The 56,547-nt window shown below is 43.3% G+C and carries 60 protein-coding genes (2 of these 60 only partly in view); 38 read left to right on the plus strand and 22 right to left on the minus strand.

Features of this window, described 5'->3' with window-relative positions; all coding sequences use genetic code 11:
• The 3 genes from NST40_RS12910 to NST40_RS12920 form a co-directional block, all read left to right on the plus strand.
• Nucleotides 1-770 carry the 3' portion of an ROK family protein gene (locus NST40_RS12910; protein ID WP_342410748.1) on the plus strand. 214 nt of this gene lie to the left of the window's left edge, so 770 of the gene's 984 nt are visible here — the last part of the coding sequence; its start codon lies off the left edge, out of view; it ends in the stop codon at nt 768-770.
• A 698-nt stretch (nt 771-1,468) separates the two neighbouring features.
• A complete protein-coding gene (locus NST40_RS12915; protein ID WP_342410749.1) occupies nt 1,469-2,818 on the plus strand; it encodes a PQQ-binding-like beta-propeller repeat protein in 1,350 nt (449 codons plus the stop codon).
• Nucleotides 2,819-3,116: 298 nt separating this feature from the next.
• Entirely contained in the window at nt 3,117-4,523 is a 1,407-nt protein-coding gene (locus NST40_RS12920) for a GNAT family N-acetyltransferase (RefSeq protein ID WP_342410750.1), read from the plus strand.
• A 51-nt stretch (nt 4,524-4,574) separates the two neighbouring features.
• Here the strand turns inward: NST40_RS12920 and thyX are convergent, their stop codons facing one another.
• Together thyX and NST40_RS12930 are read right to left on the minus strand one after the other, a co-directional pair.
• A complete protein-coding gene (gene thyX / locus NST40_RS12925) occupies nt 4,575-5,291 on the minus strand; it encodes an FAD-dependent thymidylate synthase (RefSeq protein ID WP_342410751.1) in 717 nt (238 codons plus the stop codon).
• Nucleotides 5,288-5,824 carry a GNAT family protein gene (locus tag NST40_RS12930; protein WP_076217798.1) on the minus strand — a complete coding sequence of 179 codons (537 nt, stop codon included), beginning with the start codon at nt 5,822-5,824 and terminating at the stop codon, nt 5,288-5,290. Before NST40_RS12930 ends, thyX begins: the two co-directional genes overlap by 4 nt.
• Nucleotides 5,825-5,991: 167 nt before the next feature.
• Here NST40_RS12930 and NST40_RS12935 point away from each other — a divergent pair, with 167 nt between their 5' ends.
• Both NST40_RS12935 and NST40_RS12940 read left to right on the plus strand, forming a co-directional pair.
• The gene (locus NST40_RS12935; protein WP_076217797.1) at nt 5,992-7,233 is read left to right on the plus strand and encodes a stalk domain-containing protein; all 1,242 of its coding nucleotides are present in this window, start codon (nt 5,992-5,994) and stop codon (nt 7,231-7,233) included.
• Nucleotides 7,234-7,352: 119 nt separating this feature from the next.
• The gene (locus NST40_RS12940) at nt 7,353-7,541 is read left to right on the plus strand and encodes a hypothetical protein (RefSeq protein WP_036686376.1); all 189 of its coding nucleotides are present in this window, start codon (nt 7,353-7,355) and stop codon (nt 7,539-7,541) included.
• Between the two features lie 142 nt (nt 7,542-7,683).
• Here the strand turns inward: NST40_RS12940 and NST40_RS12945 are convergent, their stop codons facing one another.
• Entirely contained in the window at nt 7,684-8,973 is a 1,290-nt protein-coding gene (locus NST40_RS12945; protein WP_076275816.1) for an adenylosuccinate synthase, read from the minus strand.
• 115 nt (nt 8,974-9,088) lie between these two features.
• Between NST40_RS12945 and NST40_RS12950 the strand changes: the two genes are divergently transcribed.
• The 7 genes from NST40_RS12950 (at nt 9,089) to NST40_RS12980 (ending at nt 17,804) form a co-directional block, all read left to right on the plus strand.
• Entirely contained in the window at nt 9,089-9,967 is an 879-nt protein-coding gene (locus tag NST40_RS12950; RefSeq protein WP_036686616.1) for a LysR family transcriptional regulator, read from the plus strand.
• 49 nt (nt 9,968-10,016) lie between these two features.
• The gene (locus NST40_RS12955; protein WP_076217795.1) at nt 10,017-11,258 is read left to right on the plus strand and encodes a molybdopterin-dependent oxidoreductase; all 1,242 of its coding nucleotides are present in this window, start codon (nt 10,017-10,019) and stop codon (nt 11,256-11,258) included.
• Between the two features lie 151 nt (nt 11,259-11,409).
• Nucleotides 11,410-12,153: a hypothetical protein gene (locus NST40_RS12960; protein WP_076217794.1), complete on the plus strand. Its 744-nt coding sequence runs from the start codon at nt 11,410-11,412 to the stop codon at nt 12,151-12,153.
• 13 nt (nt 12,154-12,166) lie between these two features.
• A complete protein-coding gene (locus NST40_RS12965) occupies nt 12,167-13,855 on the plus strand; it encodes a VWA domain-containing protein (protein ID WP_076275815.1) in 1,689 nt (562 codons plus the stop codon).
• A 24-nt stretch (nt 13,856-13,879) separates the two neighbouring features.
• A complete protein-coding gene (locus NST40_RS12970) occupies nt 13,880-15,019 on the plus strand; it encodes a toxic anion resistance protein (RefSeq protein WP_076126025.1) in 1,140 nt (379 codons plus the stop codon).
• A gap of 155 nt (nt 15,020-15,174) precedes the next feature.
• Nucleotides 15,175-15,897 carry a sensor domain-containing protein gene (locus NST40_RS12975; RefSeq protein WP_342410755.1) on the plus strand — a complete coding sequence of 241 codons (723 nt, stop codon included), beginning with the start codon at nt 15,175-15,177 and terminating at the stop codon, nt 15,895-15,897.
• A 515-nt stretch (nt 15,898-16,412) separates the two neighbouring features.
• Nucleotides 16,413-17,804: an alpha/beta hydrolase-fold protein gene (locus NST40_RS12980; RefSeq protein WP_076275813.1), complete on the plus strand. Its 1,392-nt coding sequence runs from the start codon at nt 16,413-16,415 to the stop codon at nt 17,802-17,804.
• A 113-nt stretch (nt 17,805-17,917) separates the two neighbouring features.
• On the opposite strand, the gene NST40_RS12985 is transcribed toward NST40_RS12980, so the two are convergent.
• Nucleotides 17,918-18,646 (minus strand): SDR family oxidoreductase, encoded by a 729-nt coding sequence (locus tag NST40_RS12985; protein WP_341002276.1) that lies wholly within the window; start codon nt 18,644-18,646, stop codon nt 17,918-17,920.
• Between the two features lie 165 nt (nt 18,647-18,811).
• On the opposite strand from NST40_RS12985, the gene NST40_RS12990 reads away from it, so the two are divergent.
• The 7 genes from NST40_RS12990 (at nt 18,812) to NST40_RS13020 (ending at nt 24,511) form a co-directional block, all read left to right on the plus strand.
• The gene (locus NST40_RS12990; protein ID WP_036686390.1) at nt 18,812-19,150 is read left to right on the plus strand and encodes a winged helix-turn-helix transcriptional regulator; all 339 of its coding nucleotides are present in this window, start codon (nt 18,812-18,814) and stop codon (nt 19,148-19,150) included.
• Between the two features lie 27 nt (nt 19,151-19,177).
• Nucleotides 19,178-19,630 carry a hypothetical protein gene (locus NST40_RS12995; protein ID WP_081387360.1) on the plus strand — a complete coding sequence of 151 codons (453 nt, stop codon included), beginning with the start codon at nt 19,178-19,180 and terminating at the stop codon, nt 19,628-19,630.
• Between the two features lie 220 nt (nt 19,631-19,850).
• Nucleotides 19,851-20,867: an ABC transporter substrate-binding protein gene (locus tag NST40_RS13000; protein WP_342410756.1), complete on the plus strand. Its 1,017-nt coding sequence runs from the start codon at nt 19,851-19,853 to the stop codon at nt 20,865-20,867.
• Between the two features lie 13 nt (nt 20,868-20,880).
• Nucleotides 20,881-21,897 carry an iron ABC transporter permease gene (locus NST40_RS13005; RefSeq protein WP_076126037.1) on the plus strand — a complete coding sequence of 339 codons (1,017 nt, stop codon included), beginning with the start codon at nt 20,881-20,883 and terminating at the stop codon, nt 21,895-21,897.
• Between the two features lie 25 nt (nt 21,898-21,922).
• Entirely contained in the window at nt 21,923-22,927 is a 1,005-nt protein-coding gene (locus NST40_RS13010; protein ID WP_076126226.1) for an iron ABC transporter permease, read from the plus strand.
• A 19-nt stretch (nt 22,928-22,946) separates the two neighbouring features.
• Complete coding sequence (locus tag NST40_RS13015; RefSeq protein WP_342410757.1) at nt 22,947-23,747, plus strand: alpha/beta hydrolase-fold protein; 801 nt, start codon at nt 22,947-22,949, stop codon at nt 23,745-23,747.
• Nucleotides 23,748-23,758: 11 nt separating this feature from the next.
• On the plus strand, nt 23,759-24,511 hold the full coding sequence (locus NST40_RS13020; RefSeq protein ID WP_342410758.1) for an alpha/beta hydrolase-fold protein: 753 nt from the start codon (nt 23,759-23,761) through the stop codon (nt 24,509-24,511).
• A gap of 65 nt (nt 24,512-24,576) precedes the next feature.
• Here NST40_RS13020 and NST40_RS13025 read toward each other — a convergent pair whose 3' ends face one another.
• Complete coding sequence (locus NST40_RS13025) at nt 24,577-25,113, minus strand: SRPBCC domain-containing protein (RefSeq protein ID WP_342410759.1); 537 nt, start codon at nt 25,111-25,113, stop codon at nt 24,577-24,579.
• A gap of 51 nt (nt 25,114-25,164) precedes the next feature.
• Entirely contained in the window at nt 25,165-25,497 is a 333-nt protein-coding gene (locus tag NST40_RS13030; RefSeq protein WP_076126043.1) for a metalloregulator ArsR/SmtB family transcription factor, read from the minus strand.
• 345 nt (nt 25,498-25,842) lie between these two features.
• Between NST40_RS13030 and NST40_RS13035 the strand changes: the two genes are divergently transcribed.
• The 7 genes from NST40_RS13035 to mnhG all read left to right on the plus strand — a co-directional run bounded on the left by NST40_RS13035 (nt 25,843) and on the right by mnhG (nt 32,427).
• A complete protein-coding gene (locus NST40_RS13035) occupies nt 25,843-26,481 on the plus strand; it encodes a universal stress protein (protein WP_232061321.1) in 639 nt (212 codons plus the stop codon).
• Nucleotides 26,482-26,608: 127 nt separating this feature from the next.
• Nucleotides 26,609-29,473, plus strand: coding sequence for a Na+/H+ antiporter subunit A (locus tag NST40_RS13040; protein ID WP_076275879.1), 2,865 nt, complete (start codon nt 26,609-26,611; stop codon nt 29,471-29,473).
• Nucleotides 29,473-29,808: a Na(+)/H(+) antiporter subunit C gene (locus tag NST40_RS13045; protein ID WP_036686402.1), complete on the plus strand. Its 336-nt coding sequence runs from the start codon at nt 29,473-29,475 to the stop codon at nt 29,806-29,808. The genes NST40_RS13040 and NST40_RS13045 overlap by 1 nt, the downstream gene beginning before the upstream one ends.
• Entirely contained in the window at nt 29,805-31,283 is a 1,479-nt protein-coding gene (locus tag NST40_RS13050; protein ID WP_076275809.1) for a Na+/H+ antiporter subunit D, read from the plus strand. The genes NST40_RS13045 and NST40_RS13050 overlap by 4 nt, the downstream gene beginning before the upstream one ends.
• Nucleotides 31,284-31,287: 4 nt before the next feature.
• The gene (locus NST40_RS13055; RefSeq protein WP_076126047.1) at nt 31,288-31,761 is read left to right on the plus strand and encodes a Na+/H+ antiporter subunit E; all 474 of its coding nucleotides are present in this window, start codon (nt 31,288-31,290) and stop codon (nt 31,759-31,761) included.
• Nucleotides 31,761-32,054 carry a Na(+)/H(+) antiporter subunit F1 gene (locus NST40_RS13060; RefSeq protein WP_036686407.1) on the plus strand — a complete coding sequence of 98 codons (294 nt, stop codon included), beginning with the start codon at nt 31,761-31,763 and terminating at the stop codon, nt 32,052-32,054. Before NST40_RS13055 ends, NST40_RS13060 begins: the two co-directional genes overlap by 1 nt.
• Nucleotides 32,029-32,427 carry a monovalent cation/H(+) antiporter subunit G gene (mnhG, locus tag NST40_RS13065; RefSeq protein WP_076275808.1) on the plus strand — a complete coding sequence of 133 codons (399 nt, stop codon included), beginning with the start codon at nt 32,029-32,031 and terminating at the stop codon, nt 32,425-32,427. Before NST40_RS13060 ends, mnhG begins: the two co-directional genes overlap by 26 nt.
• A gap of 133 nt (nt 32,428-32,560) precedes the next feature.
• Here mnhG and NST40_RS13070 read toward each other — a convergent pair whose 3' ends face one another.
• The 5 genes from NST40_RS13070 to NST40_RS13090 form a co-directional block, all read right to left on the minus strand.
• Nucleotides 32,561-32,938, minus strand: coding sequence for a PilZ domain-containing protein (locus NST40_RS13070; RefSeq protein WP_342410760.1), 378 nt, complete (start codon nt 32,936-32,938; stop codon nt 32,561-32,563).
• An 80-nt stretch (nt 32,939-33,018) separates the two neighbouring features.
• Nucleotides 33,019-33,828, minus strand: coding sequence for a hypothetical protein (locus tag NST40_RS13075; RefSeq protein ID WP_076275807.1), 810 nt, complete (start codon nt 33,826-33,828; stop codon nt 33,019-33,021).
• A 60-nt stretch (nt 33,829-33,888) separates the two neighbouring features.
• Nucleotides 33,889-35,262 (minus strand): HAMP domain-containing sensor histidine kinase, encoded by a 1,374-nt coding sequence (locus NST40_RS13080; RefSeq protein WP_076275806.1) that lies wholly within the window; start codon nt 35,260-35,262, stop codon nt 33,889-33,891.
• A 1-nt stretch (nt 35,263) separates the two neighbouring features.
• Nucleotides 35,264-35,923, minus strand: a complete 660-nt coding sequence (locus NST40_RS13085; RefSeq protein ID WP_076135640.1) for a response regulator transcription factor — start codon at nt 35,921-35,923, stop codon at nt 35,264-35,266.
• A 214-nt stretch (nt 35,924-36,137) separates the two neighbouring features.
• A complete protein-coding gene (locus NST40_RS13090) occupies nt 36,138-37,628 on the minus strand; it encodes a 4-hydroxyphenylacetate 3-hydroxylase N-terminal domain-containing protein (protein ID WP_342410761.1) in 1,491 nt (496 codons plus the stop codon).
• 200 nt (nt 37,629-37,828) lie between these two features.
• On the opposite strand from NST40_RS13090, the gene NST40_RS13095 reads away from it, so the two are divergent.
• From NST40_RS13095 to NST40_RS13105, 3 genes are read left to right on the plus strand one after another with little or no spacing between them, the layout of a single operon-like run.
• Nucleotides 37,829-38,209: a BlaI/MecI/CopY family transcriptional regulator gene (locus NST40_RS13095; RefSeq protein WP_254847611.1), complete on the plus strand. Its 381-nt coding sequence runs from the start codon at nt 37,829-37,831 to the stop codon at nt 38,207-38,209.
• On the plus strand, nt 38,193-38,393 hold the full coding sequence (locus NST40_RS13100; protein WP_256718914.1) for a hypothetical protein: 201 nt from the start codon (nt 38,193-38,195) through the stop codon (nt 38,391-38,393). Before NST40_RS13095 ends, NST40_RS13100 begins: the two co-directional genes overlap by 17 nt.
• On the plus strand, nt 38,296-40,434 hold the full coding sequence (locus NST40_RS13105; RefSeq protein ID WP_342410901.1) for a M56 family metallopeptidase: 2,139 nt from the start codon (nt 38,296-38,298) through the stop codon (nt 40,432-40,434). Before NST40_RS13100 ends, NST40_RS13105 begins: the two co-directional genes overlap by 98 nt.
• A 165-nt stretch (nt 40,435-40,599) precedes the next feature.
• Here NST40_RS13105 and NST40_RS13110 read toward each other — a convergent pair whose 3' ends face one another.
• On the minus strand, nt 40,600-42,663 hold the full coding sequence (locus tag NST40_RS13110; RefSeq protein ID WP_342410762.1) for a methyl-accepting chemotaxis protein: 2,064 nt from the start codon (nt 42,661-42,663) through the stop codon (nt 40,600-40,602).
• Nucleotides 42,664-43,036: 373 nt separating this feature from the next.
• Here NST40_RS13110 and NST40_RS13115 point away from each other — a divergent pair, with 373 nt between their 5' ends.
• From NST40_RS13115 to NST40_RS13125, 3 genes are all read left to right on the plus strand, one after another.
• Entirely contained in the window at nt 43,037-44,992 is a 1,956-nt protein-coding gene (locus tag NST40_RS13115) for an AraC family transcriptional regulator (protein WP_342410763.1), read from the plus strand.
• A 212-nt stretch (nt 44,993-45,204) separates the two neighbouring features.
• On the plus strand, nt 45,205-45,390 hold the full coding sequence (locus NST40_RS13120; protein ID WP_076126066.1) for a hypothetical protein: 186 nt from the start codon (nt 45,205-45,207) through the stop codon (nt 45,388-45,390).
• Nucleotides 45,391-45,503: 113 nt separating this feature from the next.
• The gene (locus NST40_RS13125; protein WP_076126068.1) at nt 45,504-45,962 is read left to right on the plus strand and encodes a hypothetical protein; all 459 of its coding nucleotides are present in this window, start codon (nt 45,504-45,506) and stop codon (nt 45,960-45,962) included.
• Here NST40_RS13125 and NST40_RS13130 read toward each other — a convergent pair whose 3' ends face one another.
• Nucleotides 45,963-46,343, minus strand: coding sequence for a hypothetical protein (locus NST40_RS13130; protein ID WP_076126069.1), 381 nt, complete (start codon nt 46,341-46,343; stop codon nt 45,963-45,965).
• A gap of 84 nt (nt 46,344-46,427) precedes the next feature.
• On the opposite strand from NST40_RS13130, the gene NST40_RS13135 reads away from it, so the two are divergent.
• Nucleotides 46,428-46,895, plus strand: a complete 468-nt coding sequence (locus tag NST40_RS13135) for a hypothetical protein (RefSeq protein ID WP_076126071.1) — start codon at nt 46,428-46,430, stop codon at nt 46,893-46,895.
• Nucleotides 46,896-47,010: 115 nt separating this feature from the next.
• Here NST40_RS13135 and NST40_RS13140 read toward each other — a convergent pair whose 3' ends face one another.
• From NST40_RS13140 to NST40_RS13165, 6 genes are all read right to left on the minus strand, one after another.
• Nucleotides 47,011-47,718: an ABC transporter ATP-binding protein gene (locus NST40_RS13140; protein ID WP_076126073.1), complete on the minus strand. Its 708-nt coding sequence runs from the start codon at nt 47,716-47,718 to the stop codon at nt 47,011-47,013.
• 11 nt (nt 47,719-47,729) lie between these two features.
• Nucleotides 47,730-48,491: an ABC transporter permease subunit gene (locus NST40_RS13145; protein WP_342410764.1), complete on the minus strand. Its 762-nt coding sequence runs from the start codon at nt 48,489-48,491 to the stop codon at nt 47,730-47,732.
• Nucleotides 48,463-49,482 carry an MqnA/MqnD/SBP family protein gene (locus NST40_RS13150; RefSeq protein WP_342410765.1) on the minus strand — a complete coding sequence of 340 codons (1,020 nt, stop codon included), beginning with the start codon at nt 49,480-49,482 and terminating at the stop codon, nt 48,463-48,465. The genes NST40_RS13145 and NST40_RS13150 overlap by 29 nt, the downstream gene beginning before the upstream one ends.
• 125 nt (nt 49,483-49,607) lie before the next feature.
• Nucleotides 49,608-50,363: a class I SAM-dependent methyltransferase gene (locus tag NST40_RS13155; protein WP_342410766.1), complete on the minus strand. Its 756-nt coding sequence runs from the start codon at nt 50,361-50,363 to the stop codon at nt 49,608-49,610.
• Nucleotides 50,364-50,376: 13 nt separating this feature from the next.
• A complete protein-coding gene (locus NST40_RS13160; RefSeq protein WP_342410767.1) occupies nt 50,377-50,724 on the minus strand; it encodes a cupin domain-containing protein in 348 nt (115 codons plus the stop codon).
• A 16-nt stretch (nt 50,725-50,740) separates the two neighbouring features.
• Nucleotides 50,741-51,079 carry a cupin domain-containing protein gene (locus NST40_RS13165; RefSeq protein ID WP_076126083.1) on the minus strand — a complete coding sequence of 113 codons (339 nt, stop codon included), beginning with the start codon at nt 51,077-51,079 and terminating at the stop codon, nt 50,741-50,743.
• Nucleotides 51,080-51,250: 171 nt separating this feature from the next.
• Here NST40_RS13165 and NST40_RS13170 point away from each other — a divergent pair, with 171 nt between their 5' ends.
• Nucleotides 51,251-51,943 (plus strand): Crp/Fnr family transcriptional regulator, encoded by a 693-nt coding sequence (locus NST40_RS13170; protein WP_076126085.1) that lies wholly within the window; start codon nt 51,251-51,253, stop codon nt 51,941-51,943.
• A 209-nt stretch (nt 51,944-52,152) separates the two neighbouring features.
• Here NST40_RS13170 and NST40_RS13175 read toward each other — a convergent pair whose 3' ends face one another.
• The 3 genes from NST40_RS13175 to NST40_RS13185 form a co-directional block, all read right to left on the minus strand.
• The gene (locus NST40_RS13175; RefSeq protein ID WP_342410768.1) at nt 52,153-52,989 is read right to left on the minus strand and encodes a sulfurtransferase; all 837 of its coding nucleotides are present in this window, start codon (nt 52,987-52,989) and stop codon (nt 52,153-52,155) included.
• Between the two features lie 101 nt (nt 52,990-53,090).
• Complete coding sequence (locus tag NST40_RS13180) at nt 53,091-53,462, minus strand: hypothetical protein (RefSeq protein ID WP_076126088.1); 372 nt, start codon at nt 53,460-53,462, stop codon at nt 53,091-53,093.
• 151 nt (nt 53,463-53,613) lie between these two features.
• Nucleotides 53,614-53,985, minus strand: a complete 372-nt coding sequence (locus NST40_RS13185) for a hypothetical protein (RefSeq protein ID WP_076126089.1) — start codon at nt 53,983-53,985, stop codon at nt 53,614-53,616.
• 195 nt (nt 53,986-54,180) lie between these two features.
• On the opposite strand from NST40_RS13185, the gene NST40_RS13190 reads away from it, so the two are divergent.
• The 4 genes in view from NST40_RS13190 to NST40_RS13205 are tightly spaced (at most 13 nt apart) and all read left to right on the plus strand, a layout consistent with a single transcriptional unit that may run on beyond the window.
• The gene (locus NST40_RS13190) at nt 54,181-55,137 is read left to right on the plus strand and encodes an ABC transporter ATP-binding protein (RefSeq protein ID WP_342410769.1); all 957 of its coding nucleotides are present in this window, start codon (nt 54,181-54,183) and stop codon (nt 55,135-55,137) included.
• Nucleotides 55,130-55,876: an ABC transporter permease gene (locus NST40_RS13195; RefSeq protein ID WP_076304218.1), complete on the plus strand. Its 747-nt coding sequence runs from the start codon at nt 55,130-55,132 to the stop codon at nt 55,874-55,876. The genes NST40_RS13190 and NST40_RS13195 overlap by 8 nt, the downstream gene beginning before the upstream one ends.
• Nucleotides 55,877-55,878: 2 nt before the next feature.
• Nucleotides 55,879-56,253: a GntR family transcriptional regulator gene (locus NST40_RS13200; protein WP_076101764.1), complete on the plus strand. Its 375-nt coding sequence runs from the start codon at nt 55,879-55,881 to the stop codon at nt 56,251-56,253.
• Nucleotides 56,254-56,266: 13 nt separating this feature from the next.
• Nucleotides 56,267-56,547 carry the 5' portion of an ABC transporter ATP-binding protein gene (locus NST40_RS13205; RefSeq protein ID WP_342410770.1) on the plus strand. Its footprint extends 421 nt past the window's final position, so only the first 281 of its 702 coding nucleotides appear in the window; it begins with the start codon at nt 56,267-56,269; the stop codon falls past the right edge of the window.

The following is a 56,547-nucleotide window of genomic DNA, read 5'->3' on the forward strand; positions in this document are numbered from 1 at the left end:
AAGGAATTGGCGTAGGATCGGCAGGGCAAATGGATTGGGAGGCGGGGCGTATCCGCTCCGCTTCGGAGCTTATCCCTGGCTATGCTGGCACAGCTTTGAAGGAGTTGCTTCTGACACAATTTCAACTTCCAGTAATCGTTGATAATGACGTGAATGTATTAGCAATAACAGAGAAATATTTAGGTTCAGGCAAAGAGGTAAAAGATTTTATCTGTCTTGCCCTTGGTACGGGCGTGGGTGGAGCGATAGTCGTAGACGGCCATCTTGTCCACGGTTCTTGGGGTGGGGCTGGAGAGTTAGGCCATATGTCCGTAGATTTCAAAGGGCCTGCATGCGTTTGTGGTGGAACAGGCTGCTTGGAGCAGTATGCTTCAGGCACAAGTATCGCACGTCGCATGCGCGACAAGCTTTTATTACATAACCAGTCCCCAGAGAATGTAGACTCACGGGAAGTGATAGCGAGATGGCGGGCAGGTGACTCTCTGGCTACAGCGTTAATGGAAGACACGATTGCTGCGCTCGGATCCGCGATTGCTTCATTAATCCATATTTTTAACCCTAAAGTCATCGTCATTGGCGGTGGAGTTGCTGAAGCAGGCGAACTTTTGTTTGAAGGCATTAGAAGGGAAGTAAAGGGCAGAGTAATGCCATCGATGCTGGAAAATGTTCGTATTGAAGCAGCCTATCATGGTAATTTATGTGGAATGATCGGTGCGGGGCTGCAGATGTGGGAGTATAGTCCCGATAAAGTAAAGAGAGCAGAGCTATAAGGGGCTATTCACCATCTATCTGTATAGAAAGCCATGGAGCAATACGTAGAAGCGAGTTTAATTGTACATCGTACAACTATATTTCTCGAATCCCTCCAGCCGATGGGTATAAGTGTATTTTGTACAGCTATATTCTTGATTTACAGCCTTAGTGGTGGCTTCTCGTGTTTTTAGTTGTATAAAATGCAGCTAAAGTCAAAATGATTGCATTTGCCTACGAAATAACTGTATAGAATACATTTATTCCATTCCTCAGATTCTCCTGAGATCCGGTGTAATTGAGCTATTGAAGATTGATTAGTGTGATTTTGGGATTGATTAATTTTTAAAATAATTTAGTTAGAACCACATGTGAATAATACTCATGTGGTTTCTTTTATTAGTTATAGCCCACCCCAGTACCCAATGCCGAATAAACCCTTCGTTCAACCATCAACACATCTAACCGATGTTATGGGAAGCAGTTTTTCGCTTTTTACGTTGAATTTTTGATGATGATTCATTAATGTGAGCATATCACACGATATCGCTACGACGAATTCAATGTGTCCAAAGACTCGGGGAAATTCGACCTTAACTGGTCCGGCTCGGATAACTTGTTTGACCAAACCAGCCTAGCTAAGATTTTAATTAGGCTTAAGGGATACAAATTTTCCAGTTTGTATCCCTTAACTTATATAACAAAGGATGGGAAAAATATGGTCGATTATAAAAACAACGAAGGAATAGGCAGTTTTCAACAAGGCAGCTATCGTCCATTAGCCATTCATCCCATTGAGGCTAATTGGACCAGACAATCCCGATTCAGAGCTCCAACATCGCTTTCAGTTTTGAAGCGAGTTGTTGACTCGGGGCGGCCGGATTTTTCATATGGATTAAGCTCGTTTACAGTGGATGAACAAGGGAGAGCCATTTTAGCTGTGGGGCAGGGTGATTTCGAGCTTAATCATCAATACGGCAAACTGTTTCGGGTTTGCTTTGAATCTGACACTGTGGAGCTGCTATTGGAGACTAAGGCATCCCTTATGTCTCCCCTGCTGATCAGCCCAGCCTCCATTTTGGTTGCGACCAATAGCATTCGAGATAATCAGCTCATTTCGGTTGACGAAAACGGCCGGATAAATTGGAAGACCGCAGTGGATGGTGTGCCGTATGGCAGGCCGGTGGTAAACAGCGAAGGGCATATTTACCTGTGTACATATGAAGATGAGTCACAAATTATTGGGAGACTCTATGCTTTTGATGCGGATGGAACCATAAGATGGGTTTACAAGTGCTCGTCCATATTTTGGTGCGATCCGGTTATTTCCCGTGAAGGAATCATATATATTGGTCAAAATGTGAATTCCAAACTTTATGCTTTTAGTCCTGATGGAGAGTTGTTGTGGGAGAAACGGATGGGTCAAGGAGAAGGGCACCGTCCCCCTGTCATAGATCAGGATGGGGTTATGTATGGGTGTCTTTCTAGCCAGTTATATGCCATTGCTCCGGATGGCGAAGTGAAATGGATATACCAACCGGAGGAAAGTTACGTTGACACCAGCCCTTCCCTGGGCGCAGACGGTAATTTATACGTGAATTTGACCGGTGGGGAATTCATTTGTTTAACGCGAGACGGTGAACAGCTATGGAAAGCGGAAACTAAAGGTTTTGCAATAACTCAGCCAATTCTCGGCCGATGCGGCAACGTTATTCAAAGTCGCTTAATGGATAACTCGATTGAAAGCTACTCCGTTGTTGATATTTTTTCCCGAAAAGGAGTGCATTTAGCGGAGACCGCAATCAAAGGTTCCATTCATTCGGTGATTTTGGCAAATGATGAAGTGATTTACGTCCTGTCCTCCTATTGGACGGCTAAGATGGAGCCTAAATGGGAACTTCATTTGCAAAGCTCCATCGGGCAGTCCCAAGGTTGGACAACAGTACTGGGGGAGAAATTCAACTGGGAAACGATTGGTGAAAGCGCCAGATCTTTGTTTAACTTGAAGGAGCTGAAGCAAAGCGAAACTCAATCCGATATTATTGAGCAAAAGAAATATTCTTACTGAAAGATCAGATGAGGAATTGTTGACTTCACTTCAGCACGCAGATACTAGTGAAGTGGATATAAGGTGGTACTTGACGGAGAATACGCTGGGGATAAGTGTGCAGATTTCTCATGCTATCGGAGATCATGCTGAGTTTGAAATCAAGTATGACAAACTGAAGTTTAAGCTGAACACTTTTCTTTTTTCAGAAATAATAGAGCCTATCAAATTCCCTTGATTTAATAGAATAATTTACCGATAATGTTAATGGGGGAACCCAAAATTAAATCCGTCATGAAGCAGGAGGCACTATCGGACAATGATGACTTTAATGAACATGGTGCGGGGAACGGAGAACGATCTTCCTGCTAAAGAGATGATTAAGTATTGGAATCATGAGCCTGGAACCTTAAAGATGGTAAGGGCCAGCAGCAATTTTATTTATACCTTTCAGTGGAATGGTAAACGCTTTTATTTAAGGTTTACTCATGAAGAGGATAATTCTGCAGACAATATCCAGGCAGAGCTGGATTTTATGATGTATTTATTAGAACAAGGTTATGAGACCGTCGCTCCTGTGCGTTCTAAGTCTGGTAATTGGATTGAGACGTTGTTAACGGATCACGGGCGATATCACGGGGTAGTTTTTGAACAGGCCCAGGGTGAATATGTTTCACTTGATGAGATGAAGGAACCTCATTTTTATCAATGGGGCCAATCGCTTGCACGTCTGCATAATTTTTCGGAAACCTATGCACCGAGCACACCTTATCGCAAAAGCTGGGTCGATTCATTGAATTTTATTTATTCCGTATTGAGCAGGCATCCTGAGGAGCATAAGGCGCTTAAGGAATATGAGCGGATTGAAGCTTGGCTATCAGAGCTTCCTTTTGGAGTGGGGCATACTGGGCTCATACATTATGATTTTGAGATGGATAATATCTTTTATATGCAAGAAGAATCCCGCTACAGTGCCATCGATTTTGATGACTCTATGTATCACTGGTTTGCGATGGATATTACATCGGCGTTAAGAGACCTGACGGAATCGGATGATAATGAGAGTAGAAGAAACATTGACCATTTTATTAATGGATATAGATCGGTTAAGCAGCTAGATGATGAGTATATGAAGTTGATACCTGAATTTCAAAGATTTGCAGACTTATACAGTTTTGCTAGATTACTTCGGTGTATGGAGAATACGGATGATTCTATTTTCCCGGATTGGGCGAAACAACTTAAACTGAAATTAGAAAGAGTTTGTGACCGATTACGAACCGGCTTTCAACCACATATAGTGCTGAAGGATATTACTGAAAAAAACTGGTACGCTTGTACTCAATTAGAAGTATCGGATGAGCAAAAGTCTATTTTTCCTGTACCGGTGGTCTATTGGTTAGCAGAAGCAGCTTATTGTGGTATGACCCCGCTCGCTTTATACGCAGATGAAGAATTGGTAGGTTTCTCTGTGTATAGCGTAGATCCTGAGGATGGAAGTTATTGGATTATGGCTTTTATGATTGACCAGAAATATCAGAACAGGGGTTTAGGCAGAACGGGTATGGATACCTTAATTCGTTATATTAAAGCAGAACATCCTTGCGACAAAATCGTTATTGGCCATCGGATCGAGAACGAACGTGCTACGAATTTATATACATCACTCGGGTTCGTTGAAGTCAGTAGGGACGAGTTTGAAGTTATACGAGGGTTGGTAGTGTGAAAAGGGAAAAGCCGCCAAGGGTTTGGCGGCTCTTTTTTATAAGGAAATAAATTAATCTACAGAACCGGTAGCCAGCAGCTGATCAAAAGAGACAGGGAATAGTGGCTCAATCAGCGATAAAATTGCTTTTGCATACTCCTGAATTTCTTTCTGAGCGTCATGCTCCAGTCTTTGATTTAAAAAATGAGCTACAGATTGAACTGAAGCTGTCCAGTACCAACGAACGAATAATCCATAAGCGGGTAGAAACAGTCTTGCTTGTTCAGCACATATGCCATCTGCTAAAGCTGCTTCATACTTAGATAATCCTAACTCGGTGTATTCTTGAAGCTCACGGGTGTATTTTTCACCAAGCTCCCATGCAATGATGTCACCACTGCCTTGTTTGGAATTCTCTGGTTTGGATCTCCATTCTCCCGCAGCAGGTTGATAAAAAACGGGTTCTTCTGTTATGTATCTTCGGCTGGATTCGTTCCAGGCTTCCAAGCTATCTCCAGTACCTTCGTAATGAGCAGAACCGACTACGTATTTCCACCACTGTCTCGCAACCATTAATGGGGCATAAACCTCAAATTGAGTGATGGCATGGCGGAAAGGAGAGGTATGTCCTTCACGGGCAAGGAATTTTATTAGTTTAATATCCCGATTACTAAGCTCAAAAGATTGTTTTGCATAAGAAACACGCGCAGCGTTAGCAACCGTTAAATCTGAGCCCATATGATCTACTAATCTTACATAACCTTCATTTAAAACTTTGATTGTTGTCAATTTAATGTAGCCTCCTGTTCCAAAGCAGAGTAAATGAGTTCGTCACACCATTGTTGATTGCAAAATCTAGTCTCTCTGAGGATTCCATCCCTAATCATTCCTGCTCTAATCATAACTTTTTCAGATTGAAGATTCTCTGCATTGGCATAGGCAACGACTCTATGGGCATTAAGAGAGCTAAAGGCGTAGCCTATCAGTGTTTTGACGGCTTCTGTCGCATAGCCCATTTTCCAGTATTCCGGCAGTAGGACCCAGCCAACCTCCCACTCTCTGATCTCTTCCCAATTTAACTTTATACTTACGTTGCCTATGGGGGTTCTATTTTGCTTTGTACATACTGCTAGATCATAATGCTCACGCGGATCGCTGGTAGTCTGAGTCAGAATCGAAAGGAAGTTCTCTTTAATTTGTTTTGCATCTGGTGCGGTGTTTTCATATTTGTGAGACAAAGGATTAAGTTCCAGTTCTTCATAAAAAGAAAAATCATTGCTTGTATAATCTCTTAATATCAATCTGTCGGCTATTATTTCCATGAGTTAATACCTCCTAATCCATGATTATAATGGAAGACTCTGTAATTATCACGGAGTAAATTCACTAGAAATACAAAAAAATATTTCTGTAAATTTTTCTCTAGTAAAATTGTGGAATTGTGATACAGTAATTAAGGTTTATATATTTAGAGGGGGATGTAAGGGAAATGAAAGCTATTAAATGGAGCATCACTGCAGCGTTAGCAGTATCTATGTTGGGTCCAATACATACAGTGAAGGCGGCAGATACGCGTAACGTCGATTACGATCAAGGTAGTATTTTACGGAGTGCCAGTTCAGTTTCGTCATCATACAATGAAGGCAATCCGCAGGTTGAAGATTTGATTTTTCAGATGGATGCTACCGAAATCACTGTTGGGGACAATGTTCCGGTACAAATCTATGCTAAAGATGTCGATGGCATATCCGAACGCGTTCCATTAGCTCAAGCAAATGTCGTAATTGAAAAACCTTATTTGCTGCAAAAGCAAGCCGATGGCACAATGAAAGCCTTAGCGGTAGGAGAAACGAACGTAACGGTCATTTCAGGATCAGATACCAAAACAATAAAAGTTTCGATCAGTGCGGACCATGATATTGATCAAGGTGCATTTGTTAATGGAACAATGTATTTGCCGGTTCAATCGGTTTTTCAAACGTTGGGAGCAACAGTCCAAGTTAATACAGCAACTAAAATCTTTAGCATTCGCCTAGGAGATTTGCCAATACAGCTTCAACTCGGAAGCGATATTGCAATGGTGAATGGTGCGAAGGTCAAAATGAGTGGTAAAGTGCAAAAGATCGACGGATCTACAGTTTTTCCTGCCACGCTTTTAAAGACTGCACTGTCAGCAGAGTTAATTTGGGATGGAAATTATCAGACGATGGAGATCTACTTCGGCAAAGCAGAGTTGTTCGCCTATACGAAACAAACTGCGCAGATTTTTAAGAAAGAAGAACAAGGAAACCTCGTTAAGTTCATTGGAAAAACATATTGGCTCAATCAATTCGACTCCGATTATAAGTTCCAAAAAGTCACTATTGTAGATATTCTACCTGATTATGAAGGTGAATTCGCCATTTCATTTAAGGTTTTATCAACGGGGCAAATTCTTAACTCTTATACAATGTCGGGGGATGAGTTGATCCGTACATTAGGAAATAAAGAATATTTCTTAACAACGGATCCATTTAAGACCTATAAGTGGTCGGATGCGATTTGGAGTAAGATTAAAAAGAGCATAGTTGCTACTGGGATGACCAAGCAACAAGTGGAGTTTAGTTGGGGTAAGCCTATAAGTAAATCCACATTATCAGGTAGTGGCATTCAAGTGGAGACCTGGCAGTATGGTAATTATAACTATGTTACCTTTACGAACGGTGTTGTCTCCATGATTTATACGAATTAATTCTTCCTAACTTCTGCGTTACTTTAGTCATAGAGCCTGTCTTTGCGACATATCATTTTGGAGAAGCACTTTCAGAATTAAAGTGTTGACTATTGTTGGCCGAAATGAGGGGTTTATTCATGGCAAAGTCAAAACGTGGACATGCACTTTGGAATTTACCATCAAGGGGCAGGGGGACTTGTCCAATCTGTCAGAACACCCGTATTAAGCTGCTTTATCCCAAGAAAAAAACGGATGGAGCAGTCGTTAAGGTCTGTAAACGCTGTGACAAGGCTCCGCAGACGAAAGTGGATGCCGTGTTGATTTAAAAAGAGTACACAAAAAGAGGCTGTCTCAAAAGTGGATTTTTCTACGTATGAGGCAGCCCTTCTCATGAATAAAACAAAGAAGCACTTCTCTAATAAGAGAGGCGCTTCTTTTAAATTTTACAGAGATTTAGTACGTATATGATTATTTCGTTATCCGATTAATGACCTGTTCGCGTCTAGGACCCACGGAAATCGTAGTAATACGCGTGCCAATAGAGGTTTCAATAAAATCAATGTAAAGCTTAGCTTGTTCTGGCAGATCTTCGAAGTCGGTGATCTGAGAGATATCGCAGTTCCAGCCAGATAAATGCGTGAATATCGGTTTTGCAGAGTTCAGTTTATTCGTAGCCGGGAACTTGTCGGTGATCTCTCCATTTTCAAGCTCATAAGCCACACAAACTGGAATCTCATCCAAATAACCAAGCACGTCAAGATTAGTCAACACGACTTCAGTGGCACCCTGCATTTGGCAACCGTAACGAGTAGCTACAGCATCAAACCAGCCCATACGTCTAGGACGGCCAGTCGTAGCCCCGAATTCCCCGGCATCGCCACCTCTTGTACGAAGTTCATCCGCAACGGGCCCTTCTAATTCCGTAACAAAAGGTCCAGCGCCGACACAACTGGAATAGGCCTTGGTCACAGCGATGACATTCGTGATAGCTGCTGCAGGAAGACCGGCACCGACAGGTGCAAACCCGGCAAGTGTTGAAGAGGAGGTGGAGTAAGGATAAATACCGTGATCAGGATCACGCAGAGCCCCAAGCTGACCTTCAAGTAAGATAGTCTCCCCCTTAGCATAAGCCTCTTGCAGCAAGTCTGTTGTATTGGCTACATAAGGCGCTAGCTGTGCAGCTTCTTCTTGCAGCTGAATCATTAATTCCGAGATTTGGATCGGCGCTTTCTTATATAAATGCTCAAGTAAAATATTTTTGGAAGCGAGTAATTGTTCAAGACGTTTCTCAAGTCGGGCGGTATCAAATAAATCCGCTACCTGTATGCCTAGCTTTGCATATTTATCTGCGTAAAATGGTGCGATTCCCCGTTTTGTTGAACCGAATCCTTGAGATCCCAGACGTTCCTCTTCTAGTTCATCAAACAAACGATGGATTGGAAGCACGATTTGCGCCCGTTCGGATACGAATAATCTAGGCTTTGGCACACCTCTATCCGTTAAAGCTTTCAATTCTTTTATTAATACTTCTGTATCAAGTGCTGTTCCGGGTCCAATAATGTTTGTAACGGAAGGATAAAATACCCCAGATGGCAGCATATGCAATGAAAATTTTCCATATTGGTTTATGATGGTATGCCCAGCATTACTACCACCTTGAAAACGAACGACAAAGGAAGATTGTGCAGCTAGCACATCCGTCATTTTTCCTTTTCCTTCGTCGCCCCAGTTTGCTCCTACAATTGCAATTACGGTCACGCGTTTTCGCCTCCCAAGCTTGTTTTTGGCTACAGGACTAAGTATAATGCTAGTTAAATCATTAGAAAAATTGATATAAGTTATATCTATTATAAGGTGGAGTAATGACGTGGGGATGGACATTAATTTGGAGTGGTATCGCTCTTTTTATTGGGTAGCGAATACTGGGAGTTTAACTGCTGCGGCAGAACGACTCAATATTACACAACCGGCAGTAAGTCACACGATTAAACAATTGGAAGAAAAAATGGGCGGCCCGTTATTTTTTCGCACTTCTCGCGGGGTCGATCTAACAACAGAAGGAAAAGTACTGCTTAGCTTTATTGAGCAAGCCTTTCATCATGTAGACATGGGCGAAAGAGCGATCGCAGATATGAACAATCTGAACAGCGGCGAGATTCATATCGGAGCAAGTGACACCTTATGCAAATATTATCTGTTACCTTTTTTGGAGCAATTTCATGAACAATTTCCCAATATCCGCATTCATATTACGAATCGTACGACACCAGAAACACTTACGCTTTTAAAAGAAGGGAAAATTGATTTTGGTATCGTCAGCTTGCCGACATCTGATAAACAGATTGATTTTCGCAAAAGTACTCAGCTTCAAGATTGCCTGGTAGGGGGCAAAGGTTTTCGTCATTTGGCGGACAAGACCATGCCGCTTGCAGACATTCAGCAGTATCCGTTGTTATGCTTAGAAGCGGGTGGCAGCACCAGAAAGTATATGGATCAGTTTTTAGCTTCTAATCATCTGACGATTACACCTGAATTTGAACTGGGAAGTGTGGATTTGCTTGTTCAGTTTGCGAAACGTGGTTTTGGCCTTGCTTTTGTTATTCGTGATTACGTAACCGAAGAATTGAAGAAAGGTGAGCTTGTCGAGATTCCTCTGGACCCACCTTTGCCAGAACGTAACATAGGAATTGCTACCCTGCGTGGAGTTCCTCTTACAGCTGCTTCAAAGTCTTTTCTAACATTATTAGAGTAGAATCAGGAAAGAGCTACTAGAGCATACATAGTGAAGAGGAGGAAAGGTAATGAATCCTTTACTGGCTCGGCTGCGAAAGGGATACGGGAAAAAGCTTCGGGCGCTTCATACCTGGAATGGCTGGCTGGTTGTGTTGCTCACACTCACAGGACTTGTGCTTGTAGGTGGCTTCTGGCGTGGCTTCTTAGGGGAAGGCAGAGTATGGATCAAAGGGCTTCATATCGTGGTCGGTGTCGCTTCGATTATTCCGGTTATTTATTATTTGCTGCTGGCAGGGAAACATTGGAAACAACTGAAGGAGCGGCCTTGGCAACGTTTTAATGTAATCGTTGTACTTTCATTGCTGCTCGGCTGGTTCGTTTCAGGAGTGCTACTCTGGCAATTCCGCGTGGTGGGTCCACATGTATCGAACGTTGCTCTGATCGTCCATGACTTATTGACCTGGATAGGCCTTCCTTATATTATTTATCATTCTTTGACTCGAGTAAAATGGCTTAAAGAACCGAGCCGGCGGATAGTGAAAAGCGGCATTGAGACAGGCAGCCCTTCGAATCATCGGGAACCCCCGCAGCCGGTTTATACACGTAGAGCTTTCATACGCGGATCGATTGGTGTTGGGCTTGCGGTCACTATAGGTCCATCGTTTATAAAATGGCTCGGCAGTTCAATTGGAAATATTGGGGGCAGCGAAACAATTGATAAGCTGATCGAAAGTGATCGTAATCAGTTGTTGCCTGCACCCCAGCCACTGGCGGCATCCTCACCCCCTCTCGGAGGAGGGGCGCAAGGACAATTCCGTGTTTACACAGTCACTCCGATTCCAGAGTTTACGAACAACAATTGGTCTTTTACGATAGATGGGCTTGTGGAGCAGAATTTCAAGTGGAACTGGGAACAGTTCGTAAAACTTAAGCGGACCGTTCAGGTGAGTGATTTTCACTGCGTGACGGGCTGGTCAGTCTATAAGAATACCTGGGAAGGAATCAAGCTAAAAGATCTTTTGAGTCAGGCCGGTGTGAAGCCCACAGCTAAGACTGTGAAATTCTATTCGGGTGATGGTGTATACACGGATACGCTCACATTGGAACAAGCCGACATGGATGATGTGCTGGTCGCGGTAATGCATGATGGAAAGCCGATTCCTAGCGATCTCGGCGGTCCTGTACGGTTAATCGTTCCGAAGATGTTCGCATACAAGTCTGTGAAGTGGCTGAACCGGATTGAGCTGATCGAAGGCGATCATACGGGATATTGGGAGCAACGCGGGTATTCAAATGATGCGTGGGTATAAAATAGGGATCGTTAACCTTAATGGGCTTATTGCCTGTTAAGGTTTTTTTGTTGATTAATTCCTTATTTTTTTAGCATATAGCAAATGAAGAGACGTAATAACAGAAATTGCTCCATACAATAGAAGTGACTGGATGCAGGAGGTGGTTGTGATGAACGGGGTTAGAGCCATAAAGCTGTTGGGACTTATTCTCGGTGTGGTACTACTGAACATTATCGTGTTGTCACCAGGTTTATTAGGGGTGGAAATCGGAGGAACCAGTGTATTTGAAATAGCTTTAGGTGTGACATTGTTGTTTGTTAGTCTACTTGTTGTTCTTTATGGAAGTTATATTTTATTGTTTAAACCTTCATCTATCCCTGCTGTGAAAACACTGAAATCTTATGAGGATTATATAGCCGCGCTTACTCAATACAAAAATGTCAAAGTGCTGAAAAAAGACATTGCGCTTGCTCTAGATCAGATATCCCGGATGGAAAAGAAGAGAAGTACCTTGTTAGATGTTTTAGGTCAGAGATTCGAATCCACTGAACTTAGCTTCAAAAAATTTAATGCAGTCAGTTATGAAGTAGCAAAGCTTTTTTACCTGAACATTCGAGGGATTCTGAATAAACTCAGTGTATTTGATGCCTCAGAGTTCACCCTTTTCTCCAGCCAGCATAGACCCTCGCAGTTCTCAGATAAACTGGTGCAAAAAAAGACAGCTTTGTACAATGAATATTTAGCCTACGTAACAGGGTATCTTGGGGCAAATGAAGAGATTCTGCTGAAGCTGGATAAGCTGCTGCTGGAAATATCGCTACTTGACAGTACAGATTATACAGATGTTGAAGAGATGCCTTGTATGAAGGAAATCGATGAGCTGATCAAGCAGACGAAATTCTATAAGCAATGAAGGGGAGATGTGTATGGCTAATAAAGGAAAAACAGTAGCAGTTTTAGGGACCATTACGGTGGTAGTTTTTGCTCTCGTGTATTTTGGAATCACCTTGACTTCTAATATAGGAAAAACCAAAACCCAGATTTCTTCCGAAGATGCGGGGAAGCAGCTTGAGAAGCTATATAAGAACATAAACGTGACCACTGCTGAGCAAATCAAAGGCCAGATTGATCTGGACCCTGTCGCGATTGGGGATTCACTACCAGATATCTCAAAGTTTCCTGTATCCGTAGACAATACAACAGATAGCTTTGTAGAGATATTTTCTTCTACAGAGAAATCAGGAACGGGTAATGATGGTTGGCTAAATGAAGTTGCTACAGATTTTAACAACTCTAATATTGAGGTGAACGGGAGTCATGTTTCTGTGAAAATCCGTAATATTGCTTCAGGTACAGCGACAGATTACATAAGATCTGGGAAGTATGTGCCAGATGCCTTTACCCCTTCAAATGAGCTGTGGGGCGAAATGGTAAAAGCAAACGGGATGAACACTCAGCTAATCACTAAACGTCTTGTAGGTAATGTAGCTGGTATTGTTACCAGTAAGGCGAAATATGATGAACTAATAGAGAAATACGGTTCTTTAAACGTCAAGACGGTTACAGATGCCATAGCAAATAATGAATTATCAATGGGCTATACCGACCCTTTTGCCAGTTCTACGGGTTTAAACTTTCTGGTAACAGCGCTTGGGACGTTTGGCGGTTCAGACTTACTTGGAGAGCAAGCGGTGCAGGGCTTTGAGAAATTCCAAGCAAATGTTCCCTTTATTGCCTCAACCACTTTACAGATGCGAGAGGCTGCAAAAACCGGTAAGCTTGATGCTTTTGTCTTAGAATACCAGATCTTTATGAATGCAACAGATTTGAAAGGGGGGTATGTATTCACTCCTTTTGGTGTAAGACATGACAGCCCGCTTTATGCTTTGGGTGATCTTCCTCAGGAAAAACTCGATATTATTAAGAAGTTTGCTGAGTTTGTTGAACAGGATAAATACCAGGAGCTGGGTGAGAAAAAAGGCTTCAATGGTCTTAATGATTACCAATCAGAGCTTAGTACAGTGGATGGCAGTCTCATATCCTCAGCTCAGAAGCTGTGGAAAGAGAAGAAAAATGGCAATAAACCTATCGCCGCAGTATTTGTGGCAGATGTCTCAGGAAGTATGAACGGGGAACCCTTGAACCGCTTAAAGCAATCTTTATTAACAGGCCAGAAGTACTTGGGCAAGGATAACAGCATTGGTTTTGTCTCTTACTCTGATAACGTTACAATCAATCTTCCAATTGGAAAATATGACACGAACCAGCAGTCCATGTTTGTTGGTGCGATTGATAGTCTTCAAGCAAATGGGGGGACGGCTACTTTTGACGGGATCGCGGTAGCCATCCATATGCTTCAAACGGAATTACAGCTAAATCCGGATTTGAAGCCGTTGATCTTTGTATTAAGTGATGGAGAGACCAATGAAGGGCATTCCTTGAATGATATCAGAGGTCTTATTGAGACCTACAAAATCCCGATTTACACGATTGGCTACAATGCGAATATCAAGGCGCTTGAGAGTATTTCGAGTATAAATGAAGCGGCCAACATCAATGCAGATACAGATGATGTAGTCTATAAAATCGGCAACCTGCTCAATGTTCAAATGTAAGCTATTTTTTATAGGAGGGGTTCTATGTCGTTTACTATGGAAGTCGTAAGTCAGGAAAAGCTGAAATCAGTAATTGAAGAGCAGGTCAAACCTGAGCCTGAGGAAGTATCACAACTGAAAGCACTGGCAGTAAACAATGTCTCCGCCATTCTGGATCTGAATTTAGAGTCACTGGATAAGCGGAAAGCGGTGCTGCAATCCATTGATAGCTTCGGTATGGAAACGATGAGATCCTCTTCGGACAAAAACTCCCTGTTGCAGGTTTCAGTGGGGAATTTATCAAAGACAGGGGATGAAGGCGGCCAAGTAGCAAAAGGTTTGACGGAGCTTAATCTCCAGCTGAAGGATTTGGATCCCAGTGCAGTAGATTTTGCCAAGACGGGTTTTCTTGGGAAGTTCTTTAATCCATTACGTAGTTATTTTGCTAAATATCAAAAGGCGGATGCTGTCATTTCAGATATTATAATTTCTTTAGACAAGGGTAAGACCGTTTTGAAGAACGATAATACTACGCTGGAATTTGAGCAACAGGCACTTCGGGAACTTACAAAAAAGCTGCAAAAAGAAATTCAGCTCGGCATGCTGATGGATCAGGAAATAGAGACGCAACTGGAAGCGGCTAAGCTGCGTGATGAGGATGAGGAGAAAGTTCGGTTCATTACAGAAGAAGTGCTTTTTCCGTTGCGGCAGCGTGTCATGGATTTGCAACAGATGCTTGTAGTGAATCAACAAGGAATTATGGCCATAGAGGTGGTTATTCGAAATAATAAAGAGCTGATCAGAGGGGTGGACAGAGCTAGAAATGTTACCGTGTCTGCCTTGAAAATATCGGTTACGGTAGCTAGTGCGCTGTATAATCAACGAATTGTTTTGAAAAAGATCGAACTTTTAAATCAAACCACCGATAGCCTGATCAGCGGTACCTCAAAAATGTTGAAAAACCAAGGGGCGGAAATCCATAAACAGTCGTTAGAATCAAGTATTTCAGTGGATACATTAAAGCAAGCTTTTACAGATGTGCTATCCGCTCTCGATTCCATCAGTACTTATAAGCAGGAAGCTCTCCCCAAAATGCGTGAAACCATTAATCAGTTCAGAGAGCTGGCAGATAATGGCGAACAGCAGATTGTACGGCTGGAAAAGGGAAATAAGTTGGGGTTGTAGCCTAGCAAAATCATAAATCTGGTTAATTATGCGCTTTGAAGCAACAAATCCTAGCCTTTAGTCTGGTATGACTCCAGCCCCAAGACTGTTTTGAGCCTTCTTTTTCCCACGTATAATGAGATTAATTGAAAAACGTGAGAGAAAGGACAATAGAAATGAATGATAAGTTATACACTATGCCGATGGGAGCTCTTGATTCCATGCATATTCCAGCAGAATCCCAACCCCAATCTAAAACGCGCAAACGTGGAGCAAGTCCAAAGATATATCGGAGTATTTTATACTTCTTAATCTCTTTGCCGCTTACGATTGTATATTTCGTGTTTATGGTGACAGGGCTGACGTTATCCATTGCGTTAACCCCAATATTTATCGGAATTCCTTTGTTTTTTGCAGTAGCTAAGGGATTGGATTACATCGTACAATTTGAGCAAGAGCTGGTCAGATCATTGTTAGATATTCCTAGACCTAGTGAAGAGGCCAGATCGGATATGCAGCTAGAGGGAGCGGGCTTCCTGCAACGAATGAAGTTAGGTTTTCATGGAGCGAAGTTTGCCCGTAACGTCATGCTGATTATGGGTCGATTCGTATCCAGCATTATTTTCTTTTCAATAACAGTAACTGTAGTAGCGGCTGCACTGGGCCTGATTACACTACCTGTGCTGCACCAGATTTTCTTGCAAACCATGGATTTGAACATTTTAGAGAATAGTGTGTTTGCTTTGTTCCAGATCGACTGGACATTATCCCAACAATATATCTCCTATGTAGTAGCTGGATTTGTTGTTGCCTTGTTAGCAAGTTGGGTAATTCGTATGCTTATGGATGTGCAACGTAGAATGCTGTTCGTATCCTACGAGGAAAGACAACAGTACTAATTGGAAAGAAGAGATTGTCTCCAAACAACCCTTACTGAATCTGAATAAAACACCAGACAATGATCCTTCAGTTCGTGGAGAATCACTGTCTGGTGTTTTTGGTCTGCGGGGAGGTTTGCTTTTGCAAATGATGAGCTAGTGGAGGCTGCCTGATTGCTTCATTGATTTTTTTTAGTGTCGGTTACTGGTGATGGATGTTGATGGAATGTGCGAAATAGCTGTACTTTGTGCAGTTATTTCGAGTGCCAAAAGAATAATCCTGACTTTAACTGCACTTTATACAACTAAAAACTAGAGAATCCACTTATAAGGGAGTAATTTCAGAAAATAGCTGCATGAAATACACTTATATCCAGTGATCGAGCGTTCTATTGGATTATAGTTGTATGAAATACAATTAAACTTGAGCGCTTTATAACGCTCCCCCAACTTGTGAAAAAATGTTCATAATCCCATATAAATCCTGTATAATGAGAGTTGTGAAAACGTTTGAACAAAAAATCAGGAGGGGTTCTATGCATTCAAATGGATTATTTAGATGGAGCTTTTTGGGGTTTGCAGTATTAGTTTTGTTAGCGCTTTCGGGATGTTCCAGTAACGAAAATGTAAATGAAAAAGTTGCTACATCACCAACCCCCAATCCAACGATAAGCAATACTTCTAATGCATCGGAGAACCCAACCAATGTGGGGGCGGCAAAAGGTACTGTGCACATAGAAAATATAGGTGAGCGGAGAATATTTGTTTATTTACCTGCAGGGTATGAAGCTGACAGTGAGCGTTATCCTGTTGTGTATATGCACGATGGGCAGAATATTTTCAATACAAATACCAGCTCTTTAGGCAAAGAATGGAGAGTTGAGGAGATTATTGATCAGCTCGTTGCTGATGGAACCATGGAGAAGGTTATCGTGATAGGAGTCGCTTCAAGTGATGGATCAGAACGGGGAATGGAGTATGTTCCATTTCCGGACGAGTCTATTCCTTCGGATGGAGCGAGTGCAGCCGAATTTACCCAATATTTTATCAATACAGTTATTCCCTATGTGGATGGCGCTTACCGGACCATTCCCGATCGGGATCACCGGATGATAATGGGATCGTCATTCGGTGCTATTCAGGCTTTATGGATGGGGTATCAGCACCCGGAGACCTTCTCAGCGATAGGGGCTTTATCCCCTGCCACTTGGGTAAGCAATGGGAGTATATTGGATGAGTTGGCGAAAGAGTCCGGGAAGCCTGCATTGAAGATTTGGCTCGACATGGGTGTAACCGAAGGAATGCCAATTGATCCGCTTGTGAATGTGTTAAAGTCGAAGGGATTTGTATCAGGTAAGGACCTATTCTTTCAGATGGACCCTTTGGGTACACATGAAGAGAAGTCATGGAATAGACGTGTACATAGTCCATTGATAATGTTTGCCGGGAAAGAGGCTGGACAAACGATCAAGCATGAAGTAAGTGACTATCTGACATTAATCGGACCAGAAGCTATCGATATACGTCTTAATTTACTAGTCACTATGGATAATGAGATGGATTTTACAATCCTTGACGGAGTTGAATATCAAGTGTTGAATCCTGAAGTAGGGCAGGTAGACAAGGCAGGTAAGGTGAGCTTCCTGAAGCCGGAATCCTTGAAAGTAAATGTTTCATTTCAAGGTGTTACTGAAGAACATTTGGTTAACTATGAGCATTATGTAAAGGTATTTAAAGTTTATGTGAAATCTCTTGATGTTGACGAGAACGGTGATGAGTTCTCCATTAATCTGAAGGCCTCTGCTCGAAAAATAAATTCAACTCCTGAGTATATCTCAGCGTTAGTGAGCGCTGCTGAAAAAATCGGTATATATAAAATTAAGGAGACTCAGGAGGATGTAATTCGTATAATCTTTACTACGAAGTAGTCATGGAAATTCATATTCCCTGGCTGATAATCAGGGAATTCCACCCTGATTCTTTCAACTAAAAGAAGCTGAGTCAATAAGTAGCGGTTCCAACTTATTGACTCAGCTGTTTTTTATCGCAAAATATATCCCCCATCCGGAAATAAAGTACTTCCTGTTGTATAGCTATTGGTCATCAAATAAATCGTTGTATGTGCTGCTTCGCCGGCATGACCCACCCTGCCAAGGATATTGATATTCGTATATTCGTCGTAAGCCTTGTCTCTAGTTTCCTGTTCTGCGCCTTCCCAATTAAAGTTGGTATGAATGGTTCCAGGGGAGATGACATTTACCCGAATCGGAGCCAATTCTACTGCTAATGCTTTTCCCAGACTTTCAATCGCGCCGTTACAAGCTGCATAGGAGGCACCGTCTGCAAGTGGACGTTGGCTGAATGCGCCGGACATAAGAACAATGGAGCCTGTAGGGTTGATAAAAGGGATGGCATGCTTTACAGCATGATATTGCGGCCAGAACTTTGCATTAAAGCAACTGTGTGCAATCTCCAAGCTAGAAGTAATCGGTCCTCTAACATAGGAGGCTCCCGGAGTGAACAAATGGTCAAAAACGCCGATTTTTTCAAAGAAATCCTTCAAGTCCTGTTCATTTTGATTATCTAGTGAATGAATTTCAACAGAATCGAATCCCAGAAGGTGTTGAGCTTTCTCTAATTTATCTTGAGAACGCCCAGCGATTATGACAGCTGCACCTTGTTCAACCGCTTGTTTGGCAGTTGCAAGCCCTATTCCGGAGCTTCCTCCGATAATGACGATGCGCTGGTTTTTTAATGAAATAGTGGACATATTTATCTTCTCCGTTCATAGTTAATTGGACTTATTAAGTTCTGTTTTTTATTATTAGCTATAAAATATAACCTGCACAGTACGCACTTTTTTCGTACTAGGTACGATTTTTCGTACTAGCTGGTTCGAACATATAGTTATATAACTATCGAAAGAGGGGATCGCATGGATTTGCTGGAGCCGAGATTAACCGGGGTTCTTACAACACTTGAAAAGATCGGTGGAAAGTGGAAGCCGCTCATTTTATTTATTTTATTGATAGATGGCACAAAACGATTTGGTGAACTTAGACGGATTATCCCAGATGTCTCCCAAGGTACGTTAGCTAAACAATTACGGGAGCTTGAAGAGGATCAGCTTATCGACCGGGTGAGTTATCATGAGCTTCCACTCAGGGTGGAATATAGTATTTCAGAACATGGCAAATCCCTAATTACAGTTTTGGATAGCATGTGTGGCTGGGGTAGGATGCATAAAGAATATTTGAATAATACAAATAAGTAGAGGGGGTGCATTATTATTCTTACTATTTTGCAGGAACCAACGGGTCAGACCTACAAGACGCTGGTACAGGTAGCTATGGAAGTATGTGATGAATTTATTCTAGTAAAACGTGATCAGATGGAGTTGGAGCCAGAAGGATATGAACTGCTTGAACAGCTGCAACCTTTTCTCAAAAAGGTCATAAAAGATGACTATTGGCCGGGGACTCGGCTTATGGGGCATTATGCAGATGTTTATTTTTTTGATTGTTCGCCTGAAGCCGTCAATATTCTTTTATCCTATTCCACCAGCTTGTACTCGTGGGTACAGACCAGGCTGCCTGATGATCTTTGTTTTCTAAAACAGGGACAACCGTGGCTAATCAATAAAGCCCATGAGAGAGAAAGCAATTTGATCACTGATGTGGATGAGGAACTTAATAGACTAGAGGCGTGCGGATTGTTGTTCCGTGACTTATCTGAGTTTTATAACGCTGATTAAAAAAATGGACTCATATTTATAGTGCAGAAGAACCCGCAGTTGGTGCGGGTTCTTCTGCATGTTCACTAATCATTCAACGCATCTGTTAAATTACAAGATTTCATATAATCAAAGAAAAGTATTGATAATTATTCTCATATGATTTAATATGATAACGATTCTCATTATCATTACTTTAGTTTGAAGAATGATAAATAAAATATAGATGGGGAGATTGATTATGAATCAGAAAAAATATTTATTAGCTGGGGTATCAGCAGTTTTAGCTTTGAGTTTGGCAGCTTGCGGTAACAATGAAAAGGATAAGACAGCTTCAGAAAAAAGCACAAATAATGCTGCAGTAGCAGCAGAAGGAACTGCAAATAACAAAGGAAATGCGGCTCAGGAGGCTGTTGCCACTGAACAAACCGTTACATATTTGGGCAAGGATTATGTCGTGCCTGCAAAGATTAATAATATTGTAGCAGCAAGTCTCGAATCTATGGAAGATGCTGCCATACTGGGAGTGAAACCTGTAGGTGTACTTGCAATAGCTGATGCTATTCCAGGTTATCTGTCAACTGACCTAGCGGGTGCATCCTTAGTGGGGGATAAATTTGCTCCAAGTAATGAAGCGATTCTGCAACTGGATCCAGATGTTATCTTAGGGTCTTCCAAGTTTGGGGAAGATGTGGCCGGCGCACTTAATAAAATTCAAACGATGATTCCTTATTCACATATTTCAACAAACTGGAAAGATAACTTGCTCTTATTAGGCCAATTATCCGGTAAGACCACAGATGCAGAAAAAATTATTAGTGATTATGAATCTAAAGCTGCGGGTGCAAAGGCTGAAATTGGAGAAAAGCTGAAAGATCAATCCATTCTAGCCATTCGTATTCGTCAGGGCAGTATGTGTGTGTATCCTGCTGGCGTTTATTTGAATCCGGTTATTTATGAAGATCTGGGTGCTGCCATTCCTGAGGTGATTTCCTCTACAGAAGCACAAGCAGAGCTTTCATTAGAAGCTTTGGCGGATATTAATCCGGACTATATTTTCTTGCAGTTTGAGACTAGTGAGAATACTGATAATGCAACAGCTCTTGATGATTTGCTCAAGAATCCGATCTTCAAAAGCGTAACTGCTGTCAAAAATAATCATGTGTTTGTAAATGCAATTGATCCGTTGGCACAAGGTGGAACGGCTTGGTCTAAAGTAAGATTCCTGGATGCGGCAATTGAAAACCTGTTGAAGTAAAACCGAAGGTGCGATGAATAAGATGAATACAAAAAATTGGAAAGTTATATTGATCCTATCAACTTCTCCATTATTCATCGTATTAGCAATGGTTGTATCCGTCTTATATGGTGTTAAAGATATTGGAATATTGACAATATGGCAGGCGATTACACACTTCGATGCTAATAATGTGGACCACAACATTATTATGACATCTAGATTTCCGCGTGTAATCGCCGCTTTATTAGTTGGAGCGGCTCTGGCTGTTTCAGGGGCGTTAATGCAGGGGGTTACACGTAACTATCTTGCATCACCATCGATTATGGGAGTAAATGACGGATCGGCATTTGTTATTACGTTGGCTATGGTGTTTTATCCGGGATTATCGAATGTTCAGATGATTATTTTATCCATGGTGGGTTCAGCCATCGGAGCGGGTTTGGTTTTCGGATTTGGTTCATTGGTCAAAAACGGCTTATCTCCAGTCAGGTTAGCCATTATTGGAACTGTAATTGGTACTTTTTTAAGTAGTATCGCCTCAGCAGTAGCGATGTTTTTTCAAGTTTCACAAAATGTTAGCGTCTGGTATAGCTCGAAAATACATACCGTTAATCCAGATATGCTAATATTATCAGTTCCTTTTATAATCGTTGGACTGCTCTTGGCGGTTAGTATTTCTAAGTCAGTAATGGTTGCTTCCCTGGGGGATGAAACCGCGATTAGCTTGGGTCAACGAACAAAATGGGTGAAAATTGTCAGTATTATATCTGTTATATGTCTGACCGGGACAGCAGTAGCTTTAGTCGGCAAGATAGCCTTTGTGGGTCTAATCATTCCTCATATTACACGTTTTATCGTAGGTATAGACTATCGCTTTATCATTCCTTGCTCAGCGGTGATTGGAGCTGTTTTTTTAGCGTTTTGCGATGTCTTAAGCCGTTATATTAACTTTCCGTTTGAGACGCCAATTGGTGTTGTAACAGCCTTTATTGGCATCCCTTTCTTCCTTTATTTAATTCGGGTTAAAGGGGGAGAGCAGCGTGGATAGAAGTAAAGTACAGTTTAGCCGCTATATGCTTACACTATTAGTTTTTATCCTGTTAACCCTTGTGGCCGGATATTTTCATCTTACGAATGGCGTGTTTGATATGTCTGTAATGGATGTGATAAAAACACTGCTGCGAATAGATCCTAATGCTAAATTTGACCTGGTTATTTTTCAGTTTCGGTTACCACGGATCATTATTGCCTCATTAGTAGGAATAGGTCTGGGGATAGCGGGAACTGTCATTCAAGGGATTACCCGTAACGGGCTGGCTGATCCAGGTATCCTTGGGATTAATGCAGGCGCAGGAGCTGCCATCGTTGCGTTTATGTTTTTCTTTCAGATGTCGGGAGTTACTTTTTTCAAAGAAAGCTGGTTCTCGATACTAGCCATGCCGCTGTTTGGTTTTGTAGGTGGGCTTGCCGCAGTTGTCATTATCTTTATTTTTTCATGGCGGAATGGTGCACTCGATATGCAACGCTTGATTTTGACAGGGATCGCGATTAGCAGTGGTTTTGGTGCGTTGTCGTTGTATATCTCTCTGAAAATGAATGCAAGTGATTATGAGATGGCTGCGGTTTGGAGTGTCGGAAGTATTTACAGCGCGAACTGGACTTATATCATTATGATCGCACCTTGGGTGCTTATTTTAGGATTTATAATGTATCGAAAAAGCTATTTACTCAATTATTTTCAATTGGAGGATTCCAGTACAAAGAGCTTAGGGATCTCTGTAGAAAAAGAAAAGCTGATCTTTCTGTTATGCAGTGTGGGGATCGTAAGTGTTTGTGTATCTGTATCCGGTTCTATAAGTTTTATAGGCTTGATGGCTCCTCATATCGCCAGAAGATTAGTAGGGATTAATCACCGCTATATTATGTTATCCAGTGCAGTGGTAGGGATGTTTTTGCTGGTGATCTCGGATTATTTTGCCAAAACAATATTTCAGCCGGCAGAGTTACCCGTGGGTATAGTCGTTTCGATTATTGGAATTCCTTATTTCTTATATTTATTAGCAAAGTCAAGAGTGTAGGGGAGAGTGTACAGAAAAAATGACAACACAAGTAGAGCTCGAACACACAGAATCATGGAAACTTGAATCTCAGTATACGGGTTACACGTACGATATGAAGGTTTCTCTTCCCAGAGAAGCAGCACCAGAAAAGGGCTTCCCCGTGTATTACATGCTCGATGGTAATTCATATTTTCAATTGGGTCGGGATGTTGTGAAATTGCAGTCAAGAAATGCCCCGAAAACTTTTATTGCACCAGCAATTGTGATTGGCATTGGACATTATGGTTCAGATGAAGAGGTCTCCAAAAGAAGATTTTATGATTTCACACCTCCGGCGAAGCAGTATGTATATCCGGACCGATTGAAAAATGCTGACATAGGACCACATGGTGGAGCTGAGAAGTTTTTGGCTTTTTTAGAATTAGAGTTAATGCCAGCAATCATCAAGAAATATAATGTGGATCAGTATAAACAAGCCTTGTTTGGTCACTCTCTCAGCGGTCTATTTGTCCTCTGGACGTTATTCACTCGTACGAAGCTATTCCAGTATTATTTGGCCTCTAGTCCATCCATTTGGTGGAATGATCATGAAATCCTGACGTATGCGAAGCAGTTCTATCACAAGGGTCAAGAGTTGACGGCCGATAAACAAAAGTTATTGATTACCGTAGGGAGTGAAGAGTCGTTTATGGTCGATGACGCAGCAATATTATTTTCAAAATTGAATGAGTATGCTTTGCCTAATTTAGAGGTTAAGCACTATGTCGCACCCAATGAAAATCACGCTTCTGTAGTACCAACGATTATGAGTAGAGCGTTTCGAGTGCTGAACTGTTAAGGAGTGGGGATATGACGCAAATGAGGGCAGGCGAGCTTGTGCTTTTTGAACATATGGATCGTCAGATTACCGTGTATTTACCGAAAGAATATCATCTATTTCCGGAGCGGATGTTTCCAGCGGTTTTCTTACAGGATGGAGATTTTTTGTTCAAAGAGGCGATTACAGCAATAGAGAAAGATGTAGAAGAGGGAGTAACAGAGCCGGTTATTTTTATCGGGATTGATTCTCAGTTGCGGAATGATGAATATACACCTTGGGAAATGCCTGCTCTTTTTAAGGATTGGTCCTTTGGGGGCAAGGGCGATGATTATTTGAATTATGTCTATCAGGATCTTGTACCCTATATCAAAAGCTCCTATCGCATCTCCAACGAGCCGGAGAAATTGGCTTTGGGTGGTGTTTCACTAGGTGGATTAATAAGTCTGTACGCGATGTATAAGACTGAAGCTTCTGTTGGGAATTTTATATTGATATCTGCGTCTGTATGGTTTAAAGATTTCATTCATTTCATGGAGACATCAAGACTAGATAGGGAATGCAGAATTTATATGTATGTTGGTGAGCAGGAAGGGATCCACAAGACAAATGCCCAGAAGGACATGGTGCCTAACAGCAAACGTGCTTATGATATTTTAAAAGAGAAGATTGTTGGAGCGGATCAGCGAGTGAAGTTTGAGACGGATCCGCTGGGCACGCATAATGACACGTTTTTCCTGCAATATTTTCCGAATAGTATCAGGTTCTTATTTCCTGCAAAATAAACATAATAGGACGAGCAGGAGAGAGAGTATCCTTGCATCGTCCTACTTATCGTGTGATAGCTGCTCTAGTTATTCTTCTGTAAATTCTCAAGATGGGCGTCCAAATTATCGAAGGTTTGGGAAATCCCCTCTAACATCCCCATATCAATCACTTGTTGCAAGGCTTCCGGAGAAGTGTATTTACCGGTATTCACCAGCTTCGTTTGACCCTCCAGGTCGATAAAATCTAGCTGGACAAGCGTTTCAGGCAAATCTTTTGAAATATTACCCTCTGCATCTGAGAATCCATCTGTATAAATGACTTGTTCTGGGGCTGTAATTTCCTTATACAACGCCTTGCCCCAAGACTCCATACCGTAGAAATCCCCTTGATTCTTATCCACGCACTTCATGCAATAATGCCAAGTACCCCCTGGACGGAAATCGACATTACATACGGGAAGCGTCCACCCTTTTGGACCCCACCAGTGCTTCAAATGCTCAGCCTCAGAAAAAGCCTTGAATACTAGCTCACGTGGAGCTTGGAATACGCGCTCTAATACTAATGTGTTGCCCTCAACAACTTTGGATACCACTTGGTTGGACGGGTTAGAATTTGTCATGGGATAGATCCTCCTCAAATTTGTTTGCTTCCTGCCAATTTCGACCTGAGGCTATGATTTATTATTGTTTTCATTGCTCTGTAGCTTTTGTAAATAATCATCCAGTCGATCGTATCGTTCTTCCCATATATGGCGGTAGGAGTCTAACCAATCGTCTATTTCCTTAAATGGATCAGGACGGAGCTTGCAAATGCGCTTGTTAGCAACAGCTTGAACTTCAATTAAGCCCGCTTCACTAAGGACGCGCAAATGCTTGGACGCTTGAGGCTGCCGTAGCTGAAGACTTTCTGCAATCTCCCCAACGGTTAGAGGATTCTCGCGTAATAGTTCAACGATCTGCATGCGGTGGGGCTCAGCTAAGGCACTCATAACGTTAGTATTCATAAACAAGGATCACTTCGATTCATTAAATTCATTCGCATCTCTATTATGACATACTCTGGTTGAGCGGCTCTATAGCGCCTCCTTTTTGGTATTTCCTGTTTGTGGTGATAATATACCATGGAGGGAATATTCCTGTAAAGGAATATATAATAACCATTGTATGACAACTGCAAGAGAAGGGCATGATACAAGCATTAAAAAGAAATATGTTCCATGATAACCAACAAACTTTACAAAAAACATAGGAATAGATATAATTAAGTATAACTTATCGGGTTTTAGAATTACGCAAGGGGCCTAACGCCAGTGGGCTCCTTTTGTATTTCTTGGCCATGTTACAGGAGGGTGAAGGTCATACACAATGAAAAGATTATGGTTTGTGTTCATTATGGTCCGCATGGGGAGCGTTTAATCCGGCGTGGTGTCCAACTATCTGAAATTATAGGGGCGCCATTGTTTGTATTAAATGTCGATAGTTCGGATATTGATGAATATAATCAGAGCAAAGAAATGTATATGACGGTCTGGAAACGTCTTGCCGATGAAGCTGGCGCAGAGTTTATCATTCGGAAACGTGAAGGCCGAAAAACAACAGATATTATTGTAGAAGTTGCTGAAGAGAATGAGGTCACACAGATCGTCATTGGACAATCTGCTCAAACTCGGTGGCAGGAGCTAACCAAACGTAATTTCATCAATGAACTCATTGGTAAAATGAAAATGATGGATCTGCATGTCGTGGCTGTGCAGCGGATGCGTGCAGGGCTGGAAGAAACCCATGAGGAAGGCGTTATCGCTTACCTGGTCAAAAACGGGGCTGAGTACCAGCTCAGTGATGAACCTCAGGGAGAGTATTCGCTTAAGGGAAAGTTCTTTCACGAACTACACACAGAATTTGAGAACGGTTTATTCAGAATTGAGCAAGAAGATGGAAAGGCTAGGTATCTGCATATTTGTGATGGCACATTGACCGATTCTTTATAATCGGGCTTGCCCTTATCAACATTGGGGCCTTGTATAAAAGGCCCTACCAATCATATGATCTTTGGCTTTTGGTAAAAAAGTAAGTACTAAAGTTCACAACTTGATAAGCTCAAGTGGAAAAGGAGGACTGCCTTTGCTGCATGTAATCATACTTGTTCCGTTTCTAATGGCCTTAGTAATCGCACTTTTGTCCAAGAGAGCACCCAACCTTCATAGAGGATGGCTTGTTTTCCCTGGTTCACTCGTTTTGTTTGTTTATTTCTTAACCCGGATTCCCGTTATTAAAGGTGGGGATTTGGGATATGAAACCATTTCATGGATTCCTTCACTAGGAATTGATTTGGTTTTCCATCTGGATGGATTAAGTTTGTTGTTTGCTTTGCTAATCACTGGGATGGGTAGTCTTGTAATTATCTATTCAATTTATTATCTGGACCGGCGAAAAGAAGCGTTAACCCCTTTTTATATTTATCTAATGTTGTTTATGGGGGCAATGCTTGGCGTTGTGCTCTCGGATAACTTGATGGTGTTATACGGCTTTTGGGAATTAACAAGTGTTTCGTCATTTCTGTTAATTGCCTTTTGGCATCGGCGGCAAAAATCGCGGTATGGTGCTCTCAAATCTATGTTGATTACCGTATTTGGTGGTTTAGCGATGTTTGCCGGCTTTTTAATGCTTTATGTAATGACAGGCACCTTTAGTATCCGGGAAATTTGGAGTGAGGTTGGCGATATTAGCGGGCATGCTTTATTTATTCCGGCGATGCTACTAATTCTCTTAGGCGCCTTCACCAAATCAGCTCAGTTCCCGTTTCATATCTGGCTGCCGGATGCCATGGAGGCACCGACACCCGTCAGCGCCTATCTGCACTCGGCAACGATGGTTAAAGCTGGATTGTATCTTGTCGCCCGTTTCAGCCCTGTTTTTGCGGGGCAATATGAGTGGTTCTGGGTTGTGTCAGGCGTCGGTTTGATCACCTTGATTTATGGCTCCATCCAGGCGATGAAGCAGACGGACCTGAAGGCTCTATTAGCCTATTCAACGATTAGTCAACTTGGACTGATTATGGGATTGCTGGGAATGGGATCGGCAGCGGCATTTTATGTAGGGGAAGATTCAGTCTTTTACACTGCTGCAACAACAGCGGCTATCTTTCACCTTATTAACCATGCCATCTTTAAAGGCTCTTTGTTTATGATGGTCGGTATAGTTGACCATGAGACGGGTACCCGCGACCTGCGAAAGCTGGGCGGACTGATTTCCATTATGCCGGTTACCTTTACGGTAGCGATGATCGGCAGTTTCTCGATGGCTGGTTTGCCGCCATTTTCCGGGTTTTTAAGTAAAGAGATGTTTTTTACGGCTGTTCTGAATATCCGAAACCTGGATATATTGTCTATTCCCTCGTTGTTTACGCTCTTCCCGGTTTTGGCCTGGATTGCCAGCGTGTTTACTTTTGCATACAGTATGATTTTGGTTTTCCACACCTTTTTCGGAAAATATCAGCCTGAGAAGCTGGACAAAAAACCGCATGAAGCCCCATTTGGACTTCTGCTTGCCCCGTGCCTGCTAGCAGTGCTGTCTATATTTATCGGTTTTTTCCCGAATATATTATCCAAAACACTTATTATCCCTGCAATGAATGCTATTCACCCTATCTTGCAGACCGGAGAACCCTTTGTTGTGAATATTCATTTCTGGCACGGCTTTACACCAGAAATATGGATGACACTTGGTGTTGTGATTATTGGTATTATTGTATACCGAATCTATGGCCGCTGGAGTCTGGTCGATAAAGAATGGGGCAGTGGCTACACTTTAAATCAAGTCTATGACGGAGTAATCCGGCTGGTCGAGAAATCGTCTAGGGCGTTGACTGGTACCTATATGACAGGTTCCATGCGCCATTACTTGATGTATATCTTCGCTTTCCTGATCGTAGCCATTGGTGGAGCCGTGTGGTATACCGATGGAATAACGCTTGGGACAACTGAATATGCTCCGTTTTCTTTGTTTGAAGTTATTGTTGTTATGGTTATGCTTGTGGGCGCTTTGGCTATCCCCTTTGTTCGTTCCAGAATCACAGCCATTTTGTTAACAGGAATGGTTGGTTATATGGTTACTTTACTCTTTGTTCTGTTCCGGGCACCTGATCTGGCGCTTACCCAGATGATTGTCGAAGTAGTATCCGTTACATTGTTCCTGCTATGTTTTCGGCATTTGCCTAAGCTGGAGAAAGAGCCGCTCAAACTTCGGTCCCGCTTGCCTAAGCTAATTATTTCCATCGGGATGGGAATAACCATGACATTGGTTGCACTTGCTGCTTTAGGCAGTAGTCCGTTCGAATCCATCTCGAAATATTATGTGGAGAATAGCTATACCTTGGGTGGTGGTAAAAATATTGTTAATGTTCTGCTCGTTGATTTCCGCGGCTTTGATACCATGTTTGAAATTACAGTGCTTGGCCTTGCCTCACTTGCTATTTATTCCATGATCAAACTGCAGTTGGATACGGATGGAACTATTACCCCACTGAAGCGGGCTGTGAAGGATAATAAACCACGTTCTTCTGTAAGTGATGATGTGTTACTACAAGCGGTAGCTAAAGTAGCCTTCGTTATGATACTAATATTTTCGCTTTATCTGTTTTTCGCCGGACATAATAATCCGGGAGGCGGATTTATTGGAGCATTGATGGCATCAGCCGCATTGGTACTGCTCGCCATTACTTTTGGGATTGATATGGTTGAGAAGGTATTGCCTATCGACTATCGTAAGTTAATCGCGGTTGGGGTATCTGTAGCTTTTCTTACAGGAATAGGTTCGTTTTTATTCGATGTACCTTTTCTGAGCCAAGCGTTTGGCTATTTCCAACTGCCACTTATGGGCAAAACAGAACTGACCACAGCAATGTTCTTTGATCTCGGTGTTTTCTTAGCTGTTATTGGTGTCACTATGAATATCATATTTACGATCGGGAGGGATAGCTAATGGAGCTTATTATTGCCCTGGCGATCGGTGTACTGTTTTCCGTAGGTGTTTATCTAGTTCTTTCCAAAAGCTTGCTGCGCATCCTTCTGGGAACCACTTTAATAACGCACGGCGTTCATTTGTTGTTACTGACAATGTCTGGCCTCAAGACAGGTGCTGCACCATTGCTGGGTGAGGAAGCGGAAGCTTATGTCGATCCTTTGCCGCAGGCGCTCATTTTGACCTCTATTGTAATTAGCTTTGGAGTAACAGCATTTTTTATTGTTTTGGCATACCGGACTTACCGCTCGACGGGTACCGATGATGTGGAAGGAACCAAGGAGGAGAGACGATGAACAACTTGTTAGTGCTGCCTCTGCTGATTCCGGCCATTACGGCAGTAATACTCATTTTTCTGAAAGAACGAGTACGTCTGCAACGAATCATAAGTGCCGTCAGTGTGTTTTTAAATATCTTTGTTGCAGGATTCATTGTGTATCAGGTAAATACAAACGGTATCCAGACCTTATATATGGGGGGATGGCGTCCACCTTATGGCATTGTGTTTGTTGCCGATATGTTTTCGGCATTGCTCGTGTTGACTGCGGCCATTGTTGGCGCGGCTTGTCTGTTTTTTTCCTTCGCTAGCATTGGGGAAGACAGGGAACGGTTTTATTACTATCCGTTTTTCCATTTTTTATTAACCGGGGTATTTGGCTCTTTCCTCACCGGGGACCTGTTTAACTTGTTTGTCTGCTTTGAGGTGCTGTTAGTTGCCTCTTACGCTTTGATCGTACTTGGTGGGTCCAAGGGTCAACTGCGAGAGACATTAAAGTATGTATTAATTAATGTGATTTCCTCTTCCTTGTTTGTGGCGACGATTGCTTATTTATATGCCGCGACAGGAACACTGAATATGGCGCATCTATCTATGCGTGTAGCAGAGGCGGGACAAGGCGGTGTAATGAACGTCATTGCGGTCCTGCTGCTAATTGTATTTTCGATTAAGGCAGGATTACTGCTCTTTTTCTGGCTTCCCGATTCTTATAGTGCACCACCATTGGCTGTTAGAGCCCTGTTTGGGGCTTTGCTAACCAAGGTCGGATTGTATGCAATTACTCGTACCTTTACTTTGATTTTTATTCAAGAACCGGGACTCACCCATACATTGATTGCCTGGATGGCGGGGGCGACGATGATACTTGGGGCAATCGGGGCATTGGCATACAACGATTTGGGCCGAATATTTAATTATAATATCATCATCAGTGTAGGATTTATTGCTTTTGGGATCTCTGTCGCGACTCAGGATTCGTTAAATGGTGTAGTGTTTTATTTAATGCATGACATGGTTGCCAAAGCATTATTATTCTTTCTGGGTGGGATGATTATCTCAGCTTCAGGCACTGACCGCTTAAAAGAAATGGGTGGTTTAATCCGACGTTATCCGTGGACCGGCTGGATGTTTTTTGTACTGACTTTGGCATTGGTTGGTGTTCCACCCCTTAGTGGTTTCGCTGGAAAAGTGATGATGGTGCGGAGTGGATTTGGCGAGAATCACGTGGCTCTGGCGCTGATTGCACTTGCATCCAGCTTCGTAGTGTTATATTCCTTGATCAAGGTATTCCAGCAAGTGTTCTGGGGTGGCGAGAAAAGGGAAGAACAGGTCAAACCGCTTCATTATAAAGCTATGATGGCACCGGCAGCTGTTCTGTTCGCGATTGTAATTCTGATAGGTGTGGGTGCGGAGACGGTAAACGGACTTGTCAGCCAAGCCGGAGCTGTACTGGCTGATCCAGCACTATACATTAACGCTGTCATGAAGGAGTGATACTATGGCTTTTCAACTATTATTGAATTTCATGATAGCATTCCTGTGGATGTTCCTGCACAATGACTGGACTGGGCCGCGTTTCGTCATTGGTTTCTTGATCGGTATCCTCATTCTGCTCGGAATGCGACGTTTTTGGCCCAGATTATATCTAGGAAAAGTGTGGGCAATTATTAAGCTAATCCTGTTGCTGCTGCGGGAGCTGGTCGTTTCAAGTTATGTAGTAGTAAAAGCTGTTCTGAGACCGGAGCTTAATATACGTCCGGCAATCTTGAAATATACTACAGAGCTGAAATCGGATTGGGAAGTGGCTACTTTGATCACATTGCTCTGCCTTACTCCCGGATCTGTGGTACTTGAAGTATCGGATGATAACCGGACTTTGTATATTCATGCCATGGATGTTGAGGATCCCGCACAGTTCAGAGCGAATATCCGTGACACCTTTGAGCGTGCGATATTGGAGGTGACCCGTTAATGATCCATTTTATTCTTATGCTCTCGCTTACGATTATGGCGCTGGCGATTGGTGTATGTGCCTGGCGGTTGTTGAAGGGGCCTTCTTTGCCCGACCGGGTAGCGGCACTGGATACGATTGGAATTAATCTGTTAGCCATGGTAGCCGTTCTTTCTGTTTTACTCCGAACGCAGGCTTTTATCGAAATTATTTTGTTAATAGGCATTCTTTCCTTTATCGGCACGACGGCATTTGCCAGATACATCGAAAGGGGAGTGGTGCTTGAACATGGAAACGATCAAGATAGTCGGTGAATTGCTGTTTGCCTTATTAATACTGATGGGGGCATTGCTAAGTGCTGTAAGTGCTTATGGTCTGATTCGGCTGCCTGATGTTTATCTGAGATCACATGCCGCTGCCAAAAGTGCCACCCTTGGAGTTTTATGTGTTCTGAGCGGGGCCTTTCTATATTTTGCATTTTTTCTAGATCATATAAGTGCTAAGCTGCTACTGGGGATTGTCTTTGTATTTATGACCTCACCTTTATCTGCGCATTTGACGGGCAGAGCTGCTTATCGCTCAGGGGTTCCCTTATGGAATCGCAGAATTCAAGATGATTTAAGAGAGGTACTGGAGAAAGAAAAAGCTGTAGCAGCATCCCCTGAACGGGATGTGCCTCAAGAATAAAATCCATGAAATGGTGATCTGCGATTTCGGATTACAACAATAAGTTTGGATCGTAATAGCTAAAAAGCAACAACCCTGCATGAAAACACGGGGTTGTTGCTTTTTTAGATTAAAACTACTCTTTTTTGTTATCTTAACGAACTAATATTTTGCCTTCTCCAGCAAGGATGCGAAGTACTCTTGGGAGCCGATCACCATCATTCTCAGGGATGTCCAATTGAATGCCGTAGTGGAAACTGCCTTGTTGTTCTTTGTTCCATTTCAATATTCCTTCTATGTACATAGATTCATCCGTAAGATTCATTTCCATGCCAATGCGTACTAGGTTATTTTCTGGGTTGATATTGAGGGGTAACGATAAGTGGCAACCCGATCGACTGATGTCGAACAATACAGCCCTTACAGGCTTGGAAGGAACCTGGACTCCGTTAATAGTAAGAATATGAAGATCAAATGTTACAGGTTCTTTAAGTGTATATCGAAAAGGTTCGGTTCTGCGATTAGTGTTCATATGCTCCTCCATACTTTTCCATGTAATATAAATTATCGACATAAAAGTAGGATTAGTGAAGAGCTGATTCAATTTTTGATTTATTTCACTACTTGAGCAGTCTCGTAGGTAAGGCAGCGCAGACTTTGATCAGGATAACGCATTTCTGCCGTGTAGCTGCTGCCATCTTCCAGCATCATCTGAACAGCGACCATGCCGCGTTTATCATTGGTGTCAGTGTTGATCAGTGTAGCTGTAGCAATTTTCCGGCTTTCTTTTTGTTTATCTGTAAGGATAGTTATGGCCGCATTGATCCAACGGGCATCTTTATAGATAGTGCTGGCAGCAGAAGCGCTAATTGGTGTTCTTTTCAGAGCAATATTAATCGCGGTCGTGTTCACTACCATACCGTTTATGGGATCAATTAGTACATCATATTCCCAGAATTCCTTACCTTGCCCTTCTAGGGTCTTGGCGTTATATGGACTGAAATGTACAGCCCATGTCCACGGCAGCGAGGTTCGGGTATCACTCAGAATAACCCGCATCTGTAGCTTGGCAATGTCCACATCGAATAATTTGCGAACGCTTGAAGCAGCCAGAATAACGGCATCAGTTTGACTCAAATTCTCTGCAGCAGGCGGTGTGACAGTGGTCCGTTTGGATTCAGAATTCTCCTGACCTTCCATGTCTATGAAATTGTTAATGGGTTGTATTTCTTTAGCACTCATCTGCGGTTGCAGATCGTCATTCACTGTGGACACCGGCGTTGGTGCTTCCAACTTCACCCCTGGGGTTTTGGTGCTGGTTAAAGCTAAATGGGTGGTGTTTTGAATGACTGCACTGACGATTAGCAGACTCCCCGAGAACAGGAGTATAGCTAAAGTAGTGGGGAATTTTTTGTTATTCACTTGAATAACCTCCATTTGCTTCGGATGATGCTGAATCTTCCTAACCTTAAACTATAGATGTTATAGAGTAGGTGAACAGATGTTATGGAGTTGTAAAAAGATGCGGATACTTGTTCCTTGACCTAAAGTAGAATTCAGTGAAATTCTAGTTTGATGCGCATCTGCGATTTGCTTGCATAAAGATAAACCAAGACCCGCACCCCCGTATTCGCGTGTGCGCGATTTTTCACCTCGATAAAAGGGTTCAAAAACACGCGCGCTGTGTTCCGGTGTCATCCCAAATCCCGAATCACATACTTCCAATATGGCTTCATATTGCAATACATAGGCAAGCAAGCGGATGGTGCTCCCTTGCGGAGAGGCATGAATGGAATTTTCGACAAGGTTAACCAAGAAGGAAGTTAGCAGATCATGATCACCCCAAACCGCAGGGATGGAATAATCCATTTCTAGTTTGATGCCTGCTTCGTCCAACTTAAGCTGCTCAATCTGTTTAACCGATTTGAACAAATCTGATATGTCTACTTGTTTCAGAGTCAGAGGATGATGCCGTAGGACGGACAAATCCAGTAGTTTGAAGGCTAAATTCTTCAGGCGTAAGGTTTCACTAAGGATATATTGACCAGCCATCTGCTGTTCTTCCTGGCCTATATTTGCGGAAGTCAGAAATTCAGCAAATCCCTGCATACTGGTTAAAGGTGTGCGCAGTTCGTGGGCGAGGTTATCGACCATTCTCTGCTTTTCATCGGCCATATTAGACAGTTCGATCACGTGCTGCTCCACTGCGTTTGCCATTCGGTTAAAGTTCAGGGCTAACTCACCAAATTCATCTTTACTGCGCAACTGCACGCGCTCGGTATATTTGCCTTCAGCGATCGTTTTTGTAGTCTTTGAAAGCTGTTTAAGTGGTTTGGTCAACTGCCGGATCAGCAAGTAGAGTAATAGGAGCAGAATTGGACCGATAATCCAGTTAATCATTACAAAAAAACGGTTCAGCTCATGCTGCTTAGCATACAGGTCACTGATATCACGTTGATAAACGATCGACAAAGCTTGATAGGGAGCAGGGAGCTCAGTAGAGAGTTGAATAGAATGTGACTCCGGTGTTGAGACTGATGGGACTCCGGCATTCGGATAAACCATCTGGTCATTCTCCCAGAGCTGTAGTCCGATTCCCTGCTTATGATAAAATTCACCATAGGATTGAGCCACACTTGAGATTAAAGTAGAGGTAAGTGTGGCCCCACGGGTCTGAATCGATTCAAGATTTTCATAAATGTTGTTTGCAATTAATAGCTGTTCGCTTGAAGCACGCTGCATTTCGCTGTCCATGTTCAGCTGCCAGCTTTTTTTCATAATCATGATTACACTCACATCTAGGGCGACGATGAAGAAAGCGAGGACTGACAGCAGAATTTTATGCCAGAATCTCATACTAGACCTGAACTTCCAAGCGGTAACCAAGCTTAAATACGGTTTTAATTCGTTCTTCCCAGCCTAGTTTTTTGCGCAGCTGTCTGATGTGAACATCTACGGTACGGGTATCTCCTTCAAAATCATAGCCCCAGGCTAATTCCAGCAACTTTTCCCTTGATAAAGCAATATTTCTGTTGCGGATAAGGACCTCAAGCAGCTCAAATTCCCTAGCGGTTAAATCTACGGGTATCTGATCCACCATCACAAGCCTCTCAAGATAACGTACCTCAACGTTTTCACAGAGAAAATTGGAAATGCCTTTTTCGCTCCTGCGTAACACCACATTGATTCTTGCCAACAATTCAAGGATTTCAAAAGGTTTAATGATATAATCATCGGCGCCCAGCTCAAAGCCTTTGATGCGATCAGCCAGTGAATCTTTTGCGGTGATCAGAATCACCGGAATCTGTAAGTGAGCAATCCGCTGCATGATCTCAAAACCGTCCAGTTCGGGCAGCATTATATCGAGCAGAATTAAATCGGCCTTTTCACGTTCCAGCAGTTCAATAACCTCCAGCCCGCGATAAGCCTTGCTATAGGTATGTCCGACTAATTTTAGATTCATAGTAATTAAGTCACTGATTGCACGTTCATCTTCTACGACTATGATATGGCCCATAGTTCATTGTTCCCTCCTAAGCTAGCAAATCACTTCCTAATGCTAATAAACTATAAACAACTTATTACAGAATTGTCCAGTGCAGGTATGAAAAAGCATCTAGTTCTTCCTAATTTGGTTTGTTGATAAAGCTCAAAAAGGACTGAAAAAGAGAGCGGAAGCAGTCTCTTAATCAATCCTGAAAAACATCATTATAAACCTTCGCAACTCTTGATTAATTGGAAATTCCATCTGTTGTTGACTTAGACAAGTGGGCATCAGGGGCAATAAATTCGTGAACGATTTGACGAAAATACTCGTGATTATCATAGCTGTTGTACATACGCCAGGCCACTGTTTGGGAGTTGCCGAAAAATAACCGCTCAAACTGGGTTTGACGACCTCCGAATGCACCCGCTCCTAGTTCCCAAGCCAGCCGGAATAAGGCATTTCGATACCACGCATCCGAGACATTTCCCTTCAAATACTCATAAAGATACGAACCAGCGCTTGATGTAAAGTCGGCTTCAGAGGGGATCATGATGAGCCCGCTTGAACTGAGGTTTTGAACCATTTCAACCATCTCTGGGTAAAACTCTGAAAAGTGAATGGTTGAAGCCAACAGTGGACCTTTATCTGGAACGAGATATCCAAATTTGTCGAGCGAAGCCCCTATTTCCGCTGCAAGTCTTAAGGCTTTGAAAGTTTCTAAATAGGTTAATATTCTGGAAATAGGCAAAATCGTGTAGGACTCAAGGACAGCGTTTTGTTCTTCCGCCAAAGACTCTAGCATACCAAGAAAAAACTCGGTTTTTGCAATATAGCGGGTGACAATTTGGTGGGCCATATGCGTATGAAAGTTACTCTCGCTGAATAATCGGGAACAGTACCTCTCATCGCCATAATAAAATATACGATCATGAGGGATCAGTACACGGTCAAAGATAACAAGGGTATCCATTTCTTCATATCTTGAACTTAACGGATGGTCGTAAGTAGATGAGGCAGCGTAGCTTTCACGGCAAAAAAAAGTCATTCCAGGGAGATCATTAGGCACCGCAAAGGCAAACGCAAAGGGATTATCATCATCCACAAGTGAGGGTGAGGGAGTTGGGAATACAAGCATTTCATCGCATGTAGCTCCCTGTGTTGCCATCATAAAAGCACCGGTAACAAACATCCCTTGATCATTGATTTCTACGACTTTTGCAGCGATAGAATCCTCTGTAGCATCAATCTGGCCGGATATTTTGCTGGCTTGAGGCTGGATGAAAGCATGGGATAAGGTAATATCATGATCACGACAGTAGGCATAGTATTTTCTGAGGTTCTCAGCATATTTCGGATTATGATCCTCAAGGATATCAGCAGCTGTGAACAGAGACATGATGGCCGTATTCATATAATCGGGGGAACGTCCTAAAAATCCGTGATGTCTGTTAGACCAGAGTTCAATCATTTTTCTCCGGCGTTCTAAATCTTCAGCATTTTTGGGTGGAAGAAAAGATAAACCAACCGGATCTCCAGTATCAGGTGAAGGATAGGTCATCTGCGCCAAATAACGTTCATCACACTGCATGTTATACATTTCGGCTTGTGTTTGTATGAGACCTTGAAAGGCAGGGTGTTTGGATAAAGGACCTTCAACACGTGTTCCTTTGTACCAGATATTGATCTTTTGCCGATCGATTCGTTCGATGTATTGATTACCTGTTTTTATAGGCATAGGTTCCACCTCTTTGAAGTCATCTTTGACTAATAAAGCCGTATTATTGCTATTAATGTACGTAATCATGAATCTCCGTGTACATTGTCCATAAACCGTGGTGAGCTGGGAGTTTAGGGTTGACATAAACGATGCTGACTTGTATATTTTGGATATTGGATTACAAGTGTAGTCATATAGAGGAAAGAAAGGCGGATAGAATGATGTCTACGGAAACTCCAAAGATCTCGGATGCCGAGTGGGAAGTGATGAAGGTGCTGTGGGCAAGTGCCCCACGTACTGCAGGTGAGATTGTTGAAGCACTAGAAGGCAGCAGGGACTGGAACCCAAAGACGGTACGGACGTTGATTAAGCGTCTGACAGAGAAACGGGCTATTGGTTATAACCAGACAGGTAGGGTGTATTCCTATTATCCGCTGGTGCGGGAAGAGGAATGTGTTCAATCGGAGACAAGATCCTTTCTGAAGCGGATCTACGGTGGAACTCTGCGCCCGATGTTGGTCAATTTTTTGCAGGATGAAAAGTTGTCCCGGGAAGATATTGAAGAACTGAAGAGAATTTTGGATGAACGAAAGGACTGAGCCGCTTGCTGGAAGCTGCATACAATCTGTTCGTCAAGGTATTGTCGCTGTCTGCCATGGCGAGCGTGCTGGCTCTGCTGATCTTATTGACCCGCTTCCTGTTCAAGGATCGTTTGAAACCTACCTGGACGTATCTTCTGTGGATACCATTGATCGTGAGGCTGGCTATACCTTGGGCACCTGAAAGCACATTTAGTATTTTTAATCTGTTGCCGCTGGAGAAAGAAACGGCGCAGAGTTCCTTTATTCCGTCAGCGCAATCGGAAGTTGGATTTACTTATGTCCCAGAGTTGACCGGAGGGGAAAAGGAACCGCCGTCAGTTACTGGAATTGCAAAAACTGGACCTTTGCCGGGAGAATCGACACCGGATGATGTGGCACAAGTCAATCCGCATACCGATTCAGGATGGGAGCCGATACATGTACTGGTTTTGGTGTGGTTTGGCGGAGCGGCGGTGGTGCTGGGCATGTCGGTTCGAGCGCAACTGCGATTTACCGCACGGGTTCGACAGGAAACGGAGATTCATTCCTCAGAAGTCCAACGGTTGTTCGAATCCTGTAAGCAGGAAATGCAGGTGCGTCGCCCAGTCAAGCTGATCGGGACGAAGCAGATTGCCGTACCGACACTACTTGGCGTTATGCGGCCCAAGTTGCTGCTGCCCACCTCTACTTTACACACTCTGGAGACGAACGGACTCCGTCATATATTCCTTCATGAGCTGGCGCATGTGAAGCGCCATGACATTTTGCTAAATCTGCTGACAGGTCTGCTGCTGGCCATGCATTGGTTTAATCCGCTGTTGTGGTATGCCGCACGCCAAATGAAAGAGGATCAAGAGGTTGCCTGTGATGCTCTGGCCTTGAAGCATCTTGAACCAGCTTGCCACAGAAGTTATGCCTTGACACTTCTCAAATTGTTAGAAACCTTACCCGATCCGATCCGGTTGGCAGGTACAGCTGGCATTTCAAGCAGCAAAAAGGAAATGGAAAGAAGGATTATTATGATCACCAGGCATAAAAAATTTACGGCAAAAAGCTCACTGCTGGGCCTAGCTGTAATTATGATCTTAAGTGGCTGTACCCTTACAGGAGCAAAGCTAAATTCTGCATCAGCTCCGGCAATGAGCGCTCCTGCTACTTTTCAGGCAGAAGTGCAGGATAAAAATACAACGGCTTCCGGGGTTAAAGGCACTCTTTTGGCGGAAAAAAACGGAATCACGGTATCTGCTAATCCCACTGGGGAGAATACACTTTTGCATAAAGTCACGGTAGATGTGCGTGGTGAAGTAAGCCGTACGTTCTTGTGGAATGCAGGAGAAGATAAAACTCGGCCTCCATTGATTGAAGAAGCAGATGTGAACGGAGATGGAACGAAAGAAATTTTCATACGCATTACGACCGGCACGGGTACTGGACTTTCTATGAGTGAGATTCATGTGCTCCAGCCTGCTAGCTTGGAAGAGCTTGTGGTCGAAGATCCGATCGAAACGTTGAATCAGAAGCTGAAATCATCCATTACACATCGAAATAACCACACTTATGTATCTGCTGAACTGGACGGAAAGCATTTGACCAAAGTGTATGATTACACGGAGGGAGCTTGGGGAGAGAAGGTCGGATTTGGCTCTATAGTTTCATACGAGCTGATAGATGACCAAATTGTAGCCCTTATGTCCGGTGCGGCGTCTATGTCTGAGTTTCCGCTCGAAGTTATTGCCGTTTACGGGAAGAATCTGACCATTGAGAGCGCACAGATGTACTATGGATCGTTTATATCTCCACCACTCAGTGAACAGGATATCAAGTCCATGATGGAAAAACAGCTTCCGGCAAGTGGTTGGACCTTTAGCAAAGACGGAGATCAGTATAGGGTGGATATAGATCCACTGAATGGCGTAGGGGAAGGCAATAGCTTTAAAATAAATCCGCTTACCGGAACGGTTCATGACGTAACTTCTGGCAGTCCACTGAGAAGTCTTGTAAACCTAGAAGCGATAGATCTGTGGAACTTCTCTAACGGTACAGAATACCAGAAGGAACTGTATAAGTTACTCCAACCAATCTTTGATACAGAGGGTTTCAAGCCAACAGATACGGACTTGATTTCAGGCTTTATCGGGGATGGTTATTTGTTCAGTGATGTTAGGCAAGGAAGCAGGGAATTCACGATTAAAGTAGATGTCTTTACTGGTCAGTGGGAGGAAATTCCTGACCCGTATCAATAGTTAAGTTTCAAGGTCTGTACCGTATTATTGAAGAGACCATTACTAGCGAATTGAAACTAAAAGCAGCCAGTACGCGCCGATAGATTATCGGCATGCACTGGCTGCTTAATTTTTCTAGAAGGGAGGACAGTCTTACGACTGTGTAAATTACGGATGACTAAAGGACTATTCGACCTGGAACTGGTTTAATTCGTCCTGAAGCTTTTTGGACAACTGATTGAGCTGCAGGGACAGTTCGGCAACCTGTTCAATGCTGTCCAATTGTTCCTGCGTACTTGCGCTAACTTCTTCCGTTGAAGCGGAATTCTCTTCTGTAGTTGAAGAAATGATTTCGAGTGCCTGTAGGATTTCATCTTTGTGTTTATGGACTTTGGAGGTGTTGCTGCTGATTTGAATCATACGTAATCTTAAAGCCTCCAAATCGCTATTGATGCTAAAGAATACCTGTTTCGTAGCCTGCACGGATTTTGCATTTTCTTCGGCAATTTCAAGTCCTTGGGCTGTGTATTCCACAGATGCTCTAGTTTTCTCTTCGATTTCATGAACCTTTCTGCCAATCTCCTGTGTAGCCTGTGCAGTCTGCTCCGCCAACTTGCGAACCTCTCCGGCAACAACGGCAAATCCGCGTCCCTGTTCTCCCGCACGTGCTGCTTCTATGGAAGCATTTAGCGCCAGCAGATTGGTTTGCGTAGCGATTTGATGTACCGTGTCCACGATGCTCGAAATTTCATGACGGCTTTGATCAATATCATGGATGGCAGACGATATCGAATGAGTGGAGTTATGATTTTCTTCTGCCCATTTTGATAACTGATCTAATACACCCAACCCCAGTTCGCTCTGGTCGGCAGAAGCCTGCACCATCGTCTCTATGGCTATGGCATCATTAGCGATTTCGTCAATTTGACCAGATAATGATCCGGTTTTTTGCAAAATCGTATCCGTTTCGATCGACTGATAGTTGGTTGCATTCGCAATCTCATTAATGGCTGTGGCTGTATCGTTCATCGTTATAGCTGTACGGGAAGAAATAGATTGCAGATCCTTTGAGGACTGGTTTAATACCTGAGCGGAGGTACCCACTATTTGGAGCATCCCTTGAATTTTCTGGACCATGTTGAATATTCCGTTGGAGATTTGTCCAATTTCGTTGTTGGAATAGGCATCAAATTGAACCGTCAAATCCCCATTTTCCACCCGTTTGATTTTGGTAAGCAGCTTCGGTATGGATCTGAGCAGATAACGGAGTGTGATATACGAAAATAGAACGAGCAGAATCGCCGCTGCAACAAACCCGCCAATCGTAATCCAGGTGAACTTTTTTAATTCGGAGAGCACTTCCCGCTCTGAAATAGTTAAACCTACGGACCAGCCGGTATCTTTACTTGTAGCATAGCCGATGTAACGGCGTTCTCCTTTGTCATTAATCAGATGTACGCCGGATTCACCAGCGATCATTTTCTTGCCGATTCCCCCAAGATCACCTGGCAGCTCATTAATCTTTTCCTTTGTGACCTTAGATTGGTCTGGGTGATACAGAATATCACCTGTTTTGGAGGCGAGAATGGAATAACCTGTGCTGCCTAGCTTATAGCTTTCCATTATCTCCGGGATATTTTTAGACGCTATATCAACCGCGACAAAACCGATTAATGTATTGTTGTCATTTTTTATCGGATAGAAAATACCCATCAGCATATCGCCTGTAGTGATGTCAATATAAGGATCGGAGTAGTACAGGCCGTCTGCTTCGACTGCTGGCTTATAATACGGCCGTTCTTTAATGTTAAAAGCAGCATCTGATGTCGTACCATTGTTGAGGATATAAAAACCTTTGCCGGCAGTACTAGCAATCCATGCATCTGCAAAAGTGGGTTCCACCTTTACAATGGCAGCTAGTGTCTTTGCTACCTCAGCGGCATGCGGAGAAGTTGTGGCCATTTCAGGAGCTTCGGTGGTTTCGATGTATTGTTTGAATAAGTTATTCGTTGACATTTGCTTGACCAGTGAACCCTTTTCCTTAAATAGTGCATCAAATTGACTGACAAGTGCCTGTGTTTTGGTCTGAAGCATAGATTCTTGTTGTTTCACAAGTATGCTGCGAGTGCTGGAAAACATAAAGGTTCCCAAGATTGAGAAGACGACAACAATAATAACTAAAAGTACAATGGACAAAGTATTTGCTATGCTTGATGAACCAAACCGCCTTTTTTTTAGTTGTTGTAACATGCTACCATCTCCCCCAAGTTGTCTCTGAGCAAATAGCTCATAAGAACATATCGGAAGATAGTGAGATTTTCGAAATAGTAATTTTGAGAATGAAAAAATTAAATTAAAATGGATGATGCACAGGATAAATCCTTGACTGGTGCGGGATTTCAAGATGGTGGGGGGAGAGGGAGATCTTAACAATTAGCCTGTAGCTTGGCACATTGCAGCTACTGATTAGAGGCGAATTGTTGTTTTTTAGGTGATGCTTAACTGCCTTTATCAGACTTCTTGTTTGTAGATTGCTTCCAGCTCTTGCGGTTGATAATGATTATCAATTATACTTCCGATAGGAAGGAGGCGAGTAAAGATTTTAAATGCTGATGATAATTTGATGCTCTGGGATTATGCACATATCCGGCTGATTGATATTCGCCATATGTTGTTCAAGGCAGGAGACAAGCTGACCTCCTATAGGTTCCCGGCTGCAGGTTTTTTATATATGGTTCGCGGCAACGCGGTTTTTCGGCTCAATGGAAATAAACATGCTGCAGAACGTTTTCATATCCTACACAGCGGAAAGGGAGGGCAACTGGATATTGATTGGGTCAGGGAGGAAATGGAGTTTTATTTTATTTTCTATAAAGCCTCGCTTTCGCTAACGTCCGGATCAGGTGTACGCAGACTTTTTGAAAGAAACAGTCCTTTTCAAAAACAATATGAATTTGCTCCGAATGCTCCAGTGGCTTTGCTGTCTCAAGTAAAGGAGATGCACCGGAAATGGCTGGACTCAAGTTCACTTGAACGGATTCAGATCAAAGCAATGCTTTATCAATTTGTCTACGAAGTTGAGCGGCAGAGACAGGCATATGGAGTCTATCCCGTCAAGCCGGATCTGGTGGAGCAAGCAGTTCGATACATACGAGAATATTACAGTCAGCCTATTACCTTATCCTCTATTGCAGAGCAGCTTAATTATAGTGTGGCCTATGTGGCGAAGCAGTTCAAAAGCAAGACGGGTACCAGTCTGATTGATTTTCTTATTCGGACGCGAATAGATAAGGCGCAGGAACTGCTGCTAAATACCGATGCATCATTGCAGGAGGTTGCCGCCGGAGTGGGGTACACGGACCTGTCCTATTTCATCCGTATTTTCAAGAAAACAACCGGTGTGACTCCGGGTAATTTTAAGTCATTGGCCCTAGGCTCTGCCAAAGGATCAGATCGTCCTAAAATCAGGCTAAGATTGTCTAATGCAGGATGGGCTGAGCCAAGTTATATTGTTAATGATCATGATAATCATTATCAATATAGAAGAAAAGGGGATTTACCGATGGTTAGAAATAAAAAAATGTCAATGGGAGCAGCGATGCTGTTATGTCTGGTTTTAATGCTTAGTGCTTGTTCTTCAGGGAACAGTCCTGTTAATTCTGTGAATGCTGGCCCTAGTCCGGTATCCTCTGTGCAAACAGAGACAAGTCCACCGGACTCAGCCGCCAATTCAAAATCTACAAGAGTATATAAAGACAGTCAGGGGTATGAGGTTGATATTCCAGAGCGTCCACAGCGGATTGTGCTGCAAGGTAATTCGATCGGAGACCTGCTGGCACTCGGGATTCAGCCGGTCGGTGTCGACCGCCGGTTTATTGAAGAATCAGTCTATTTGGATAAGGAGACAACCCCGGCACAGGATATTGGATTTCCTACAAATCTGGAACTTGTTTTGGATCTGGAACCGGATTTGACAATGCTGGGTTATGTGATGGACAAACAATATGAAGAAGTGTCCAAAATATCACCTACTGTTGTATTTGACCAGAGTAAACCCTTGTCTGAGCGTCTGCCTGTCATTGGTGAGATAGTGGGTAAAAAGGCTGAAGCAGAGCAACTGTTGTCCGAATATAATCGCAAGGCCGAGAATATGTGGAGCGGATTGCGTCAGGAAGGCAAACTTGCCGAAGGAGAAACAGCGGTAGTGCTGATTTATTATTGGAACAAGACAATGTATTTGATGAAAACTGGTGGTATTCCTGCACTGCTGTATCAGCCGCAGGGCTACAAAATGTCCGAGGCAGTGAAGGAAATCGAGCCGGCAGAAGGTGCACCCTATATTGAGGTCTCCCCTGAGCTAATGCATAAGATGCTTATTGGTGACCATTTGTTTGTCATCTATCCGGCCAATGCTGATGCGGAAAATTCCTTTAATGAGTTAATGAAAACTGCGTTGTGGAGCTCGCTCCCTGCTGTAAAGAGCGGAAAAGTTACTTTTGTGGAGACTAAATGGAATTATGACGATATGTTGACCAGCAGCATGCTGCTGGATGAGTTCCCTAAACTGCTGGCTAAATAAATGAGATCTCAGGTTAATCCGCAACAAAGAAGCAGAGGAGGAACTCGCTGCTTCTTTATTTTGTTTATAAAGTAAAGAGGGTTGAATATAGAATAGTAATCGGTTATTGTTTTTTGTTGATTAGCTAGACTCCAAGAGTAGCATCGATTAATCTGAAGAAGTGGAATGCGGGTTATGATTGAATCGTCGACATAGATAAACGGAGGCTGACTATGACTTACTCACAGATCTGGAACAACTCAGGAAATGAAGCCGATATTCTTTATTTGGAGCAGCAGATTAAGGCCGTTAAAAAAGAAATAAAACGAGCAGAAGCTGCAGAGCTTCAAGAAATATTGGATCAAGCGAATCGTAAGCTGGCTGAATTGGAAGCGAAGCTGGACGAGCTTGAGGATTAGGAGCTCACCGCCCTTTTGTACCGTTTGAACTTTATGTTTCTGAATTTGCACCGGTGTCTATATAGTTTTATAATTGTAGTTTACTTAATCGTATTACTGGGAGGAATGGGGAAATGGATAAAAATAGAAAATATATGCTTGTCGGTGCGCTTCTGACAGGGGTAGGTGTCTCTTTGATGGCCTATACAGCAAGCCGCTATACTTCGTTTAAACGAATCGTAGCCAATACCATCCGTTTGGAAGAAATCGCCTCTCTAGAAATCTCGCGATTGTCTTCAGTTCCCGGTGAAAAGAAAGACATCATTATTACTGATCCTGCTGTTATTGAGCGGATTTTTGCTGATTTCTCTCATGTTCAATTAATGAAATCGGCCCGAAATGTCAGTTCTGACAAAAACTTCAGTTATTATATTACGATAGTTCAGGCTGACTGCAAGCAACGATTTGATATTATTTTAAAAAGCAGACAGCATATGATCATTTATGATAATGATTTAAGCAATCCTCACTTGAATGCCTATAAAATTATCAGCCCTTATTATCCGCAAGCACTGGAACAGGTTTTCGACTGATTATATAGAGGTGCGCAATGAAGTAATATCATAGCCCATTTCCTGCATAGCATCCAATCCATTTATGATCTCTATTGTCCGGGTGCCGTCCCAGCCTTTAGCCGTTCCATATTCGATCCATTCGCGGATACGCTGTGGATGATTTAGATTATAGACATCTTCAAAACCCTTTTTATGGTTTTGCAGCAGATAGCCTGTATTTAGCGGACAACCGGCAATAGGATCATCCCATGTTAGGAGTTGGATGCGGAGGGGGTGGAGCTTTACATTTTTATGATAAATCTTTAATTCAAGCAGACTCCGTTCGTCATGGATTCTCATGCCCAATATATAGCTGTATTCCAGTTCCCTGAGCGTGATAGAACGCAGCTTTTTTTTCATGAAAATCGCCTCTCATCCTAATAATTTTGTTATCATAGCAAGCATAGGGATATTTTTCAAGCAATCAACAGGAAGGATGTTTATATGAAGTATGAATTTGGGGTCATGGCATCCATTACAGAATTGGTGGAGTACCCGGATGAGCAGAGTGATACCTATATTCCGCACCCGAATTTTCAGATCATCATGGATCAATTGGGTATTACAGTACCCGTTGCTGAGATTTATGAACATTTTTTTGCCAACCCTGTTCACACCGGACATGTGCTCGTTTACAGCAATCCAGAGCAACCAAACGCTTGTATTGTCCTCGACACTTACCGTGATCCGCTGGACCAGCTAGACATGATTTATTTCGGATGGCGCTGTTCGTCCGAGAAAGACAATATCCGTGAGCTGTCCCGGCGTTTTTATGATGAATGTGAATTTGCGGTCCGTTATGAAGAAGGTCAATCCGTGCTTTACAAGGTGTTGAAGGAGGATACCTATCCGCGAAAATTTTACTATAATACCGTGTTTGAGCAGCAGTTGAAACGATACCCGGCAAAATAGGCGCTAGAAATACATAACCGAATCACTTAGCACAAAAACGCGAGTTCAGGGCAATGCCGCCCAACTCGCGTTTTCTATATACCTGTTTTTGAAATGCTCTGCATCATTCAGGCAATTACTGTGCCGTCAGCAGCTGCTCCAGAATTTCGGCGCGAATCTTCAGCAGGCTCAGCTCTTTCAGCGAACGGCTGCGCTGTGGAGTATCAATTTCAATAATTTTTACAATCCTGCCCGGATGTCGGGACAAGATCATAATTTCATCCCCCAACAGCAGGGCTTCATCAATATCATGCGTAACAAAAACGATGGCGCATTTCTTGCGCTCCCACAATGCGATTAATTTCTGAACTAAATCAAACCGCAGATGATAGTCCAAGGAGTGAAAAGGCTCGTCCATCAGCAGCATATTTCCGCCGTGATAAAAAGCGCGGGCAATGGAGCAGCGCTGCCGCATGCCTCCTGACAGCTGATGAGGATAATGATTCTTGTAGGCAGCAAGCCCGACCTCTTCCAAAAATGCTTCGATTTCCGACGCAGAGGTCGGAGAAGCCTCCTTAACAAAGCTGATATTCTCACCAACTGTAGACCACGGCAGCAAACAATCCTCTTGAAAGACATAGGACAGCTTTAGCTCTGGATGCACAGTGACCCTGCCGGAATCGGCGCTTTCGGACTGTGACAGGATATTCAGCAACGTTGTCTTTCCCGCACCTGAAGGGCCTAGAATACAAATGATTTTCGGCATCTGGATTTCAAGACTGATTTTTTCCAGGATTGGAACTCCCGAATAGCGTTTGGAAACTTCTTGTAGTGTAATAAGCATAAGCCCCACCCTTATTTATTCAAATGCGTCGGCAGGCTTACCCTGCTGCGGAACAGAAATGTAATGCAAGATTTGATCACATTCCAGAAAATAGCCATAAACAACGCCAGGGCAAACACACGATCGGTCTCCAGATTTGTTCTGGCATCGGACAGCAGGCTGCCGATCCCGTCGACGGAGGTCAACAGCTCCGCCATTACGGCCAGCTTCCAGCCCAGTCCCGCTGAGGTGATCATGCCTGATTTCAGATAACTTTTGAGCGAAGGCAATATGATATGCCGGAGAATCTTATTGCCGGGCACATGATAGACCTTGGCCATCCGCATCAATTTGCCATCGATCGCCGCAAATCCCTCGTACAGATTGACCACCAAAACCGGTGTAGTGGACAACACGATAATAAAAATTGCAGGCAGATCCGTAAGCCCAAACCAAATGATCGCGATGCCCAGCCAGGCGATCGGCGGCACGGATTGCATTATATCGATGACAGGTTCCAGATAAGGCTTCCAACGCGGATAAAGTCCAAGCAGCAGCCCCAGACAGCCGCCCAGCAGCAGAACGCAGACCATGCCGATCAGCAGCTTGAGCAGCGTGCGATAAACTGCATAATAAAACTCCGGATCACCGAAATAGCTCAGGACCGTGCGCATCGTCTCCAGCGGGCCAGGCAGGACAAAAGGGTCCATCTGCATAGCTACAAGCTGCCACAGCAAGGCAATGCCCAACAGGGATATGGCTTTTTTACTTAGGCTGATAATAGAACTTATCATCGGGAAGCTTGCCTCCAATGCTGTCCTTGCTGTAATTCATCAGCGTCTCGTAATACGTTGACAGAACCTCCTTGCTCTCGGAAGCGGAGGCGAAATCCAGCGCCATATGCGGAATCGCTTTCTCAACCACACCGGCATCCAGCTTGAAATACTTGTTGGCCAACTGAGCCGCCTCTTTGGGGTTGTCCAGCGTCCATTGCAGCGCTTTTTGATATGCTTCCTGGAAGCGGGCGACCAGTTCCGGCTGGCTGGCAATTACTGACTGCTTGGTTGCGAGTCCGGCGTTGGGCAGATCGGTGTTTAATTTGGTAACCTGCTGCCATTCCTTTTTGTAATCCACGATCGAGCGCACCTGATCATTTTTCATTTGTATCGCGGTAATTTGCGGCTGAATGCTCACAATTGTGGAGGCCTTGCCGGATAACAACAGCTGAGCTCCCTCAGCCAGCTGGGTGTAATGCAATGTGATGTCTTTCCCTGGCTCCAGTCCGTTATGCTTCAAAAAGGTCTGCGTAATATAATCGACAGGCGAGGATTTCATAGGCACATACAGCGTTTTTCCTTTAAGATCCGCCCAGCTCTGGATGGACGGATCTGTTGTAATCATGCTCATCACTGACCAGGTATTCACATTCATCAAGGAAAGATCCATTCCCTTGTTATACATCACGACGGCATTGTTCAGCGGCAGAGCTAAGAAGCTTACTTGATTGTCCTTAGCCAGCGCGGTCAGCGTGTCGATGGACTCCCAGGTTTTGAACTCGATGTTGACCGATTCTCCCAATGCCTTGGATTCAATTAGCCTCAGAATAGGCAGAGAAGGCGGAGAAGGAGGGCCGCCGACCGTGATATTCAGTGTTTCTGCCGGGCCAGCGGAGGGAGCGGCGGATTTGGGCGAATTTTCATTTTTTTGTTGCGAACAGGCACTTAACATAAAAAATAAACTTAACAGTAAACTGAGGCACAAGGCATAAACAGATTTAGCTTTCATCGTGAGTTCCTTTCAAGCGGTTATTTTGACAGCTAGATGGTAATGCTGATGAATTTTATTGATAATTATTCTCAATTACAGTGAAAATAAAAACCTATCATAAGACATGATAGGCCTGCGCCCAACTATTTTTTGCTGCTGCAAACGGCAATATAATTCAGATCTTTACCCGTCGTATTAAAAAAGGTATACATCTTTTTGAACTGTTCCCGGTTCTCTTTCTTGAGCCCGTTTTTCACAATACGCAGCGCCCCGATAACCCCTTCATCGCGAATGAGTCCATTGATACTCATTAAGGACATGGGACCGGTAGCATTGTCTACTTGCTTAAAGCCTGCGGAGTGGAACAATCCCGCCCAATGCCCAACAGACAGCGGCTCGACATTGATGTGAATGGTGCGGCGAAGCTCGGCTAGACGATCTTCCATATTTTCCTTGGTAAAGGTAATATCATGAGTTAGCAGAATGCCGCCAGGCTTCAGTACCCGATAGTATTCGGCGACTGCCTTTTCCTTCGCAGGCTGGTTAAGCATCGTGAGCATGGCTTCATTAATGACAACGTCAAAGCTCTCATTCTCAAAAGGGAGCTTCATCGCATTGCCTTGCCGGACATGGATATAGTTTTCCAGATTGGCATTTTTAATATTTCGGTTTGCTTTTTCCAGCGCCCGCAGGTCCATATCAATGCCGGTAATTTGACAGTGGTATTTCCCGGCCAGTTGAATGGAGGTGGTGCACATATTGCAGGCTACCTCCAAAACCTGGCTGTCCGTACTCAGATTGGCTTGCTGGATCAGCCAGTTGGTTGCTGCAACGCCGCCGGGCCGCAAACGTTTTTTTCCCAGCCGCGCCAAAAAATTATGGCCTACTTCCTTTTTCATCGCATTCACCCCATTACTTATCCGGCTTGACTACAACCAGAAGCATCTGAAACGCCTCTGTTGCGTATAGGGCATGCGGAATATTGGCCGGCATAACTAGGGTCTCCCCGGCATGAACTGTGTAGTTGTCTTCTCCAATTGTAATTTCCGCTTGCCCGGACAAAATGTTGGCCATGGCATCGCCCGGGGAAGAATGGCCCCCAATCGACGAGCCTTTATCCAGCGAAAGTAAGGTCATTGCCAGATTTGGCCGCTGTACAAGGGTCAGACTGGAAACCTGCTGTTCCTCTATTGTGATGATTTCTTTCAAATCTATGACTGCGGATTGCGGCAGTTTTTTAATAAATAAACCTGTTTCCATTTTGAATACCTCCGTTTTATATACTGATTTGCAAAAATTTGCAGCTGCTGTGGGCGGAATAATCATGCCATGTGCCCGCTGGGACGATAACAGATGCGCCGGCTGTCAATTGATAGGGCTCTGCCGCCACCAGCAGATGAAGCTCGCCTTCCAGCACATGGATGATTTTAGATTTGGGGGAGGTCTCCGAACTGATAGTTTCCTCCTGATCCATGGCATACAATACCCATTCCGGTTGTGCTGCTGTTTCGGCTGCAGCTACGGGCAATGACAGCGTTCGGCTCGCAATCCGGTGCGGCTTGACGCTGATCATATCTGTTAAGAAAAATACCTTGCCTGCTGTAATTCCACTCATACGATCCCCCTGTTCAAAGTACAGTATTTTGATTATTTCCAAATTGCTTGATTGAATGATTCCTGCAATTTGATATAATGAGAATGACTAATGAGAATTGTTCTCATTTATTTTATTGTAGCAGAGTATTCATCATGACTCTGTTGCCATGGCAACAGGAGGCTGAGAAAATTGCAGAAATATCTGAGCAGGATACAGAGCACCACTTTGTTTAAGGGATTCGCGGACCGGGAGGTGCAGCAAGCACTGAGCTGTCTGCAGGGCACAATCAAGGATTTTGCGCGGAAGGAGGTTGTTTTTAGAAAAGACGATATTCTGGATTCGGTGGGCATTATTATCCATGGAAATGTTTTGTTATGCAAAGATAATATCTCAGGCATGAGATTTATTTTCTCGGAACTCGGGGATGGAGAAATCTTTGGCGAAACGGCGCTTCGCCTTGTCCAAGAGCACAGCGGCTATGAAGCGGTGGCGGGATCGGAATGCCGGATTCTGTTTATCAAAATAAATAAAATCGTCCGGCCCGGCCAGGACACTTGCCATTTAAGGGGACGGATCATTGAGAATATGTTGGCCCTGCTGCTTGAGAACAACCGGTCTATCTATCAAAAGCTGGATCTGGTCTCCCACAAATCGCTGCGGGACCGTATCCTGCATTATTTGGCCCTCCAGACCAAAAAAAACAATTCCGCCTGTTTTGAAATTCCGTTTACCCGCAGCGACCTTGCTGATTATTTGACTGTTGACCGCAGCGCCTTGTCCAGAGAGCTGCAGCGAATGGCACAGGACGGGCTGATCCGGTTTAATCGAAATCAATTCGAGCTGTTGGACGCGGAGAATCAGCTGCGGATCAGCGATTTTTAGAATAATTTCTCCAAACATAGTAAAGGAGTAAACAGAGGGAATAATCAGCTAGAAAGCGCATTGGGAGAGGATTTCACCGATCTAAACAGCATAAAAGAGGTAGTTAAAGTTAGCTAACTGTTGACTTGAGTTTTGATTTGTTGATTTTAGCTATCTATCGGAGTTACTCATAAATACAAGAGCCCGCGTCCGACGCGGGCTCTTGTATTTTACTCTCCTCCAGTAGCCACCGGATTCTCCTCATATGAAATCCAATCACTCCAGCTTCCTGCATACAGCTTCACATTCTTGTACCCGGCTTTGCCTAGTGCGAGCACATTTGGGCAGGCACTTACGCCTGAACCGCAGTACACGATAATTTCTTGCTCAGGATTAATTCCTTCATAATGCTCTTTCAGCACCTCAGTTGATTTCCAGCGCCCTTGCTCATCCAGTACATCCTTCCAGAACTTATTGATCGCTCCGGGAATATGACCTGCCTTCGGATCAATGGGTTCTTCAAGTCCTTCATAGCGGCGGGACTCGCGGGAATCCATCAATAGTGCGCCACCGTCGTTAACTACATTTTGCACATCTTCCATGCTAACAAGCATCTTCTTCTGAACATCTGCTTCATACTGGCTAGGAATCCTAACCGCTTGATGATCACTGACGGGAAACTTACCATTTTTCCAAGCAGAGTAGCCTTCATCCATTACATACACACGTTCATGTCCCAAATATTTAAGCATCCACCACAGACGGGAAGCGTAAGCTCCACCTTGATCATCATAAGCAACGACAATGCTATCTCTGTTAATGCCAACCTTGCTGAGAACGGTGGTTAGCTTCGAGATCTCAGGCAGTGGGTGGCGTCCACCGTGTGCGCTTACTGGAGCGGAAAGCTGTTCTTCCAGATGTAGATAAAGTGCTCCGGGAATATGATCTTCCGTATAGGCTTTACGCCCAGCTTCCGGATCCGTGAGTAAAAAACGGCAATCGACTATAACAAGTTCAGGCTCGTATAACCGAGCAAGCAGCCATCGAGTAGAAACGATCGGTTCCATAAAGTAGCCTTCTTTCCTGTTTAATATGTATGGAGTCATTATAGCGGAAAATAAAAGAGGGCGCACCTTAAGCTTATGGCTTAAACTGCGTCCTCATTGAATTAGATCAAACGATATCCTGATGGCAAGCTGCCGGTACGTTGAATGGTGCGAACCTGCGCCGGGGTCAGCCGTTGATTGCTTGAAATGAGCGATTCGACATCTCCTCTTCGCAGAAAGTCGTCCAGTTCGCGGATGCTGCGGTTACCACGCAAAATGACGAAATTATCGCGGAAGGCAGAACGATCGAATAACACAAGCGTAGCGTTCGGATTTGTGGAGAAGAAGCGCAAGCTTTCTATTCCTGTAAGGACTGAATCTATATCTGCAATGCCCAGGTTGCCGCGAAGAGTTCTGCGAAGCCCCCGAAAGTTCTCCTCACTAAACACTCTTAGCCTAGGATATATTACAGATGTTACTTTTTTTGTAATCATGGTTAATCCCTCCAAGTTCGATTGACGAACTGTCGTTTTCGACAACTCGCCGCCAGATTTACCATAAATGAATGCGGTAGTTTCGACTGGAAAAAGGAGTGACCTGGGCGCTAGGCTCCGGATTACTCCTTTTTGTTGTTGTAAGCAATTCCTAGATCAAACGATATCCCGAAGGCAAGTTACCACTGCTGCGGATATTACGGATTTGTTCGAGGGTTAAGCGTTGGTTAGTAGAAATAATGGATTCCACGTCATTACCTGAAATGAAATCATCCAGATCCCTAATGTTGCGGTTCCCGCGAAGAACACGGAAATTTCCTCTAAACCGGGTTCTTGTGAAGAGTACCAGTGTAGCATTGCTGCTAGTAGAGAAGAACCGAAGGCTCTCAATACCATCGAGGATGTTGTCCGTATTACGAATACCCAGGTTGCCAGTATATACTCTACGGCGTCCATTGAAGTTTTCTTCATCGTACACGGTCAAGCGAGGGAAAGTCTGAGAAATGTGAACTTCTTTTTTCATTTGTAATTCCTCCTTTGTTATCTAATCTATGTTCATATAACTTTTTGGCTTGGCTGATAGTCTAATAGAAAGCCCTTATTTGCATGAATTTATTATTTTGGGCTTTACTCCAACAATATATTAGTGTACTATTTAACTATGACACTGACACAATATAATTAATGAACAATACATTAGTTGGCAGGGAGGATTCGCATGAAACAGGGGAGTGGTGTAGAAATGCAAGATTCAATCGTTCTGCAAATGAATGAGGTAAGTAAGATCATCAAAGGAAGACCAATTGTGGATAAGCTGACATTTGATATCCGTAAGGGTGAAATTGTTGGATTGCTAGGTCCAAACGGTGCAGGAAAGACCACAACGATTCGAATGATGACGGGTTTAATTAGGATGAGCGAAGGCGATGTGATTATCCAAGGCCACAGTGTGAAAAAGGATTTTAAGCAGGCGATTGGCCATATCGGTGCGATAATTGAAAATCCAGAGTTTTATCCCTATATGACTGGACTTGATAATTTGAAGCAGTATCAAAGAATGACGGATAACATTGAGGCTGGCAGAATAGATGAGGTTGTAGAACTGGTAGGACTTCAAGAAGCGATGAATAAAAAAGTAAAGGCTTATTCGCTGGGGATGCGCCAACGTCTTGGGATTGCTCAGGCGCTTCTCAATCGGCCGAAGTTATTGATTTTAGATGAGCCTACGAACGGACTTGATCCGGCCGGAATACGGGAAATGCGTGATTATATGCGTACCATCGCCGAAGTGGAAGGCATTTCTATTCTGATTTCCAGCCATTTACTTACTGAAATTGAACAAATATGCCATCGGGCTATTGTGATCCAGAATGGTAAGCTGGTGACCGTAACTACGATTGGTGAGGAGCAGGAAGCAACCGCACAAGTGAAGCTCACCATCCGTGTAGGATCAATCGAATCCGCTATAAATATCTTGGAGCGCTTGGATTATGCGGAATTGATCTCTATGGATAGCGCGCGATCTGAAGTGACAGTAAGACTGCTTGATAGCAGAGTACCGGAGCTTGTATCTACTTTTAGTGATGAAGGCGTGGGGATTTTTCGGATTACGGAGAATAAACAAAGTCTTGAGGAAGATTTCTTGAAATGGACAGGAGGAAACCGCATTGCGTAACTTTAATAATCTGATTGTGAATGAATGGCTCAAGCTCTCAAAAAAACGCACATTTTTTATGCCATATCTGATATTAATTCTATTATCCCTGCTGTTAGGTTATATAGTTCATTCTGTCTCACCTGGCCTGTTTGAATCAGCTTATGATTTTTCAGCAATGATGCTGCTTTCCCAAGGGATTGGGCAAGTGATTACAATTCTTGCGATTATCGGAACAGCAGGTATTGTCTCAAAAGAGTATAGTCAAGGAACCATCAAGTTCCTGCTTATCCGCGCCAGAAGCCGTACAGCAATCCTCGCATCCAAATATGTGGTTGTACTGTTGTATGCTTTGACTTTGACTGTCATCGGAGGTATAGCCGTTTTTGGAACAGGAGCTTTGTGGTTTGGACTAAGTGGTGGAGAAGCGGGTATGAGTGAGATGCTTACAAACCTATTGTATAATCTCGTTAGTACGGTTGTGTATGGAACACTTGCTTTTATGCTGGGGATATTGACCACTTCAACGGGAGTAACGATTGGGGCTACTATGTTTGCATTAATGATAGACAAATTGATTATTTCTCGTGATTTTTACAAATATGTTCTGTTTCCAAACTTAAATTTATCTGCTTATGAAGGTGGAGGAGCACCAATGCCTGGAATGACACTGACCTTTTCTGTCGTGATGCTTGTCTTATACACAGCTGTCTTTCTTCTCGTAGGTTTCTCCGTCTTTAGACGAAGGGATGTTGCTTAATCATGACAATCGAATTCGATAACAACCTGCCGATTTATATACAGATCATGAATTACATCAAAGGTGAAATCGTCACAGGCAAGCTGAAACCGGGAGATAAAATACTCTCAGTACGAGAACTTGCCAGTGAACTGCAGATTAATCCGAATACGGTGCAAAGAACTTTTCAGGAACTGGAGCGTGAAGAAATCGTGGAAACCCGGCGTGGAATGGGAAGATACGTCACAAGTAATGAAGGTACTATCCTGACCATCAAAAAAGAAATGGCCAAAGATGTGCTAGATCGTTTCATTCGTGGTATGCAGGATCTTGGCTTTCAAGGCGAAGATATTTTAGCGGCGGTTGCGGAGAATATCCGTAACAAGGATAAAGAATAGGGGGATAAACAAGTTGGGAAATATACTTGAGGTTCATGAAGTTACAAAAAAATATAGATCCAAGCATGCCCTCCGCGAGGTTTCTTTTAATCTGAGTGCGGGTAAGATCACAGGACTGCTGGGCAGTAACGGCAGCGGCAAAAGTACACTTATGAAAATCATCGCTGGACTGACACAACCTACCTCTGGTCGTGTATCTGTCATTGGGGGTTCTGTAGGAACAGAAAGTAAAGCGGTGGTGTCGTTTATGCCTGATAAGCCGCTTACAGAATCCTGGATGAGTGTTTCCGATGC

This window comes from Paenibacillus sp. FSL R10-2778 (assembly GCF_038593035.1).
GTDB classification, from domain to species: Bacteria; Bacillota; Bacilli; order Paenibacillales; family Paenibacillaceae; genus Paenibacillus_AQ; species Paenibacillus_AQ odorifer.

What these genes read in the sequence shown, in the direction of transcription:
- NST40_RS13000 (WP_342410756.1), top strand. Translation starts at nt 19,851, where the DNA reads ATGAATCAGAAAAAATATTTATTAGCTGGGGTATCAGCAGTTTTAGCT.
- NST40_RS13150 (WP_342410765.1), bottom strand. Translation starts at nt 49,482, where the DNA reads ATGAAAGCTAAATCTGTTTATGCCTTGTGCCTCAGTTTACTGTTAAGT.
- NST40_RS13060 (WP_036686407.1), top strand. Translation starts at nt 31,761, where the DNA reads ATGATCCATTTTATTCTTATGCTCTCGCTTACGATTATGGCGCTGGCG.
- NST40_RS12915 (WP_342410749.1), top strand. Translation starts at nt 1,469, where the DNA reads ATGGTCGATTATAAAAACAACGAAGGAATAGGCAGTTTTCAACAAGGC.
- NST40_RS12935 (WP_076217797.1), top strand. Translation starts at nt 5,992, where the DNA reads ATGAAAGCTATTAAATGGAGCATCACTGCAGCGTTAGCAGTATCTATG.
- NST40_RS13095 (WP_254847611.1), top strand. Translation starts at nt 37,829, where the DNA reads ATGATGTCTACGGAAACTCCAAAGATCTCGGATGCCGAGTGGGAAGTG.
- NST40_RS13185 (WP_076126089.1), bottom strand. Translation starts at nt 53,985, where the DNA reads ATGAAAAAAGAAGTTCACATTTCTCAGACTTTCCCTCGCTTGACCGTG.
- NST40_RS13080 (WP_076275806.1), bottom strand. Translation starts at nt 35,262, where the DNA reads ATGAGATTCTGGCATAAAATTCTGCTGTCAGTCCTCGCTTTCTTCATC.
- NST40_RS13090 (WP_342410761.1), bottom strand. Translation starts at nt 37,628, where the DNA reads ATGCCTATAAAAACAGGTAATCAATACATCGAACGAATCGATCGGCAA.
- NST40_RS13020 (WP_342410758.1), top strand. Translation starts at nt 23,759, where the DNA reads ATGACGCAAATGAGGGCAGGCGAGCTTGTGCTTTTTGAACATATGGAT.
- NST40_RS13175 (WP_342410768.1), bottom strand. Translation starts at nt 52,989, where the DNA reads ATGGAACCGATCGTTTCTACTCGATGGCTGCTTGCTCGGTTATACGAG.
- NST40_RS13160 (WP_342410767.1), bottom strand. Translation starts at nt 50,724, where the DNA reads ATGGAAACAGGTTTATTTATTAAAAAACTGCCGCAATCCGCAGTCATA.
- NST40_RS13085 (WP_076135640.1), bottom strand. Translation starts at nt 35,923, where the DNA reads ATGGGCCATATCATAGTCGTAGAAGATGAACGTGCAATCAGTGACTTA.
- NST40_RS13145 (WP_342410764.1), bottom strand. Translation starts at nt 48,491, where the DNA reads ATGATAAGTTCTATTATCAGCCTAAGTAAAAAAGCCATATCCCTGTTG.
- NST40_RS13190 (WP_342410769.1), top strand. Translation starts at nt 54,181, where the DNA reads ATGAAACAGGGGAGTGGTGTAGAAATGCAAGATTCAATCGTTCTGCAA.
- NST40_RS13115 (WP_342410763.1), top strand. Translation starts at nt 43,037, where the DNA reads ATGCTCTGGGATTATGCACATATCCGGCTGATTGATATTCGCCATATG.
- NST40_RS13200 (WP_076101764.1), top strand. Translation starts at nt 55,879, where the DNA reads ATGACAATCGAATTCGATAACAACCTGCCGATTTATATACAGATCATG.
- NST40_RS13140 (WP_076126073.1), bottom strand. Translation starts at nt 47,718, where the DNA reads ATGCTTATTACACTACAAGAAGTTTCCAAACGCTATTCGGGAGTTCCA.
- NST40_RS13025 (WP_342410759.1), bottom strand. Translation starts at nt 25,113, where the DNA reads ATGACAAATTCTAACCCGTCCAACCAAGTGGTATCCAAAGTTGTTGAG.
- NST40_RS13130 (WP_076126069.1), bottom strand. Translation starts at nt 46,343, where the DNA reads ATGAAAAAAAAGCTGCGTTCTATCACGCTCAGGGAACTGGAATACAGC.
- NST40_RS13005 (WP_076126037.1), top strand. Translation starts at nt 20,881, where the DNA reads ATGAATAAGATGAATACAAAAAATTGGAAAGTTATATTGATCCTATCA.
- NST40_RS13180 (WP_076126088.1), bottom strand. Translation starts at nt 53,462, where the DNA reads ATGATTACAAAAAAAGTAACATCTGTAATATATCCTAGGCTAAGAGTG.
- NST40_RS12985 (WP_341002276.1), bottom strand. Translation starts at nt 18,646, where the DNA reads ATGTCCACTATTTCATTAAAAAACCAGCGCATCGTCATTATCGGAGGA.
- mnhG (WP_076275808.1), top strand. Translation starts at nt 32,029, where the DNA reads ATGGAAACGATCAAGATAGTCGGTGAATTGCTGTTTGCCTTATTAATA.
- NST40_RS12965 (WP_076275815.1), top strand. Translation starts at nt 12,167, where the DNA reads ATGGCTAATAAAGGAAAAACAGTAGCAGTTTTAGGGACCATTACGGTG.
- NST40_RS13050 (WP_076275809.1), top strand. Translation starts at nt 29,805, where the DNA reads ATGAACAACTTGTTAGTGCTGCCTCTGCTGATTCCGGCCATTACGGCA.
- NST40_RS13045 (WP_036686402.1), top strand. Translation starts at nt 29,473, where the DNA reads ATGGAGCTTATTATTGCCCTGGCGATCGGTGTACTGTTTTCCGTAGGT.
- NST40_RS13055 (WP_076126047.1), top strand. Translation starts at nt 31,288, where the DNA reads ATGGCTTTTCAACTATTATTGAATTTCATGATAGCATTCCTGTGGATG.
- NST40_RS13030 (WP_076126043.1), bottom strand. Translation starts at nt 25,497, where the DNA reads ATGAATACTAACGTTATGAGTGCCTTAGCTGAGCCCCACCGCATGCAG.
- NST40_RS13120 (WP_076126066.1), top strand. Translation starts at nt 45,205, where the DNA reads ATGACTTACTCACAGATCTGGAACAACTCAGGAAATGAAGCCGATATT.
- NST40_RS13165 (WP_076126083.1), bottom strand. Translation starts at nt 51,079, where the DNA reads ATGAGTGGAATTACAGCAGGCAAGGTATTTTTCTTAACAGATATGATC.
- NST40_RS12980 (WP_076275813.1), top strand. Translation starts at nt 16,413, where the DNA reads ATGCATTCAAATGGATTATTTAGATGGAGCTTTTTGGGGTTTGCAGTA.
- NST40_RS12920 (WP_342410750.1), top strand. Translation starts at nt 3,117, where the DNA reads ATGATGACTTTAATGAACATGGTGCGGGGAACGGAGAACGATCTTCCT.
- NST40_RS13135 (WP_076126071.1), top strand. Translation starts at nt 46,428, where the DNA reads ATGAAGTATGAATTTGGGGTCATGGCATCCATTACAGAATTGGTGGAG.
- NST40_RS12955 (WP_076217795.1), top strand. Translation starts at nt 10,017, where the DNA reads ATGAATCCTTTACTGGCTCGGCTGCGAAAGGGATACGGGAAAAAGCTT.
- NST40_RS12975 (WP_342410755.1), top strand. Translation starts at nt 15,175, where the DNA reads ATGAATGATAAGTTATACACTATGCCGATGGGAGCTCTTGATTCCATG.
- NST40_RS12970 (WP_076126025.1), top strand. Translation starts at nt 13,880, where the DNA reads ATGTCGTTTACTATGGAAGTCGTAAGTCAGGAAAAGCTGAAATCAGTA.
- NST40_RS13155 (WP_342410766.1), bottom strand. Translation starts at nt 50,363, where the DNA reads ATGAAAAAGGAAGTAGGCCATAATTTTTTGGCGCGGCTGGGAAAAAAA.
- NST40_RS13110 (WP_342410762.1), bottom strand. Translation starts at nt 42,663, where the DNA reads ATGTTACAACAACTAAAAAAAAGGCGGTTTGGTTCATCAAGCATAGCA.
- NST40_RS12930 (WP_076217798.1), bottom strand. Translation starts at nt 5,824, where the DNA reads ATGGAAATAATAGCCGACAGATTGATATTAAGAGATTATACAAGCAAT.
- NST40_RS13015 (WP_342410757.1), top strand. Translation starts at nt 22,947, where the DNA reads ATGACAACACAAGTAGAGCTCGAACACACAGAATCATGGAAACTTGAA.
- NST40_RS13070 (WP_342410760.1), bottom strand. Translation starts at nt 32,938, where the DNA reads ATGAACACTAATCGCAGAACCGAACCTTTTCGATATACACTTAAAGAA.
- NST40_RS12990 (WP_036686390.1), top strand. Translation starts at nt 18,812, where the DNA reads ATGGATTTGCTGGAGCCGAGATTAACCGGGGTTCTTACAACACTTGAA.
- NST40_RS12960 (WP_076217794.1), top strand. Translation starts at nt 11,410, where the DNA reads ATGAACGGGGTTAGAGCCATAAAGCTGTTGGGACTTATTCTCGGTGTG.
- NST40_RS13125 (WP_076126068.1), top strand. Translation starts at nt 45,504, where the DNA reads ATGGATAAAAATAGAAAATATATGCTTGTCGGTGCGCTTCTGACAGGG.
- NST40_RS12950 (WP_036686616.1), top strand. Translation starts at nt 9,089, where the DNA reads ATGGACATTAATTTGGAGTGGTATCGCTCTTTTTATTGGGTAGCGAAT.
- NST40_RS12940 (WP_036686376.1), top strand. Translation starts at nt 7,353, where the DNA reads ATGGCAAAGTCAAAACGTGGACATGCACTTTGGAATTTACCATCAAGG.
- NST40_RS13010 (WP_076126226.1), top strand. Translation starts at nt 21,923, where the DNA reads ATGCTTACACTATTAGTTTTTATCCTGTTAACCCTTGTGGCCGGATAT.
- NST40_RS13100 (WP_256718914.1), top strand. Translation starts at nt 38,193, where the DNA reads ATGAACGAAAGGACTGAGCCGCTTGCTGGAAGCTGCATACAATCTGTT.